Genomic DNA, 57168 nt, shown 5'->3' on the forward strand with positions numbered 1-57168 from the left:
CAGCGCAGCCGAGGACTTCCGCGCCGGGCCATAGCTGATGTAGCTGGCCTGACCGGCAAGACGCTCGGTGTCGGTTGCGAACTTGAGGTATTCCATCGCCGCTTCCGGGTTCGGCGAGTTCTTCGGGATCGCGAACATGTCGAGGTCCATGTACTGGCCGTCCCAGACGATGTCGAAGGGTTTGCCCTCTGCGACGATCGCGTCGAAGATACGACCGTTATACACGGTGCTCATGGTCACTTCGCCATCGGCGAGCAGTTGCGGCGGCTGGGCGCCGGCTTCCCACCACACGACCGAGTCCTTGATCGTGTCGAGCTTGGCAAAGGCGCGTGCGACACCCTCATCCGTGCCGAGCACGTCATAGATTTCCGCCGCCGGGACGCCATCCGCGATCAGCGCGAGATAGAGCGTGCGCTTGGCGTTCTTCGGCAGACCGCGCTTGCCGGGGAAGCCTTCGAGATCGAAGAAGTCGGCGGCGGTCATCGGCTGACCGTTCGGGAACTTGGTGGTGTCATAGGCGATAACCGTGCCCCAGACGATGTTCGCAACCGCGCAGTCACGCAGCGCGCCATCGACGAAGTCGTCGATCGCGGGGGTGCCATCGGGCGCGGGCGGCAGGATCGCCGGGTCGATCTCGACCAGCGCGCCTTCGTCACACAGACGAATCGCGTCCGAGACCTCGATATCGAACACATCGGCGGTCACGTTGCCGGCCTCGACCTGCGCCTTGAGCGGCGAGGCGGGGTTGTCGGCGGCGACCATGGTCACCTTGATGCCGGTCTTTTCGGTGAACGGCTTGTTATAGGCTTCGACCTGGCTGGCCTCATAGGCGCCACCCCAGGACACGACGACAACTTCCTGCGCCGAGGCGGCAAAGCCGGTGGCGACAAGAGCCGTCGACAGGATCAACATCTTCTTCATTCGTAAGACTCCCAGTTGGTTTGTTTTGACTATGTCATATTGGCCGCGGCTTTGGGCCGTCGGCAGTGGAAGGGCGGTCGCCCGCCCCCCCGGATCACATCGGATCGAGCGCCCGCGCGTCCTGCGGGTGCCACCCGATCTGAATTTTCTCGCCCTCGACCAGTTTGGTCTGGCCAAGCGTGTTGCGCGACTTCATCACGAACTCCTCCGAGCCCGCGACCCGCATCCGCGTGCGGAAAATATCGCCCATATAGATCACTTCGAGCACTTCCGCGCCGATCGTATGGGCGCCCTCGGGCATCATCTCGGACTTGAATTCGACACGCTCGGGGCGGATCGAGACCAGTGTCTTCTGACCCGCCTCGCGCACGTTGACCGGCGTCGCGTCGATGATTTCGCCGGTTTCCAGCCGCACCGTGCACTTGTCGCCCGACAGGGTCTCGACCACGCCCGGCAGCTTGTTGTTCTCGCCGATGAACTGCGCCACGAACGAGTTCTGCGGACGCTCATAAAGCTCATCGGGCGGCGCGAGTTGCTGAATGCGGCCATCGTTGAACACCGCCACGCGGTCCGACATCGTCAGCGCCTCGCCCTGATCGTGGGTCACATAGACCACCGTGATCCCGAGCGTTTCGTGCAAGTGCTTGATTTCAAACTGCATATGTTCACGCAGTTGCTTGTCGAGCGCGCCGAGCGGCTCATCCATCAGCACCAGCTTGGGGTCGAAGACCAGCGCGCGGGCAAGCGCGATCCGCTGCTGCTGGCCGCCCGAAAGCTGCGCCGGGCGGCGGTTGATGAAATTGCCCATCTGCACCATGTCGAGCGCGCGCTTGACCTTTTGCTCGCGCTCCGACTTGCCCATGCCGCGCACTTCAAGCGGGAAGGCAAGGTTTTCGCCGACGGTCATATGGGGGAAAAGCGCGTAGTTCTGGAACACCATCCCGATACCACGCTTGTGCGGCGGCACGTTGTTGATGTTCTCCCCCCCCAGCCGGATCTCGCCGTGGGTGGCGGTTTCAAAGCCTGCCAGCATCATCAGGCAGGTGGTCTTACCAGAGCCCGAAGGGCCAAGCATCGTCAGGAATTCACCCTTACCGATGGACAGGTTCAGGTCTTTCACGACCAGCGTTTCGCCGTCATAGCTTTTTTGCACGCGGTCGAATACGACGAAGCCTTCGTCGTCAGCAGCGTTAGTCAAAGCGGGCTCCCCGTGATTATTTTTCGTTAGCTCCCGTAGGCGGGACTAAAACAACGATCCGGCGGGATTTCAACCCCATTTGATCACCGCTCTGCGAAGCCCCACAGTTAGCTGAGGCTAGTCACGGTTTCGCGTCCGGAACTGCCACAAAACGCCATATCAGAGAGCAACTGCGACCATTTCCGACAGCTTTCCCGCGAAATTGACCTTCGGGAAAGCAAAGGGGCGGCCATCGGCCCATAGACCGCGCTGACCGGCACCGCACCCAAAAGCGCGGACACCAGTTCGGGCATCGCCGCGATCACGCCAAGACGCCCCGCGCGCGTCAGCCCACCAAGAGCGAAGGGCCCCGGCCAGAAGCTCTCGCACCAGACCCCGTTGGCGCGGATCACCCGGTGGCGGGGCAACAGAATATGGTGATAGCTCACCGCCCGCGCGCCCCGCATCACGCGCGCCCCGCCCCAGCCCGATTGCGCCAGATGGCGCGCGCGCACCAGCGCGCCTCCGCCCGGCATCGCGCCCGGACGCGCATCCGCTTGCCCGCGGCCCGAGGGCTGCGCCCCCCGATCCGCGACGCCCGGCCCGGCCCCCTGCCCAGCGCCCTGCCCCGCTTCCGGCCCCGCCGCCTCGGGCACCCAGATCGCATGTTGCCCCGACACGATCAGCGCCTGCGCATTGCCGAACGCCCCCGCCCGAATCCGAATCGGGAGGAGGCGAGGATCGGCAGCCAGCTCTGACGGGCCAAGCTGGCGCGCACCGCGCCAGACCAAAGGCTCCGGCGGACCATCGCGCACCCGGATCCGGTCGCCCACCCGCAAATCCTCGATCCGGCGGGCGCCCGCCTCCGTGTCGATCAGCGTGCCCTCGGCAAAGCAGGGAATGCCCATCGCATAAAGCTGCTGCACCGTGGACACCTGCGCCGTGCTCACCCCGGTCAGCGTCACCGACTCACCATTGGGGAAGCTCAGCACCGCATTGCCGAACCCGTCATCGGTGACGGTGACATCCCAGGCGTTGACCGGGTTCCCGAACTGATCGGTCAGCCCCGTCACGTCGAACTGATCGGTGGTCAAGCCCGACCCGTCGTCGGTCATATTGAAATCGTTGATCGTATCGGCGCCCGAGCCATCGGCATAGACCACCGTGTCGGACCCGTCCCCGGTCCAGATGACGTCATCCCCGGTGCCGCCGGTGATGGTGTCATCGCCAAGCTCGCCATGCAGCTCGTCGTTATCCGCGCCGCCGTCGATCCAGTCGTCGCCATTGCCCGCCCAGACCGTATCGGCGCCCGCATCGCCGTAGATCACCGCATTATAGGCGTAGGACACCCCGCCCACATCGTCGATCAGGTCCGCGCCATCGCCGCCATGCACGGTGTCGCCCTCAAGCGACGTCGCCCCGCCCTGACCGAAATAAATCGTGTCATTGCCAGACCCGCCCTCAATCGAATCCGCGCCCGCTCCGGCCTCGATCGTGTCATTGCCGGCCCCCGCCAGCAGCGTGTCATCCCCGGCCCCGCCCCGGATATAGCTCGCAAGATCGGGGTCGTAATCGAGCACCGCCAGATCGAAATAGGTCGTCGCCGAGGGGCTATCGACATTATAGACATTGGAGACCGTGTAAACGACGCCGGGCTGCAACTCGACATTGGTGACATAGCCGACGAACTGCCCGCCGATCTCGATCCGGTCGAGCCAGACCGTCGAGCCATCGGGCGCGGTCAGGACGGCATATTCCTCTGAATAGGCGCGCCCCGAGGCCAGCGTCGCCCCGCTCGCATCGCGCACGGTCAGATACTGGTTCGCATCGACCCCGGTCTCGTCGGCAGAGACATCGCCATCAAGCGCGGCCTCGTCATCGGTGAACACGAAGGTCAGACGGTCGGTCGTCGCATCCCATGTCGGATCGACGTGAAACACCGACCCCGCGACAAGCGTCGATCCACCGCCCTCAATGACGACATCGCCGGGGGAATACCCGTATCTCGTATAAGTCGCCAAAGCGGCACCGTCTTTGCGCAGTTCACCTCGCGCCCAGTCTCGCGCCGAGATCGGAAAAAACGGTTAACCAGCCCCCGGAGGCCCGAAGCTGTTTAGCTAAAATGCCAGAGATTTTCAGAACTTGCCCGCCCCGGCCCGGAAACGACAAAGCCCGGACACGGGGTCCGGGCTTTCGTGGCTTCCAGCCAATGGTGCGGTCGAGAAGACTCGAACTTCCACGGGAGTTACCCCACAGCGACCTCAACGCTGCGCGTCTACCAATTCCGCCACGACCGCACTGTCTTGGCTTGGTGGGCGGGGTATTAGCCAAAGGCGCTGGCGAAGGAAAGGGGATTTTTGCCCCCGCGCGAAAAATTTTCACCCCGCCCCGGTGCACCCGCGCCGCCATCTGCGCCCCACGCCGCTTGCATCCCGCCCGCGCCCTTGCCACATAGGCCAAACGCGGCCCGCCCTGCCCGGCGCGCTTCAGGGAAAGGATACGGCGCATGGTCGAATGGATTCACAGCGACAGGCTCGTCCCCTACGAGGAGGCGCTCGCCTTCATGGAGGACCGCGTGGCGGCCATCGCGCGCGGCGAGGCCGACGAGGCGATCTGGCTGCTCGAACACCCGCCGCTCTACACTGCCGGCACCTCGGCGCGGCGCGAAGACCTCACCGATCCCGACCGCTTCCCCGTCTATGAGCCCGGACGCGGCGGGCAATATACCTATCACGGCCCCGGCCAGCGCGTCGCCTATGTCATGCTCGACCTCAACAAGCGCGGGCGCGACGTGCGCTGCTTCGTGCGCAAGCTCGAAGACTGGGTGATTGCCGCGCTTGCGGAATTCAACGTCACCGGCGAGATTCGCGACGGCCGCGTCGGCGTCTGGGTCACCCGACCCGACCGCCCGAAAAACCCCGACGGCACGCTGCGCGAGGACAAGATCGCTGCGATTGGCGTCAAACTGCGCCGCTGGGTGAGCTTCCACGGCATCTCGATCAATGTCGAGCCGGACCTGTCGCATTTCACCGGCATCGTGCCTTGCGGGATTCGCGCCCATGGCGTGACCTCGCTCGTCGATCTCGGACTTCCGGTCACGCTCGACGATCTGGATGCGGCCTTGCGACTAAAGTTCGATCAAATCTTCGCTGATGGGGGGAATTCCTGCGGGAATACCCCGTGACGCGACCTTTTGCCCCGTGGTAAGACGCCAGAGCGCACCCTATCTGCGCCCTGTCCAAGGCCCACTGCGGGTCGAGCTACGAGAGTAAGGAAGACGCGATGAAGATCAGCCTGATTGCCACCCTCGCCGCGATGGCCGTTGCAACGCCCGTATTCGCAGGCGACGCCGCCAAGGGCGAGACCGAATTCAAGAAGTGCAAGGCCTGCCACATGATCGTGGCCCCCGATGGCACCGAAATCTACAAGGGCGGCAAGACCGGCCCGAACCTCTATGGCGTCGTCGGCCGTCAGGTCGGCTCGGTCGAAGGGTTCAAATACAAGGACTCGATCGTCGCCGTCGGCGAAAGCGGTCTGGTCTGGGATGAGGCCGAACTGGCCGCCTACATGACCGACCCCAAAGCGTGGCTCATCGAGAAAACCGGTGACTCGGGCGCGAAGTCGGGCATGACCCACAAGCAGAAGAAAGACCAGGAAGACATCGCGGCCTATCTGGCCTCGGTCGCTCAATAATCCGGTCCCTGCGCTGAAGTTCCAGACGGGCGCCCCTCGGGGCGCCCGTTTTGCATATGCGCCGCCGCGCTCCTGCGACAGTTTTTCGCACTCCATTCTTGCCCCACGAAAAAATGCGTTCTAGAACCATCTTTAGGCAGGTTCGGGAAGGGAGATCCCGGACCCCAGCTGTATATGGGAGATCACTATGGCGGACGCAGCCGTTCACGGCCACGGTGCGCATGACGAGCGCGGGTTCTTCACCCGCTGGTTCATGTCCACCAACCACAAAGATATCGGGATTCTCTATCTCTTCACGTCGGGCCTCGTCGGTCTGATTTCGGTCGCTTTCACCGTTTACATGCGGTTGGAGCTGATGGACCCCGGCGTGCAATACATGTGTGCCGAGGGCGCACGTTTCATCGCGGACAGCACGCAGGAATGCACCCCCAACGGGCACCTGTGGAACGTGATGATCACCTATCACGGCGTGCTCATGATGTTCTTCGTCGTGATCCCCGCGCTGTTCGGTGGCTTCGGCAACTACTTCATGCCGCTGCATATCGGCGCGCCGGACATGGCGTTCCCGCGCATGAACAACCTCTCCTACTGGCTCTACGTGGCCGGTGTGGCGCTTGGCGTCGCCTCGCTGCTCGCGCCGGGCGGCAACGGCCAGCTTGGCTCGGGCGTGGGCTGGGTGCTCTACCCGCCGCTCTCGACCAATGAGGCCGGCATCTCGATGGACCTCGCGATCTTCGCGGTCCACGTCTCGGGCGCCAGCTCGATCCTCGGCGCGATCAACATGATCACCACCTTCCTGAACATGCGCGCACCGGGCATGACGCTGCACAAGGTGCCGCTGTTTGGCTGGTCGATCTTCGTGACCTCGTGGCTGATCCTGCTCTCGCTGCCGGTTCTGGCTGGCGCGATCACCATGCTGCTCATGGACCGCAACTTCGGCACGACCTTCTTCGATCCGGCCGGGGGCGGCGACCCGATCCTCTACCAGCACATCCTGTGGTTCTTCGGCCACCCGGAAGTCTACATCATCATCCTGCCGGGCTTCGGGATCATCTCCCACGTCATCGCGACCTTCTCGCGCAAGCCGGTCTTCGGCTACCTGCCGATGGTCTATGCGATGGTGGCGATCGGGGTGCTGGGCTTCGTCGTCTGGGCGCACCATATGTATACCGTCGGCATGTCGCTGACCCAGCAGAGCTATTTCATGCTGGCGACGATGGTCATCGCGGTGCCTACGGGGGTCAAGGTCTTCTCGTGGATCGCGACCATGTGGGGCGGCTCGATCGAGTTCAAGACGCCGATGCTCTGGGCCTTCGGCTTCCTGTTCCTCTTCACCGTGGGCGGCGTGACCGGCGTCGTGCTGTCGCAAGCCCCGCTCGACCGCGTTTATCACGACACCTACTATGTCGTGGCGCACTTCCACTACGTGATGAGCCTCGGGGCCGTCTTTGCGATCTTCGCGGGCGTCTACTACTGGATCGGCAAAATGTCGGGCCGCCAATACCCGGAATGGGCCGGCAAGCTGCACTTCTGGGCGATGTTCATCGGCTCGAACCTGATCTTCTTCCCGCAGCACTTCCTGGGCCGTCAGGGCATGCCGCGCCGCTACATCGACTATCCGGAGGCCTTCGCCTACTGGAACAAGATCTCCTCGATCGGCGCGTTCATCTCCTTCGCTTCCTTCGTGTTCTTCATCGGGATCGTGTTCTACACCCTCTTCGCAGGGCGTCGCGTGACCGAGAACAACTACTGGAACGAATATGCCGACACGCTCGAATGGACGCTTCCGTCGCCGCCGCCGGAGCACACCTTCGAGCAACTGCCCAAGCGTGAGGACTGGGATCACTCCCACGCCCACTAAGGCACGCTGACACTCGCGCGGCCCCGGAGAAATCCGGGGCCGTTCGCGTTCCGGCCCCTGCCCCGAGACACCGATGCCCTATCACTGGACCCATGACGACCGCACCGCACGGCTCGAACTTTGGCCCTATCGCTCGCTGCCGAAGAAAGGCTTCGTGCTGTTCATTGGCGCGACCGCAGGCTTCCTCGCGCTGCCGCTTTTCGCGGTGCTCGGCTCGACCGTGCTCTGGGCGCTCCTGCCCTTTCTCGCGCTGGCCGTGGGGGCGATCTGGTGGGCGCTCGCGCATAGCTACCGCACCGGCGAGGTGCTGGAGCGTCTGGCCATCACCGAAGACAGCGTGACGCTGACCCGCCACGACCCCAAACGCCCCGACCGCGACTGGAGCGCAAACCCCCATTGGGTCCGCGCCGAGCTGCACCCAAAGGGCGGCCCGGTGCCGAACTATCTCACATTGAAAGGTGGCCCCCGCCTCGTCGAACTCGGCGCCTTCCTCACCCCCGAGGAACGCCGCAGCCTCTATGACGAGGTGAATATGGCCTTGATGCAGGCGGGTCGGCCACAGGTCTGATCCCGCCCCAAGCGCGCCCCGCCCTCAGACCTCGGAAAGCGGGATGCACTGATACTCCGCCTCGATCCGGGCCGCTGTTTCCGCCGCCCAGATTTCGCCGCGCGCATTCAGGTCGCGCGCAATCGTGCCCGGCTTGGTCTGCGCGTCGAGCTGCTTGATGAGCCGCTCGGTCTGGACCTCGGCAAAGCTCTCCAGCGCCGCCTCAAAAGCCCGATGCGCCTTGGCGCCCCGCGCCGCCGTTTCGGCCTCGGTTTCGCCATGGGTGCAGGCATAGCCGAAGCGGCCCTCCTGCACCTCGGAGTCAAAGGACAACAGCGCCCGGTCGGGATAGGCCATCCGCGCCGCCCCCACCGTGTCACAGCCGCTCAGCAGGGCCAGCGCAAGCGCGATCCCCGCCCCGCGCCACATCACGCGAGCTTTTCCTTGAGCTGCGCGCCCACCGCGCCGAAATCCATCTGGCCGGTATATTTGCCTTTCAGCTCGCCCATCACCCGGCCCATATCGCGGATCGAGCTCGCACCGACCTTGGCGATGGCCTTCTCGATCGCCTCCGCGACCTCCTCGGGCGAAAGCTGCCGGGGCAGGAATTCCTCGATCACGCGGATCTCGGCCTGTTCCTTCTCGGCCAGTTCCAGCCGCCCGCCCTCTTCATAGGCGCGCGCCGATTCCTGACGCTGCTTCACCATCTTGCCCATGATCGCAAGGATCTCCGGGTTGCCCACCGATCCCGCCCCGTCGCCTTCGGCGCGCAGAGCGATCTCGCGGTCCTTGATGGCCGCATTGATCAGACGCAGCGTGGACAGCCGCTCCTGATCCTTCGACTTCATCGCCTCTTTCAGTGCTCCGGCGATCTTGTCGCGCATCTCCATGGTCATAACCCCATCTCAACCAAGACCGGCAGAATAGCCAAAAGACGCGACCGACACAATGAGGCTAAGTCATTGATAACATTGCACAACACGAATAAGCCAAACCCCCTTGACCCCAAGCGCCCGCGCCCGTAGGTTCCAGCAGATTTTGCCCCGGGGAGTCGCGCCATGCCTGCAAGCCAGAAAGCATCGGAAAAGCCCACCGCGCTGATCGCGCTGGCAGATGGGCAGTTGTTCTACGGCAAGGGCTTCGGCGCCACAGGCACCACCGTGGCCGAGCTGGTGTTCAACACCGCGATGACCGGCTATCAGGAAATCATGACCGACCCCTCCTATGCGGGCCAGGTCGTGACCTTCACCTTCCCGCATATCGGCAACACCGGCGTCACCCCCGAGGATGACGAGACCGGCGCGCCTGTCGCCGCCGGGATGGTGGTCAAATGGGACCCGAGCGAGCCGTCGAACTGGCGCGCCACCTCCGATCTCGTGAGCTGGCTCGAAAAGCAGGGCCGGATCGGCATCGGCGGCATCGACACCCGCCGCCTGACCCGCGCCATCCGCCAGCAAGGCGCCCCGCATGTCGCCATCGCCCACGATCCCGAGGGCAAGTTCGACATCGAGGGCCTCGTCAAACAGGCGCGCGACTGGAAGGGCCTAGTCGGCCTCGACCTCGCCAAAGAGGTCACTTGCGCGCAATCCTACCGCTGGGACGAGAAACGCTGGGCCTGGCCCGAGGGCTACACCAAGGCCGAGGGCAATACGCTCAAGGTCGTCGCCATCGACTACGGCGCGAAACGCAACATCCTGCGCTGCCTCGCCTCGGCTGGCTGCGACGTGACCGTCCTGCCCGCCACCGCGACCGCCGAAGAGGTGCTCGCGCATAATCCCGATGGCGTGTTCCTCTCGAACGGTCCGGGCGACCCGGCCGCGACCGGCAGCTATGCCGTGCCGATGATTCAGGAGGTCCTGAAAACCGACCTTCCGGTCTTTGGCATCTGCCTCGGTCACCAGATGCTCGCCCTCGCGCTCGGTGCCAAGACGATCAAGATGAACCACGGCCACCACGGCGCGAACCACCCGGTGAAAGACACCGAAACCGGCAAGGTCGAGATCACCTCGATGAACCACGGTTTCGCCGTCGACACCCAGACCCTTCCGGCGGGCGTCAAGGAAACCCATGTCTCGCTCTTCGACGGGTCGAACTGTGGCATCCGCGTCGAAGACAAGCCGGTCTTCTCGGTGCAACACCACCCAGAGGCGAGCCCCGGCCCGCAGGACAGCTACTACCTGTTCGAGCGGTTCGCCGACGCGATGCGCGCCCGCAAGGCGGGCTGATCCCCGCGCCGCCGGGGCAGCCGATTCGCCCTGTTTTCAAAGGGTTCAGGATCAAACCGGGAACAAAAAGTTAAGCCCGCCCACGCTTGGCGGGCTTTGCGCAACATACCCCGCAAATGCCCCGGAAACGCCCGGTTTCATTAACCCTCCGTTAACCAATCGACACCGATGCTCGCCTTCTGATTGAAGAGCAAGGCCGACATGCATCCCGCAAATCTCAAACGCATCCCCACACTGGAGCCCACCGGCGCCCCGGTGAGCCTGTCGGCCTTCCTCAAATCCCAAAGCCCCGTCCCCGCCAATACCGACACCCCCCGCCCGGTCGCCGCGCGCAGGCCGCTGGGCCAGATCCTGCTCGAAATGGGCGCGATCAGCCCCGGCAACCTGCTCAAGGCGCTGGCGCTGCGCAATCGGCAGGATGTGCGCCTCGGCGACATCCTCCTGTCACATGGCTGGGTCAGCGACGCCGACCTCATGGCGGGGCTTGCGCGTCAATGGAAGGCCACGGTCGTGGACCTTCTGGCCGAGCGCCCCGACCCGCGCCTGATCGACGCCATCGGCCCCGAGACCTGCCTCAAGCACGGCATGGTGCCGTGGCGCCGGATCGGCGGCGCCACCATCATCGCCACCTCCCGGCCCGAGCATTTCCGCGACCTCACCGCCTCCCTGCCCGACCTCTACGCGCCCTACCGCATGGTCCTCGCCCCCGAGCGCGACGTGCATGACAGCCTGCTCTCGCGCCGCCAGACCGCGCTCATCCGCCGGGCCGAGGTCAAGGTGGACCCCGCCGAGAGCTGCCGCACCCGCAACGAGGAACGCGCCTCGCGCATCGCTTTCGGCACGCTGGCCGCGGTGACGCTGGGCCTCTGGATCGCACCGATCGCGGTCTTCGCGCTGCTGTTCGGCTGGGTGATGCTCACGCTGATCGCCGCGATGGGGCTCAAGGCCGCCGCCTTCCTCGCCGAGCTGATCGGCCAGCGCCGGGATCGCGCCCGCACGCCCGAAACCCTGCCCGCGCGCCTGCCGATCATCTCGGTCATGGTCCCGCTCTTCCGCGAAAACGACATCGCCGAGCGGCTGATCGCCCGCCTCGGGCGCCTCACCTACCCCAAGGAACTGCTCGACATCCTGCTCGTCGTCGAAGAAGACGACCATACCACCCGCCGCGCGCTCGACGGCAAGGTGCTGCCGCGCTGGATGCGCGTCGTCACCGTCCCCACCGGCCCGATCAAGACCAAGCCCCGCGCGCTCAACTACGCGCTGAGCTTCTGCCGCGGCTCGGTGATCGGGGTCTATGACGCCGAGGACGCGCCCGACCCCGAGCAGCTTCACACCGTCGCCCGCCGCTTCGCCGAGACCGGCCCCGAGGTCGCCTGTGTGCAGGGCATCCTCGACTATTACAACCCGCGCACCAACTGGCTCGCGCGGTGTTTCACCATCGAATACGCGGCGTGGTTCCGCGCCATGCTGCCCGGCCTCGCGCGGCTTGGCCTTGTCGTGCCGCTGGGCGGCACCACCCTCTTCTTCCGCCGTGAGGCGCTTGAAGAACTGGGCGGCTGGGACGCGCACAACGTGACCGAAGACGCCGATCTGGGCGTCCGCCTTGCGCGGCGCGGCTACCGCACCGAACTGATCGCCACCGTCACCGAGGAAGAGGCCAACTGCCGCGCGATGCCTTGGGTCAAGCAGCGCTCACGTTGGCTCAAGGGCTACGCGATGACATGGGCCGTGCATATGCGCGACCCGGTGCAGCTCTGGCGCGATCTGGGGACGAAACGGTTCATCGGCGTGCAAATCCTGATCCTCGGCGCGCTCTCGCAATATATCTTCGCGCCGGTGCTCTGGTCGATGTGGCTGGTGCCGCTCGGCTTCTGGCACCCGGTGCGCGATCTGCTCACCCCCGAGATGGTCACCGGTCTCATGGTGGTGTTCGGGGCCTCGGAACTGCTGCATATCGTGGTCGGGGTCTGGGCCGTGCGCGGGCGCGGGCATCGCCACCTGATCCCTTGGGTGCCGACGCTGCATGTCTATTTTCCGCTCGGCGCGCTGGCCGGCTGGAAGGCGATTTACGAGGTCATCGTGAAGCCGTTCTACTGGGACAAGACCACCCACGGCGTCTTTGACACCGTGACCCATACGGTCCCCGGCACCAGCTCCGCGCTCGTCACCGCGATCCGCGCGGCAGAGCCCGTGCCGGTCGCGGCACCTCGCACGGCGCGCGCACCTCTGATCGACTGATTTCTCGCCTTATCAGAGCCTTGCGGCGCGTCCTTAAACTTTTGGTTTCGCCGCCAGCGCCGCCGCATCGAGCTTGAGCCGGGTCTCGAACGCCTTCGAGATATGCGCGCGCAGCGCATTGGCCGCGCCGTCCTCATCGCCCGATCCGATCGCATCCACGATCGCCTGATGCTCGCGCAGCGCGGTCTCGCCGCGCCCGTCCACTGCCAGCGAAGTCGTCGCCAAAAGCGCCATCGAGCGATGCACGAGGTCGAGCTGCTGCACGAGGTAGCGGTTATGGGAGGCCAGATGGATCTGGTGGTGGAAGCGCCGGTTCGCCCGGCTCAGCGCCGCCGGATCGCCCAACTGCCCGCGATCTTCCTCGACCATCTCCTGCAACACGCGCACCTCTTCGGGGGCCGCATGTTTCGCCGCCAGCCGCGCCGCCAGCGCCTCCAGCTCCGCGCGCACCACGTAAAGCTCCGCGAGCTGGTTGTGATCGAGCGAGGCCACGATCAGCGAGCGCCCGTCGCGCGACAGCATCGACTGGGTCTCGAGCCGCTGCAACGCCTCGCGCACCGGCGTGCGCGACACACCGAACCGCTCCGCCAGATCGGATTCGACCAGCCGGTCGCCGGGGCGGAACACCCCGCTGTCGATCGCCTCGAGGATCAGCGTGTAGGCGTCTTTTTGCATCTTCGTCCCTCTTCTCGCACCCAGCGCGGCGCGTGGAGCGAAACATTAGGCAAGCCCCCGCCCCCTGACAAGCCGCCGATTCGCCCGCCACCCCCATTGCCGCCCCCCAACGGCAACGCTAGCGTGTGCCCATGACCGACACGCGCCCCGATCCCAAACCCGATTTCGCCCATGTCCGCGACTGGGTCTTCGATCTCGACAACACGCTCTACCCGCCCGAGGCCCGGCTCTTCGACCAGATCGAAATCCGCATGACCGACTACGTCATGCGCGCGCTCAGCGTGGACCGAGACCATGCCGACCACCTGCGCCGCCACTACTGGGAGCTTTACGGCACCACCCTCGCCGGGCTCATGCACGAACATGACGTGGACCCGACGCCCTACCTGACGGATGTGCACGACATCTCGCTCGAACACCTGCACGCAGACCCGGACCTCCGCGCCGGCATCGCAGCCCTGCCGGGCCGCAAGATCGTCTACACCAACGGCTGCGGGCCCTATGCCGAACGGGTGCTGGCCGCGCGCGGGCTCGATGGGCTGTTCGACGGCATTTACGGGGTCGAGCACGCCGAGTTCCGCCCCAAACCCGACCGCGGCGCCTATGACACGATCTTCGCCAAGGCCGGGATCACCCCCACCACAGCCGCCATGTTCGAGGACGACCCGCGCAACCTTCAGGCGCCCCACGCGATGGGGATGCGCTGCGTCCATGTCGCCCCCGCGCCGCTGCCCGCGCCCGCGCCCCATATCCACCACCACACCGACAACCTCGCCCAGTTCCTGCACCGGATCACCCGCGCGCGCTGATCTCGCGCCTTCGTGATCCCAAATGCTGCACCTGCGACAATATGGCGCCGGGTCGCGCGCGCGATGCCCGGCTAAACCGTCCCGGCTATCAGGGAGATAGCGAACGGGAGAATCGATATGACCATGACGACCGCCGATCTCGGCGTGGCGACCGCTGTTGCCGACACCCATGACACCGACACCAAACAAGTGTCGAAAGCCTCCATGTATCTGCTGGCCCTCGTGATCATCGGCGCCGCCGCCGCACTGGTTGCGACCTTCGGCTTCGGCGGGATCATCCTGTGGGGCGTGGGCATGACCTGGATCATCCTCACCTTCCTCGTCATCATGACGGCGGGCGGCTGACCACCAGCCCTTTACAGCCCGGAACAGCATGGCGCGGACCTCGGGTCCGGGCCGTGCGTTCACATGCGACAATCGGTGAAATAGCCTGCCGGCTCCGGCTGCGTTAAGATGCATTCATAAGTCATCTTAAACCGGGACAGGAGGCTCCGATGAGCGCACAGACCCACACCACCCAATCCGAAAGCGGGCTCATGCTCTATGTCATCGCCGCCGTCGTCGTGCTCGGCGCCGTGGCGGGGCTGCTGACCATGGGCCTTGGCGGCATGATCCTGTGGATGGTCGGCGTGACCTTCGCCTGCCTCGGCATGCTCGTCGCGCTCTCGATCATCTGATCGCGCCCCTCGCGCGGGCGATTGCACCTGCCCGCGCGACACGGCATGCTGGGCGCACCCTGAAGGAAGCCTGCCATGCCCGACCCAATCCAAGTGACCGATACCGATATCCTGATCTCCGGCGGCGGCGTCGCCGGTCTGACGGCGGCGGCGGCCTTTGGGTCGGCGGGCTTCACCACGATCTGCGTCGACCCGGCGCCCCCCGTCACCTCCGAGGCCGAGGCCGGTGCCGATCTGCGCACCACCGCCTTCCTGCACCCCTCGCGCGGGGTGCTTGAACGCGCGGGGCTCTGGGCGCGGCTCGCCCCCTATGCCACGCCGCTGCAAATCATGCGCATCATCGACGCGGGCGGCGAGCACCCCGAGGCGCGCCTCACCCGCGACTTCAACGCCGCCGAGATTTCCGACGCGCCCTTCGGCTGGAACCTGCAAAACTGGCTCCTGCGCCGCGAGATGGTCGCCCGCCTCGCCGAAATCCCGCAGGTCGATTTCCGCCCCGGCATCGCCACCACCGGACTCGTGACCCGCAGCACCGGGGCCGAGGTCACCCTCTCTGACGGGACCCGCGTCCGCGCCCGCCTCGTGGTCGCGGCGGATGGGCGCAACTCGTTCATCCGCGAGGCCGCCGGGATCGACGTCAAAACCATCCGCTACGGGCAAAAGGCGCTCGCCTTCGCGGTCACCCACCCGATCCCGCATGACAATGTCTCGACCGAGATCCACCGCTCGGGCGGCCCCTTCACCCTCGTGCCGCTGCCCGACCGCGACGGGCTGCCCAGTTCCGCCATCGTCTGGATGGAGCGCGGCGCCGAGGCCGAACGCCTCGCCACCCTCCCGGTCGCCGCATTCGAGGCCGAGATGAATGCCCGCTCGACCGGGGTGCTCGGGCCGCTGACCCTCGTCACCCGCCGCTCGGTCTGGCCGATGATGACCCAGATCGCGCAGCGTTTCTCGGGCCAGCGCGTCGCCCTCATCGCCGAGGCCGCCCATGTGATCCCGCCAATCGGCGCGCAAGGTCTCAACATGTCGCTGGCCGATCTGACCTGCCTGCTCGACCTGTGCGAGAAAGACCCCGCCCATATCGGCGAACCCGCGATGCTCGACGCCTATCACCGCCGCCGCTGGCCCGAGGTGAAGGCCAGAGAGATCGGCATCGACATGCTCAACCGCGCCTCCATGGTCGAAGCGCGGCCCTTGCGCGACCTGCGCGCCGGTGTGCTCGGCGCGCTCTATTCGCTCGGCCCGGTGCGCAAGACGCTGATGAAGGCGGGGCTTGGCATGCGCTAAGCCGTGGTTGCCCTCCGGGCCCGGAACAGGGGGGCGCTGCCCCCCTCGGGCTTCGCCCTCACCCCCCGGGATATTTGACGCGATTGGAAGCGCAGAAATCTGGCGCAAAACCAGCGCAAAACCAGACGAAAGCTGGCTTTGGGTTTGGATTAAACCGAGACCACCTCGCGCAGCGTCTCGCGGGTCAGGGTTTGCTTGGTGCCCTCCATCGCAACCGCGCCGCGTTTGAGCACATAGAAGCGGTCACCGAGATCATGGGCGAAGTCGAAATACTGCTCGACAAGGATGATCGCCATGTCGCCCCTCTCGCGCAAGTAGCTGATAACGCGTCCAATTTGCTGGATGATATTGGGTTGGATGCCTTCGGTCGGCTCGTCCAGAAGGAGGAGCTTGGGCTTCATCAGCATGGCGCGCGCAATGGCGAGTTGTTGCTGTTGACCGCCCGAGAGATCGCCGCCCCTGCGGTGCAGGAAGTCCTTGAGAACAGGGAATAATTCGTAGATTTCATCGGGGATGAAATGCTCCGATTTCGGCAGGCAAGCAAAGGCCGTTTCCATGTTTTCACGGACCGTGAGGAGCGGGAAGATCATCCGCCCCTGCGGCACATAGCCGAGCCCGCGTTTGGCCATGGCCTGCGGCGCCAGACGGCCCAACTGTTCGCCATCCAATTCGATCTCTCCGCCCGAACGGATATGCGTCCCGGAGAGTGCCTTGAGGAGCGAAGTCTTGCCCACCCCATTGGTCCCCATAATGCAGGTCACCTCTCCCGCGCGGGCCTCCATGTCGATGCCGTTGAGGATCTGAGAGCCGCCGTAGTGGAGCGTTAAATCACGTGTTTTCAGCATGTTATCGCCCCAGATAAACTTCGATGACCTTGGGATTGGCGGTGACGTGATCGAGCGAGCCCTCGGCCAGAACGGACCCTTCGTGGAGCACTGTCACCTTGCAATCAAGGCGGCGGACGAACTCCATGTCATGCTCGACGACGACGACCGCGCGGGTCTTGGCCAGCTCGACCAAGAGCGCCGTGGTCTGCTCCCGTTCGGCCAGCGTCATGCCGGCTGCGGGTTCGTCCACCAGCAAAAGCTTGGGTTCCTGAGCGAGCAGCATGCCGATCTCCAGCCATTGCTTCTGGCCATGGCTCAGCTCACCCGATTTGCGCGCGAGCTGGTCGCCCAGCCCGACCTGCTCGGCCAGCGCCGCGACCCGCGCGTGGTCCTCCTCCTTCGGGCGCCACACCAGTACGCGCCACGGTCCACGCGCGGCTTTGAGAGCCATCATCAGGTTGTCCGAGACCGACTGATCCTCGAACACGGTGGGGCGCTGGAACTTACGACCGATGCCGATCCGAGCGATCTGCGACTCGTTCATTTTCAATAGGTTGCGCGACATCTCACCCCAGAGCACCGAGCCTTCGTCGGGCCGGGTCTTGCCGGTCACGATATCCATGAACGTGGTCTTGCCCGCGCCGTTCGGCCCGATGATCGCCCGCAACTCCGCCGCACCGATATTGAAGCTGAGGTTGTTGATCGCGCGGAAACCATCGAAGGTGACCGAGATCCCCGAGACCTCCAAAAGCGTGCTTGTCCCGCTCATTCGTTGGCCTCCCGTTCTTGCAACGACCCATCATCCGGGCCGAGCGGAGCGCCGCCCCGCTTGGGCGGGCGCAGGCCTTGCACCATGTCGACCAGCCCGGCCAGCCCCTTGGGTGCAAAGAGCGTCACCAGAACGAAGCTCAGGCCCAGCAGCACCTGCCACCAATCGACCCATTTGACCGTGTAGAAACCGAGGTTCAGGTCCGGCGCGCGACCGCCCGTGAACCAGGTCGAGACGAGCGAAACGAAGGCCGCGCCCACAACTGCCCCGTAGAGCCGCCCACGCCCACCGATCGCAACCCAGACCGCAAGGTAGATCGAGGCGATGGGGGCCATCTCGCCGGGGTTGATGATGCCGGCCTGCGGGTAGTAGAGCGCACCTGCGATAGCGGCGATCACCGCCGTCAGAGTAAAGATGAAAAGCTTATAGGTTTCAACGGAGTATCCGAGAAACCGCACGCGCGCCTCATCGTCGCGGATGCCACGCATGACCGAGCCGAACTTGCCCGATGTGACGAAGGCCGCGAGCAGATAGCCAAGCGCCAGCGCCGCGGCCGAGCCCCAGAGGAACCAGACCGAAAGATGGTCCTGATCGGCGGTAAGGCCCGGGATGTTTTGCAGCCCCGAGAGGCCGTTATTGCCGCGCAGGCCGCTCTCGTTCTGGAAGAGATAGAGCGACAGGGCGAGCGTCATCGCCTGCGTCAGGATCGAGAGGTAAACGCCGGTCACGCGGCTGCGGAACGCCAGCCAGCCGAAGATCAGTGCGAGCAGCCCCGGCACCAGCACGACCAGCGCCAGCTGCGCCGGGAGGGAGCCGGCAAAGCTCCAGATCGCGGGGAGTTCGGATGTCCCCACCACGCCGAAAATCTGCGTCGCGACAGCGTCGTTGATCTCTTGAGGTGTGGGCGGCAGCCCCGTCAACGAGCCGAGAACGATGTCCCGGGTGCGCGCATACATGAGCCACATGCCAATCATGTAGCCGCCCAGCCCGAAGAAGGCGAAATGGCCGAGGCTCAGGATGCCCGTATAGCCCCAGATCAGGTCCATCGCGATGGCGATCAGGCACAGGCACAGCGTCTTGCCCAGCGTCTTGACGAAAGAGGTCGAGATCGCGCCTGAACCATAGGCCTCGGACATGAGCGTAACCCCGAGCGTGAAGAGCGCCAGAACCAGCAGGAACACCAGAACGGAGGGGTTCTTCGAGAGGAAACCGGGTTTGAGTTCCATGGATCAGTCCCCCGCCGCGCGGCCTTTGAGCGCGATGATGCCGCGCGGCCGGAATTGAATGAAGGCGATGATGAAGAGGATCATGTAAGTCTGTGCCGCCAGCGTGTTCGAGGGGTTAAGCCACTCGATCCCCTTTTGCAGCGTGCCGATCAGCCCGGCCCCTGCGAGCGTTCCCCAAATGTTGCCGACACCGCCCACGACCACGGTCATGAAGCTTTGGACGATATAGTCGGACCCCAGTTCCGAGGTGACCTTGGCGAAGAGACCGATAGCCACACCCGCAACGCCCGCGATGCCCGAGCCCAACCCGAAGGTGAGCATATTGATGCGATCCGGATTGATCCCCATCGAGGCCGCCATGGACGGGTTCTGCGTCACGGCGCGGACCTCAAGGCCCAGCCGCGTACGCTTCATGATGAAGAGGAACACGCCGAGGAAAATAAGGGCCAAAACGAAGATCGCGATCCGGATATAGCTGATCGAGACCACGTCGTTGAGCACCCACGCCCCGTCGAGCCAAGCTGGCGAGGTCAGCGGGCGGGCTTGCGTCCCGAAGATATTCTTGAAGATCTGCTGGAGTGCGATGGAGATCCCGAAGGTCGCAAGCAAGGTTTCAAGCGGGCGCTTGTAGAGGAAGCGGATTACGAGGCGCTCCATCGTGACCCCGGCCGCGAAAGTGATCGCGAAGGCCAAGGGCAGCGCCACGAGGATCGAGACCGTGTAATCGGGGATCAAAAGCTGCACGACATAGCCGGTATAGGCGCCCATCGTGATGAACTCGCCATGCGCCATATTGATGACGCCCATCACGCCGAAGGTGATTGCAAGGCCAATCGCCGCGAGGAAATAGATCGAAGCCAGAGAGAGCGCATCGAGGCCGAGATCGGCGGCCTGCATCACGCCCACCTTGGTTTCGATCGCGTCAAGGGCACGGCGCGCGGCCGAGGTCACATCGGCATTCGGCTCTGTGTAAATATCGGCAAAGCTGTGCTCTGCAACGAGCGCGGTCACCTCATCATCGGTGGCGGCGGCTGGCACGATGCCCGCTTGTTCCAGCGCTGTGTAGGCCGCATCGCGCGCGGCAGGCGTATCGAGCTCTTCGAGCGCGTAGCCACCGACCTGACCATCTTGCAGATTGGCCTGAAGAGCGGCGCGCAAATCGGCGCGGGTCAGACGCGCAGGGGCAAGGTCTTGCGCGACAAGAAGCGTATAGGCTTCTTCCGCGGTGATCTGGCGGCCCGGACGCAGAACGGCTGCAACATTACCTTCGGGAGAGCCCGCAAAAGCCCGGCGCGTGGTGGTCACGATCGGGTTGAGCGCAGCGCGCACATCGAGCCCGAGGTCACCCGAGAACCGCTCAATAGCCGCGATACGGGCTGCGGGGTCGGCGTCGAAGCGCAGCGTGAGCAGCCCTTCAAGCCGTTCCTTGCGCTCCCGAAGCGCCGGATCGCTCTCGGCCTCTATTGACGCGCGCAGCGGCTCGAGATGCTCTGCCGCACCATCGCGCGCTAGGCTATCGAGCGCGGTCTGACGGCGCGCAGGATCAGGGTCATTCAATTGGGAGGCCACAAGAGCGGATGCGATCACGCCGCGCACCCCGGAATTGGGACGCAACTCGGAAATGTCGCTCTTGGCGGCGGTGCCTGCATCGGCTCCGGTCGCGGGATCGGTCAAACGATAGCCGTCTGCGACCTTCTCGATCAGGAAGAAGCGCCCATCAGATGCGCGCTGACCTACGCGCTTATCGGCCCAGGCTTCGAGAAACTCCGGCGCACCTTCGCCCGCGGCTCCAATCTCCTCGATCACCGGGCCGATGGTCCGGCGCGAGGGTTTCGCAATGGCCTCGGCGTGCTTGCCGAGGATCGCAGCCAACCCGGTCTCGGGCAGGACCTGTGCCGCTTCCGGGGAGTTGTCCACTGTGGGGGCGACGCTGTCTTGCGCGAAGGCAGGAAGCGCGAGGCACACAGCCATCGCCAGTGCCAGAAATCTGTGTCGCATAGTCCGCTACCGTGAGGAGGTCGGGATGAGGGGGCGCGACGGCGCCCCCTCGTGGTTCGGATCGGTCGGACTTAGTAGTTCGACTTCATCTGCACGCAGGTCTGGGTCTCGGTGTTGTACATGCCGCAGCCGAGTTCTTTCCAATCCGACTTGAGCACAGCCGATTCCGGCAGGAAGTCGGTCCATGCGTCACCCGGAACCGGATCGGTTTGCGAGATGATGTCGAACTGACCGTCATCGCGGATCTCGCCGATCAGCACCGGCTTGGTCAGATGATGGTTCGGCAGCATGGTGGCCATCGAGCCGGTCAGGTTCGGGAATTCCTGCCCGATCATCGCAGCCGAAACGGCATCCACTTCGGTGGTGCCGGCTTGCTCAACCGCATTCACCCACATGTTGAAGCCAATATAGGTGGCTTCCATCGGGTCGTTGGTCACGCGCTCTTCGCCCATCGTGGCTTTCCACGCAGCCACGAATTCCTCGTTGGCGGGGCTTTCGGCCGACTGGAAGTAGTTCCATGCGGCAAGGTGGCCGACGAGGTTGGTGGTATCGAGACCCGAAAGTTCTTCTTCACCGACCGAGAACGCCACCACGGGGATGTCATCCGCCGAAACGCCGGCCGCCGCGAGTTCCTTGTAGAAGCCAATGTTGGCGTCGCCGTTGATCGTCGAGATCACACCGACCTTCTTGCCGTCCGCACCGAGTGCGACGACGTCGGCCACGATCTTCGACCAGTCCGAGTGACCGAAGGGAGTGTAGTTCACGAAGATATCTTCAGCCGCGATCCCCTTCTGCTGGAGATAGGACTCGAGAATGTTGTTCGTGGTGCGCGGATAGACGTAGTCGGTACCCAGAAGTGCGAACTTCTCGACGCCGAGCTCTTCGAGGAAGTAGTCAACTGCCGGGATCGCCTGCTGGTTCGGCGCGGCACCGGTGTAGAACACGTTCTTCGAGGATTCTTCGCCCTCGTACTGCACCGGGTAGAACAGCAGGCCGTTCAGTTCTTCGATCACCGGGAGGACCGATTTACGGCTCACCGAAGTCCAGCAGCCGAAGATCACGTCGACGTCGTTGACGGTGAGCAGTTCACGCGCTTTTTCCGCGAAAAGCGGCCAGTCCGAAGCCGGATCAACAACAACGGCTTCGAGCTTCTTGCCCATGACGCCGCCCTTCTTGTTCTGCTCGTCGACAAGCATCAGCACCGTGTCTTTCAGCGTGGTTTCTGAAATCGCCATAGTGCCCGAGAGCGAGTGCAGAACCCCGATCTTGATCGTGTCCTCTTCGGCCAGCGCGCCGGTCGCAAAAAGCGTCGCCAGACCCTTGCCAAGCAGAAGGCTTTTGGTGAATTTCATGAGTGTCCCTCGTTCCGTTTGGCTGCACGAAGCCATCCGCCGAAAGCGGGTCTTGCGGGCAGCAACCCTGTTGTTTGATTTGCGCCGGACCGGTTTCAGGAGGTGGGTCCGGCGTTTGATTGCGAAGTGTTCACCCCCGCGTGGTTAAGAAACCGCGCTGCACCGCAGCAGACAAGAAGCTGCCCGCGGTCATCGGCCCCGCGGTCTCTGGTCAAGGGGTTTTGGCGCAATAACACGCACAATGTGCCGCATTCGCATGAATTTTAGGCACCACCCTCATTCCGCGCACGACTCATCCACTGCTGAATGCGACAGAACGAGTCCGCCCTCGCGCTCCAGAAACGCGATGATCTGCGCGATACCCTGCCCCTCCCGCAGCCGGGCCATGACATAGGGACGGGTTCCTCGCGCGCGCCTTGTATCGGCCTCGAGCAACTCGGCATCGACGCCGACATAGGGGGCGAGATCGGTCTTGTTCACCACGAGAAGGTCCGAACGCGTCACCCCCGGACCCTTCTTGCGCGGAATATCCTGCCCGGCGGCGGTGTCGATCACATAGATGGTCAGATCCGCCAGTTCGGGGCTGAAAGTCGCAGCAAGATTGTCGCCCCCCGATTCAATCAGCACCAGATCGAGATCGGGAAAACGCCTATTGAGATCGGCAATGGCCGCGAGGTTGATCGAGGCATCCTCCCGAATGGCGGTGTGCGGGCAGCCGCCGGTTTCGACGCCACGAATACGCTCTGCCGGCAGCACTTGGGCGCGCATCAGCGCCTCGGCATCCTCGCGGGTGTAGATATCATTCGTCACCACCGCCATCGAGCAACGCGACGCCAGCGCACGCGCCAGTTGTTCAGTCAGTGTGGTCTTGCCGACGCCCACCGGCCCGCCGATCCCCACACGCAAAGGTCCGTTCGTCATGGTCGATGCCTTCCCTGCTTAGGTCTTGAATATCCGCACGTCGAGCTGTTCATGCTGCATGGATTGCAAATCGGCGCGAAAGACCGCGCTCGCAAGCTCATCCAGCCCGGCCTCCGCTGCTCGCTGGGCAAGTTGCGCGATCAAAACATGATGACGCGCCAGAACACGCTGACCAGCCGATTGTCCTAAAGGTATAAATCTGACCCCGGCAGACACGAGGTTTGATGCGAAGGAATGTAGAAAAACTGCAATCTTTTCCTCATTCGCAATCTGCAATTCCCGCGCAGCACGAGCCACGGAAACCGGCAGGGGCTCAACCGGCAAGGCTATCCGCTCGACTTCCGAGCGCGCGCGCGCGAAGGCCGCGCCCTGTTCCTCAGTTTCGCGGAGCCTCTCTGCCGAAGGCGCGAGTGCCCGTGCAAGATCGGCAAGTCCCTCGAGATCGGTGTCGCCACGCAACCCCCGCCCCATCAGAACAGCGTCATTCCAGCCCGCCCCATAGCTCAGAATATCGTGCAGCCATTCCGCAAAACTGGCCTCATCCCGGACTTCCCCGACACTCACCGCCAACTCGAGCCCGTGACTGTAGGCAAACGCCCCGGTCGGAAAAGCCGGCGAGAGCCACTGCACCAGCCGTAGTAATGCGGTCGGGTCGGAGTCAGCCATGCCCGTGCTCGTGGGAATGCCCGTGGCTGTGGCTGTGGCTGTGGCCATGATCGTGGCCCATGGTGCGCCCCATGCCATAGGCTCCACCCTCGGGTCGGAACGGCTCAAAACCTTGTGTCACCTCAGCCCCAAGTCCTTTTAACATTGCCTCAAGCACATGATCGGCCCGGATCACGAGCCGATCCCGCTCGATTTGGCAGGGCGTGTGCCGATTGCCGATATGCCATGCAAACCGCGTGAGGTCCCCTCGGATGACCAGCACCGGCTCCAGCGCGGCGCGAATCTCGATGCGCCGCCCATCCTCGAGTTCAAACGCATCCCCATCGGACAGATTCGTGACCTCGGGCAGATCGACAAGCATACCGGCGCCAGACCCCGTCCGAAGCCGTTTTCGCCGCATGAACCGCGCCTCATAATCCAGAGAGACATGGTCCAGGGATCCAATGAAACTGCCTTTTTTCAAAATCTTGATGGCTTTGGGATAATCATCCATCGACGCACTCCGCCTTCAGCGTTTATTAACGATAAGTGGCGAAACTAAAGGTGAACATGCACGGAGAACCCCATGATGCACCACCTTAATCCCGCCGATGAACTGGCCCATATTCGCGCCGAAATGAAACGGCTCAAATCGCGGGAGGCCGAGCTGCGGGCCGCATTTCTCACCGATCCCGAGATGCCGCGCATTGGCCGTTGGCACAAAGTCGACCTGCTGACTGAGCGTCGCACCGTGTTCGAGCCGCGCTTGCTGCCCGCCGATATTCGCAACGACCCGCGCTTCCTGCGAGATCGCGTGACGCGCGTTCTGCGCACGGCGCGCCACGTGTCGAAACCCGAGAGCGCGCCGATCGAGGCTGGGCATCTCGATGCGCTTGCGATGCTGCGCCCTGCACCGCGCAACGGTTTTCTCGCAGGTTTGCTGCATTGAGTAATCAGAAAAGAAAGTAGCGCTGCGCCAGGGGGAGTTCCGCCGCCGGCTCACAGGTAAGAAGTTCGCCATCGGCACGCACCTCATAGGTCTCTGGGTGAACGTCAATCTGCGGGGTCGCCGCATTGTGGATCATATCCGCCTTGCCGATCCCGCGGGTGTTGCGCACCGCGATCAGGTCTTTCTCCAGGCCCAGACGCGCCCCCACCCCGTCTGCCAGAGCCGCCTCGGAAACGAAGGTCACAGCGCTGGCGGTCAGGGATTTCCCAAAGGCTGCAAACATGTTGCGCGTGTAGAACGGTTGCGCCGGGATCGAGCCGTTCGGGTCCCCCATTTGCGCCGAGACGATCGAGCCACCCATCAGCACCATCTCGGGTTTGGCACCGAAAAAAGCCGGGGTCCACAGCACGAGATCGGCGCGCTTGCCGACCTCGACCGATCCGACATGCGCTGACACACCATGCGCAATGGCCGGGTTGATCGTGTATTTCGCGATGAAGCGCTTGACCCGGAAATTATCGTTCTCACCGGACTCTTCGGCCAGCCGCCCACGCTGTTTCTTCATCTTGTCGGCAGTTTGCCAGCAACGGATGATCACCTCACCGACGCGCCCCATCGCCTGACTGTCGGAACTGATGATCGACATAGCGCCCATGTCGTGAAGGATATCCTCGGCGGCTATGGTCTCCTTGCGGATGCGGCTCTCGGCAAAGGCGACATCTTCGGGCACCTTATTGTCGAGATGGTGGCACACCATCAGCATGTCGAGATGCTCTTCGACGGTATTGGCGGTGTAGGGCCGTGTCGGATTGGTCGAAGAGGGAATAACGTTCGGCGCGCCGACGACCTTGAGGATATCCGGCGCATGCCCCCCGCCCGCGCCCTCGGTATGAAACGCGTGTATCGTTCGCCCTTTGATCGCGGCCAGTGTGTTCTCGACAAAGCCGCTTTCATTGAGCGTATCGGTATGGATCATGACCTGAACATCCATCTCATCCGCGACCGAAAGGCAGCAATCAATGGCGGCCGGGGTTGTGCCCCAATCCTCATGCAGTTTCAGCGCCGAAGCCCCCGCCCGCACCATCTCGATCAACGCTCCGGGCAAGCTCGCATTGCCCTTGCCCGCAAGCGCAAGGTTCATCGGGAGCGCCTCAAAGCTTTGCAGCATCCGCCCGATATGCCACGGCCCCGGCGTGCAGGTCGTCGCCAAAGTCCCATGCGCAGGTCCCGTCCCGCCGCCCAGCATCGTGGTGATCCCCGACGCCAGCGCATCCTCGATCTGCTGGGGGCAAATGAAATGGATATGCGCGTCCATGCCCCCCGCGGTCACGATCCTGCCCTCGCCGGCGATGACCTCGGTACCCGGCCCTATAACGATGGAGACCCCAGGTTGCGTATCGGGGTTTCCCGCCTTGCCAATCGCTGCGATCCGCCCGTCGCGCAGGCCGATATCGGCCTTGTAGATCCCGCTGTGATCGACGATCAGCGCATTGGTGATGACCGTATCGACGGCACCCTCGGCGCGGGTCGCCTGCGACTGCCCCATGCCATCGCGGATCACCTTGCCACCCCCGAATTTCACCTCCTCGCCATAGATCGTGAGATCCTTTTCGACCTCGATGATCAGGTCGGTATCGGCAAGACGAAGGCGGTCGCCTGTCGTCGGCCCGAACATATCGGCATAGGTTGCCCGAGAAATCGTGGTTGGCATCAGAGCGCCCCCATCACAAGCTGGTTGAAGCCAAAGACACGCCGCCCACCCGCGAGCGGTACGAGTCGCACTTCGCGCGATTGGCCAGGCTCGAAACGCACCGCAGTGCCGGCGGCGATATCCAGTCGATAGCCCCTTGCGGCAACCCGGTCGAACGCTAGGCCGGGATTTGTCTCGGCGAAATGATAATGGCTGCCGACCTGCACCGGGCGGTCGCCGGTATTGGCCACCATCAGGAGGATCGCCTCGGCCCCTTCATTGAGCGTGATCTCACCGTCTGCTGGGAAAATCTCTCCGGGGATCATTTGTCGTGATCCCGATGGCGACGCTCCGCGCGGGCATCGCGCAGGAGCATCCGCACCACAAGCGCGATCCCAATGAGCGCGATCGCGATAACCCCCGCGTGGAATGGCGAGTGGAGCATATGCTCGGTGGTGAGCGCCTCGGCACTGTGATCGGCGTGGGCGTGCGCCACCAAGGGAAAGAGAACAAAGAGAGCAGCAAATTTCTTCATGGGATTGGGCCTTTCTCAGCGGATGGGATGATGAACGGTCACAAGCTTGGTTCCGTCCGGGAAAGTGGCCTCGACCTGTATCGAGTGGATCATCTCGGGGATGCCAGGCATGCATTGCGCGGCCGTGATCACCTCGCCGCCCGCGCTCATAAGATCGGCGACGCTGCGCCCTTCCCTTGCGCCCTCGACCACGAAATCAGAAATGATCGCAATGGCTTCTGGGTGGTTCAGCTTGACGCCACGCGCCAGCCGATTACGCGCGACCATCGCCGCGAGGCTGATCATCAGCTTGTCTTTTTCCCTCGGGGTGAGGTTCATTTCGGGCCTCTCTCAGATTTGCCAGACTCGCGGCGGCGGGGCACCCCGTCGCAATACGGTCATCAATTTCAGGATTTGCTGTCGCAGCGGCCAGGCATCGGCTGCCAGCAACCGCACAAGACATTTGCCATCGAACCCGGAGGCCGCACCCTCGACCCCCTCGACATCAAGTGCCCGGCGGACAGTCTCTACCGCGTCCTCCGCGCCCTTAGCGCAGAGGGCCATGGTTGCAAAAGCCCGCGCATCTGAGAGCAAAGCCGACCGCGCCCCAAGGGCCAAAATGTCTGAATTCTGCACAAATGGCTCGATGAGGATCGTTTTTCCGCCTCTACGAACCTCTCGAATATCCGAAAACTGCAAGTCGGTAACAACCTCTCGCATTGCGCTACGCCCAAGAACCACTGCTTCGAGCATCACGCAGCCTGCCTCGGCAGAGAGGTCAATCACGGTGCGACGGCGCAACTTTGCGCGATCGAACAGAATGGTCTCTTGCGGCAGCCAATCGAGCCAGCCATGCGCCCCGACCCTGTGATGCACGTCGACCTCGGCCATCCCTTGGTCCGCCCGATAGGCCCGTTCCGCCGCCTGAGTAGTCGCGACCGCGCGGGCACCCGCCTCCAGCGTCATCTTGTAGGTCAACCGATCTCCGCTCGTCAGGCCACCGGAGGTATTGAGAAACACGATTTCGGGCATGCCGCGCACATGCGGAAGAAGCGCCTTGGCAGAGCCACGCTGAAAAAGCCGGCGCAACCCCCGCGCCGAGATCGTCACTTCGGCGACGCCCGTACTGCGCTGCATCAGACATGTCGAACTGCTATCGAGCATCGGACCCTCCGATGCGATCGAAACGCGCCGCGCGAGCGCGGTCCATCAAACGCCGGGTGTCGTTCGGCGCCCCATCCCCACTCGCGTCCATCCTGCACAAATCGCAGGCACTTCGATCAAAAGTTAGACAGCGCGCAAATCATCCCAACGGCCCCGGGCGCCGTTCCTCAGACAAGAGCACGTTGGCCTCAACCTGCCCGACACCGGGCAATGTCATGATCCGGCGCCGCAACACACGTTCAAAATCCGCGATGTCCCGCGCCGTGACCCGCAGACGGTAGTCGAAGCGCCCCAGAACGTGCTGAACGACCTGAACCTCTGGAATCGCGGCAACGGCCCGTTCGAAATCCTCAAGGCTCACGCGCCCCCGCGCCGCCAGCTTGATGCCCAGAAAAACCGTAACGCCGAATCCAAGTGCCTCCGCATCAAGAACGATCCGCCGACCAGCAATCGCGCCCGCCTCTTCAAGGCGCTTGATCCGCCGCCAGCAAGCGGGCTGCGAGAGGCCAAGCGCGCGCCCGATCGCCCCCGCGCTTTGCGTCGCATCCCGCTGAAGCGCGCGCAGGATCGCGCGGTCGGCATCGTCGAGCGCGATCATACCGGCAACTCCGTACTCTCTTTGATGGTCGCAACCAGCATGAGCGCGTCGGTGTCGGCGATATGCGGCAGCGTCAGGATGCGCGCGCGATAGATCTCTTGGTAATGCCGCATGTCGCGCGCGATAACGTTCAGACGCACATCCGTCTGGCCGAGAAAGGTCTGAATCTCGATCACCTCCGGCACCTCGCGCGCCGCTGCGATGAACTCGTCAAAGGCGCGCGGATTGGTCTTGTCGAGCGTAAACCGCAGGCTCACCTCAACCTCCCAACCCAAAGCGCGCCAGTCGATCCGGGCCTCCTCGCCTTTGAGGATACCCGCCGCACGCAGCCGGTCGAGCCGCCGCCAACAGGTCGCGGTCGTCAGCCCCGCTCTCTCCGCGAGCTCCGCAGAGGTCAAGCCGGGCTCTGCCATCAAGTGCCGCAGCAAACGGCGGTCCGCATCATCTATCTGCATGATTATTTCTCTATATGAATTTTTGAAGAATAACTATCTCTCAATTTCAAATAATATATCAACGAATGAACAGCATTTACGAAATAGCACGCTATTCTCTCGACAGAAACCAATGGAGGACCGCCATGCGCGTGTTTTATGATCGCGATTGCGATGTGAACCTGATCAAAGACAAAAAAGTCGCCATCCTCGGCTACGGCTCGCAAGGCCACGCCCACGCGCTGAACCTGCGCGACTCGGGCGCGAAGAACATCGTTATCGCTCTGCGCGAAGGCTCGGCCTCGGCCAAGAAATGTGAAGCCGAAGGCCTGAAGGTCATGGGCATCGCCGAAGCGGCCGCATGGTGTGATGTCATCATGTTCACCATGCCCGACGAACTTCAGGCAGAGACCTACAAGAAATACGTGCACGACAACCTCAAAGAGGGCGCGGCGATCGCATTCGCACACGGCCTCAACGTGCATTTCGGCCTGATCGAGCCGAAGCCGGGCATCGACGTCATCATGATGGCCCCCAAAGGTCCGGGCCACACCGTGCGCGGCGAATACACCAAAGGCGGCGGCGTGCCCTGCCTGTTCGCAGTTCACCACGACGCGACCGGCAAAGCGCAAGACATCGCGCTGTCCTATTGCTCGGCCATCGGCGGCGGCCGCTCGGGCATCATCGAGACCAACTTCCGTCAGGAATGCGAAACCGACCTGTTCGGTGAGCAAGCGGTTCTCTGCGGTGGCCTCGTCGAGCTGATCCGCATGGGCTTTGAAACCCTCGTGGAAGCTGGCTATGAGCCGGAAATGGCCTATTTCGAATGCCTCCACGAAGTGAAGCTGATCGTCGACCTGATCTACGAAGGCGGCATCGCGAACATGAACTACTCGATCTCGAACACCGCCGAATATGGCGAGTATGTTTCGGGCCCGCGTATTCTGCCCTACGAAGAGACCAAGGCCCGCATGAAAGCGGTTCTGACCGACATCCAGACCGGCAAGTTCGTGCGTGACTTCATGCAGGAAAACGCCGTCGGCCAGCCCTTCTTCAAGGCAACCCGCCGCATCAACGACGAGCACGAAATCGAGCAAGTCGGCGAGCGTCTGCGCGCCATGATGCCGTGGATCTCCAAAGGCAAGATGGTCGACAAAGAACGCAACTGATCTGCGGCTATTCGCATCAGTGGGGGCGCCTTGCGGGGCGCCCCCTTTGCTTTTAGGGTCGCGCGACGCGAAGGAGTCCCCATGCCCGATATCCCCCAGCACGAACTCGATGACATCGCCGAAGAGCGCGAAAAGATCTTCACGCCGGACTGGTTCAAGAGCCTGTTCGCCGGGCGGCTGGCGCCGGGCGACACGTTCTGGTTGGGGAATTACGGGGTCGGGCTGTTCGTGGTGCCGACCATCGTGATGCTGGCCTTTCTGCTGGCAATGATGGCGCCTGCGTCGATGGCCCGGGTGCTGGGCGCGGTTGCGATCCTGTTCGGCCTCTATCGTCTGGCGATCCTGCGCGCGCTCGTCACGGCGAGCCGCGCAACGCCGGGCCCCAAGGGTTGGCGCATCACGGGCATCGTCGTGACGCTGATCGAGGGGTTAGCGCTTCTGGGGTTCGGCGCCAGCCTCGTCGCGGGCTAAGTCTTAGGCGGTGGCCTCTTCGACCGCCGCAACGATGCTACCCACGGCTTCCCTCAAGAGAGCCTCGTCCTCACATTCCGCCATGACGCGGATCAGCGGCTCCGTGCCCGATTTCCGGATGAGCAAACGGCCCGCACCCTGAAGGCGCGTCTCCATGTCCGCGATCACTTTTCGAACATTTTGGTCTTCAAGCGGAACCTGCCCTGCTTGGTATCTTACGTTTTTCAACATCTGCGGCACGGTTTCGAATTGGCGCACGAGGTCAGAACCACGTTTGCCCGTTTCCGCCATCGCCAGCAGGAATTGCAGCCCCGCCATCAGCCCGTCGCCCGTCGTCGCGTAGTCGGTCATCACGATATGGCCCGATTGCTCGCCGCCAAGGTTATACCCGCCAGCCCGCATCCGCTCGACCACATAGCGATCGCCCACCGCCGTGCGCTCCAGACGCAGCCCAAGGCCATCCATGAAGCGCTCGAGCCCGAGATTCGACATCACGGTCGCGACCAGCGCCCCCCCGCGCAGCGTGCCCATTTCGGCCCAGCGGCGTGCAAACAGCGCCATGATCTGGTCGCCATCAGCCACACGTCCGGTCTCGTCGATGATCATCACCCGGTCGGCGTCACCATCAAGCGCAATGCCCAGATCCGCGCCATGGGCCACAACCGCCTCGGCGCAGGTCTGTGTATAGGTAGAACCGCATTTATCGTTGATGTTCAGACCGTTGGGCGACACCCCTACCGGCACCACATCGCATCCAAGTTCCCAAAGGACCTCGGGCGCGGCGCGATAAGCGGCTCCATTCGCGCAATCCACCACGACTTTGAGGCCGGTCAGGCGGTCGCGCGCCGGGAAGGTGGTCTTGGCATATTCCACATAGCGCCCTCGCCCGTCGTCGATACGCTTCGCACGGCCAATGTTCTGCGGCTGTGCGAGACGAATTTCGCCCGCAACCAACGCCTCGATTTCAGCTTCAGCCTCGTCCGAAAGCTTGAACCCGTCCGGCCCGAAGAACTTGATCCCGTTATCCTTCGCCGGGTTGTGGCTCGCCGAAATCATGATGCCCACATCGGCCCGCATCGAGCGGGTCAGGAACCCCACCGCCGGCGTCGGCACCGGACCAAGCAGCAGCACATTCATCCCGGTCGAGGTCAAACCGGCGGTCAGCGCGTTCTCGATCATGTAGCCCGAGAGACGCGTGTCCTTGCCGATCACGACGCGATGACCGTTGCGCCCGTCGCGACGGAAGAACCGGCCCGCCGCGGCCCCCAGACGCAACGCCATTTCGGCGGTCATCGGATCGCTATTGGCCTCGCCGCGGACCCCGTCCGTGCCAAACAGTTTCCGCGTCATGGCTCGTAACCCCTTGTCATTGCATTCCAAAGCCGCAGCCCTTGGGCGATCTCGGCCACATCATGAACCCGGTGCAACTGCACACCCTGCCCGAGCGCGGCAAGCGTCACCGCGAGCGTACCCGGCATCCGCGCCTGCGCATCCGCTGCGTTCCCAATCTCTCCGATGAAGCGCTTGCGCGAAACGCCGAGAAGGATCGGGCAGCCCAGCCCGTGCAGCAACGCTATCCCCCGCAGAAGCGCCAGATTGTGCTCGAGCGTCTTGCCGAAACCAATGCCCGGATCGACAATGATCTTGTCCCGCGCGATGCCATTGGCTTCCGCTAGCGCGACGCGATCTTCAAGATAATCGTAAACATCGAACAGCACATCTTCATAGCGCGGGTCGTCCTGCATGACCTCGGGCAGGCCTTGAGCATGCATAAGGCAGATCGGCAAGCCGGTGATCGCGGCGAGTTCACCCATGCCCGGATCGAACTCCATCGCCGAGACATCGTTGAGCATATCCGCCCCGGCCTCGACCGCCGCATCTCCCACCATGGATTTGCGGGTATCAATCGAGATCGGCGTGTCGAACCCTTCGTCCCGCAGCGCCGCGATCAGGGGGGCGGTGCGCGCGATCTCTTCGTCCTCGGGGACTTCCTGCGCACCGGGCCGGGTCGATTCTCCACCGATATCAAGGATATCAGCCCCGGCTTCGGCCAAAGCCTGCGCCTGCTCCAGCGCGGCCTCAAGCGCATCGAACTGCCCACCGTCCGAAAAACTGTCCGGTGTCACGTTGAGAATACCCATGATGCGGGGTTGCTCGAAGCTGAGCCCGGCCTGCGGTGCGCGCCTGCGACACAACCGGTCAGCGACCTCTTCGGGCAAATGCGCGGCCAAAATGACCTCGCTCTCGCCCGCACGCGTCAGGCACTCGACCTCGTCGAACCAACACCAGCCCCCGGCCAGTGTGAGTGCCGTCTCGGGGCGCGGCGCATCGGAACGCAGGATCGGTCGGTAGTAAATCTTGTCCATGGCTTGCTTTCACCCGATCGGGGCGCGATTGGCAAGCGTCAGACGGGTTCCACGCGCACCGGCACGCGGCTTCCTGCCGGAGCTGAAACATTCCCGTGAAGCTCAAGCCGCTCGGCAGCCATCTGTTCGGCCAACCAGATCGCAAGCGACACCGCATCGCGCGCGGGCGCCTTTGGGCCATCGACCGCATCGAGCACGATTTTCGAGGGCGCCCAGACGACCATCTGCCCATGCTTCATCGCCCAGTCGATCTCGGTCCGCGTCGCCACGACAACGCAGCGTGGATCACGCGCCGCGAGCCTCCATGCGTTCTGCTCTATCGCAAGCAAATCGACGCGCCGCTGCGTGGGCTTTTGACCGGTCTCGGGCACGCCCCCCTCCGGCAGGCCGACCGTCACAATCACCGGTTTGCCACTGCGCTCCAGCCGGTCGAGCCGCACCGCCAGATCATCCGAGGCGATCGCCTCGTTCGACAGATAGGCGACGACCGGATGAAGCGCCTCTGCGCTGCCATCTTCTGCCAGCGCCTGCACCGGCACCGAGGCCCGTGCCCGCACGATCTCGACCCCAAGCGCCCCCGGACCACGGTCAAGCTTCTCGATCCGCACAAACACCCGCATCGCCTGCGGTTCATGCAGGATGCGCTCGGCAATCCGCTCGGCCAGTGTCTCAAGCAGATTGAGCCGCTCCGCCGCGAGTTCGGCTGCAATCGCCTCGGTAATCCGGTCATAAGAGAGGATACGATCCACATCGTCCTCAAGCGGCTTGGGGAGCGGGCGCACCTCGACCACGACGTTGAATTGAAGCCGTTGGGTATGGCCGCGCTCTTGCTGGAACGCTCCGATATCGGCCTCCACCACATGATCGCGCAAGCTGATGCGGTCACGCGGATCGGCCGGGGCCGAGGCGATGGCGCGCTCTTCGGGATGGGCGAAGGCGAGAGAGATGTCGCTGGTCATGGCCTCGGTTCCGATCACTGCAAGCGCGGGGCGCGCAATCGCCCCCACCATAGAAAAAGGGCGGGCCAAGGCCCACCCCGAAACGGCATTCTCAGGCCCTTGAACGACCTTAGTTGGATGCTGTGCGCACCGGCTTGCGGTAGAAGATATGCGCGCCGATCTCGGCCGTGCGTTCGAATTTACGGGCCCATCTGGGCTTGACGGCGGGTGTATGGAAGAAGGTCGCACCCTCGGTCAGAGACCGCGGCGCACCATCCATCATCGCGCGCGCGACCTTGGCCACGCGGTTGAACGCCTTCTGCTCTCCCACCTTGTCCGCACGCCCGTCACAGGTCCAGCTGAACTGACAACCGCGGCTGTTGCTCTGATAGACGACACCGCAAATGGTGTTCGGGAAAGCCGGATCGTCAACGCGGTTAAGCACGACCTCGGCCACGGCCCGCTGACCTTTCAGCGTCTCGCCGCGGGCCTCGAAATAAAGCACCTGCGCAAGGCATTGGAATTGCTCGCCACCCGTTGCTTTGGGCTGCTCCGCCAGCCACGCGGCGGTGATCTCGGGCGCTTCGCCCTTCTTGGCGGTTTTCGCCGGCGCCTTGGTCAGCGCGGTTGCCCGCTCCGCCGTAACGGCACCCAGAGCGCTCCGCTCCTGAACCATAAGCGACAAGAGCCCCTGCTCCGCCACCTCGTTGGGATCATTCGACTGGCTTACCGTAACTTCGGCACGCAAGCCTCCGGCAAGGGCCAGGAGGAGCACTGCGCCCCCCGTCCAGCTTTTCAGCACTGACATGTTTATCTTCCGATAAGAACAACCGCCGCAACGCAAGCTGCGACGGGGGCGCAATAGCGCCAAAATCCTTACGAGTCTATAAAATGCGATGCAAACGCACCTTTCCGTGACCGGAAAGGTCGTTTTCGTGATCGCAAAGCGCCATGACACCACGCCCGCGCCTTGAGCGAGCGATTACTGTCAAGTTTTTGAAAACACCAGCGGAATTCGGTGCCGCGCACTGATTTTCGTGACCGTTCACGGGCCGTTCCGACCACGGGGTGCCAAAAGCGCAAAATGTGCCGCAGAAAGCCGCGCAACAGGTACGCGGAAGGGCGAACAGGACACATAATCGAAGCCAGCGGCCCGACAGAACGCGATTGATTCGGGGTTCCCGCCATGCTCGCCACAGACCGAAATCGTTACATCAGGCCGTGCCGCACGCCCGCGCCCGGCCCCCATCAAAAGCAGTTCACCAACCCCTTCCACATCCAGAATATGGAACGGATCTTCGGAATAAACGCCCTGATTGACATAGGTGTTCATGAAGCGCCCGGCATCGTCGCGCGACAGCCCGTAGGTCATCTGCGTGAGGTCGTTCGTCCCGAAAGACAGGAACGCCGCATGTTCAGCGATCTCACCCGCGCGCAGCGCCGCACGCGGCGTTTCAACCATGACCCCCAGCCGATAGGTAAACTCGGCCTTTTGCTCGTTCTTGACCGCGACCGCGACCGCGTCGATCCGGGTCTTGACGATCTCGACCTCACGCTGCGCCGAGACCAGAGGGATCATGATCTCGGGCACGACCGGCGCGCCACGCTTGCTCGCTTCGATCGTCGCCTCGAAGATGGCGCGCGCCTGCATGTCGTAGATCTCCGGGACCGTAACCCCCAGACGCACACCGCGCATGCCCAGCATCGGGTTGAATTCGGACAGGGCCTCGACGCGGCGGGTCACCTCCGAGAGCGGCCGATCAAGCGCCTCAGCCAGCTCGCGCATCCCTTCGCGCTCATGCGGAAGGAATTCGTGCAGCGGTGGGTCGAACAGGCGAATACACACGGGCTGACCGGCCATGATGTCGAAAAGCGCCGTGAAATCATCGCGTTGCATGGGCAACAACCGCTCCAGCGCAACCCGCCGATCATTCGCCGTATCGGCAAAGATCATCTCGCGCATGACTGTCAGACGGTCCTCATCGAAGAACATATGCTCGGTCCGGCACAGCCCGATCCCATCCGCCTCGAACATCTGTGCGGTGCGCGCGTCATCGGGCGTGTCGGCATTTGCGCGGATGCCGATATCGCGCACATTGTCCGCCCAGTGCAGCAAGGTGCGGAACCCGTCATCAAGCGCGGGCTCAAGCATCTCCGCAGAGCCGACAAGAACCTCGCCATTGGTGCCGTCCAGGGTGACGATATCGCCCTCGCGGAACACACGCCCTTGCGGCCCGGTGAAACTGCGGTCGCGGAAATTGATCTGAATTTCCGAGCAGCCGACGATGCACGGCAGGCCGAGACCGCGCGCGATCACCGCCGCATGGCTGGTCATGCCGCCCCGTTCGGTGAGCACCGCGACAGCCGCATGCATCCCGCGGATATCCTCGGGCGCGGTTTCGCGGCGCACGAGGATACAGCGCTCATCGCGCGCGGCCGCGGCCTGCGCGGCGGCCGCCGTGAACACGATCTTGCCCGCCGCCGCCCCTGGCGAGGCCGCGATCCCCCGCGCCAGCACATCGCGCGGCGCGCGCGGGTCGACCTGATAGTGCAGCAATTCCGAGAGCGCACGCGGCTCGACGCGCAAGAGCGCATCCTCGCGCGAGATGATCTCGTCCTCCGCCAGCGCCACAGCGATGCGCACCGCCGCCCGCGCCGAGCGCACCACCCTGACCGCGTCGATGATGCTGACCTGACCGTCCTCGACCGCAAATTCGATCTGCATCTCTTCGCGCAGCTTCTCGCGGCAGGCCGCGCCGTAGCGTTTCAACTCATCGAAGACCTCGGGGGACGCCTCTTCCAGCGAGGCACCGCGCGGATCGCGCGTCAGATATAGCGTCTCGATGGCGCGTTTGCGGCCCTGCGACTGTCCCCGAAAACGGCCCGTGATCTGCGGCGCCCCGGTCACGCCATCGACAAATTGCATCGTGCCAGAGCCCGACAGACCCGGCCCGATCCCCAGCGCCATTTCCTGCACGACAAGCCCGAGAACGGCCTCTATCGGCGCCCCCTTGGCCTGCCGCAAGAGCCGCGCGGTGGTGCCCTCCCAAGCGCGCGCCATCGAACGCAACACCTGCGCCAATTGCTTGGCCGGGTCTTGCGGGAAGGGCTCGTCCATTTCGTCCTGATAGGTCTCCAGCGCCCGTTCGAGTGCACGGGGGCCGGGAGGGGCCGCGAACATATCCGGGTCGAGCCGGGCGACATGGGTCGCATAATTCTGCACGAAGCCAAGATAGAGCGCATCCGCCGCCTCTGCCCCGTGACTTGCGGTCAGGCGTGCATGGACGGCATCATTCATCCCGACATTCAGCACCGTGCCCGGCCCCCCCCATTCGGGGTTTTCGGGACTCGATCGCACCGAAACGAGGAACTCTTCACCGAAGATCGCGGCAATCGCCTGCGTGTCCGGCATTTGCCCTGCGGCAATCGCGCGGACCGTTTCGCAAGGCAGGGCGACGGTGCGCGGCACCGGCAGCTCCAGCCGCACGAGCCGCTGCAAGCATTTCGCGCGCCAGCCATGACGCGCGGTGCGCACCTCGGCAGCGGGGGTGAGTTCGGTAAACTCGGTGAAATCAGGATGTTTCTGCATTGCGGCGCGCCCTTGGCTTGGGTGCAGGATAGGCGGAAAACGCGACAGGGCAAGCACGACGTTTCGATGACGGGCGTAACGTTACCCGCCGGGCGCACCCGGCCCCGCCGGCGGATGCCTCCGGCGGGGATATTTTCGGCAGCGTGAGATCAGCCTTCGAGCTTGGTCAGATCGGCCACGTCGAGACAGATGTGGCGGATGCGCGAGAGCAGGTTGAGCCGGTTGCGGCGCAGGATCTCATTTTCGGCGTTGATCTGAACGGCGGTGAAGAAGGCGTCGATGGGCGCACGCAGCTTCGCCATTTCGCCCATGACGGCGGCGAAATCCTCGGCCTGTTGCGCGGGCGCAATCGCCGCCTCGGCCGCGTCGAGCGCCGCGAAGAGCGCCTTTTCAGACGCATCCTCGGCGAATTTCGGATCGGCGCCGAAGCTGTATTCGACCCCGTCCTTTTCCTCGGCCTGCGTGAGGATATTGTTCGCGCGCTTGAAGCCCTGGATCAGGTTCTCGCCATCCTCGGTCTTGAGGAAGTCCGACAGCGCCTCGGCCCGCTTCACCACGAGGGTGAGGTCGTCATTGCCCGGCATTGCCAGCACTGCGTCGATCACGTCATGACGGATACCTTGGTCACGGAGGAAGACCTTGAGGCGGTCGTGGAAGAAGGACAGGAGGTCGGCGGCATCGGCATCCTCGTTCGAATCCACAAACAATTGCGCGAGATTGGCGCGCAGCCCATTCGCCAAAACCAGCCGGATCACCCCAAGTGCCGCGCGGCGCAGCGCGTAGGGGTCTTTCGAGCCGGTGGGTTTTTCATCAATCGCCCAGAAACCGGTCAGCGTGTCGATCTTGTCGGCAAGCGCCACGGCGACGGAGACAGGTTCGCTCGGCACGGCGTCAGAGGGACCAAGCGGCGCGTAGTGGTCACGGCAGGCATCGGCCACGGCATCGGGCAGATTTGCACTTTTCGCATAATACCGGCCCATGATCCCCTGCAATTCCGGGAATTCGTAGACCATTTCCGACCGAAGATCGGATTTGGCAACGCGGGCGGCTTCAGCCGCCAGATCAGGGGACGCGCCAACGATCGGCGCAATTTCGCGGGCCAGCGCCTCGATCCGCTCAACGCGCGCGCCTTGGCTCCCCAGCTTGTTGTGGAAGGTCACATTGGCAAGCCCTACTCCCATACCTTCAAGGCCCTCGGCCTTCACGGTGCGCAGGTCGTTCTCCCAGAAGAATTTCGCGTCCGAAAGACGCGCCGAGAGCACCTTGAGATTGCCTTTCAGGATCGTCGCGCCGTGATCCACCGTCTCACGGTTGGCCACAGTGACGAAGCCCTCGATCCGGCCGGTCTTTGGGTTCTTCACCGAGAAGAATTTCTGGTGCTCTTTCATCGAGGTTTGCAGCACCTCGGGCGGCAGTTCGAGGAATTCGGGCGCGATATCGCCCAGAAGCGCGACCGGCCATTCGACCAGCCCTGCGACCTCGGCCAGCAGACCCTTGTCCTCGACCAGCTCCAGCCCGCGCGCGAAGGCAAGGTTCTGCGCATCGTGCCAGATGATATCCGCGCGCTCCGCCGGATCGAGCACGACCTTGGCGGCCTTGAGCTTGGCGGCATAATCGGCAAAGCCCGAGACGGTGAAGGTGCCCGGCGCCATGAAGCGGTGGCCCTGCGTGCTGTTGCCAGCCGCGATCCCGTCCACGTCAAGCGGCACGATCTCCGCGCCCGCCTCGTCGGTCAGGACGCACAGGATCGAATGCAGCGGGCGCACCCAGCGCAGGCTGCCCGAGCCCCAGCGCATCGACTTCGGCCAAGGGAAATTGCGGATCGTGCGGTCGAGCACTTCGGCCACGATCTCGGCGGCGGGACGGCCCGCGCGCTCGGTCACGGCGAAATAGACCTGACCCTTCTTGTCATCGCGGATTTCCAACTGCGCAAGGCTGAGGCCCGTCGAGCGCAGGAAGCCCTCGATCGCCTTTTCGGGCGCGTCGGTCTTGGGGCCTTTGCGCTCTTCGCGCAGCGTCGGGCTTTCCTTGGACAGCCCTTCGAGCGCCAGCACCAGACGGCGCGGCGTGGAAAATGCACTCGCATGGGCGTAGGTCAGACCCGCCTCGACCAGACCGTCGGTCACGAGTTTTTGCAGGTCCTCACGCGCACGCCCCTGCATGCGGGCGGGCATTTCCTCGGAGAACAGCTCAATCAGGAGATCCGGCATCTTATTTCTCCGCACTCTCGTTCAGTTGATGCCAGGCGAAGGCCCGGCCATCGGGATAAACCGCCACGACGCGATCGACGCCGGGCTGGATGTCATGTTCGGACAGGAAGGCGACCGCCTCGCCGCGCTCGATATCTTCGCCGATCCGGGCCGCATCGAAGCAGCCGAACCAACCCGGCCCGTTGAGCGGCGTCGCGCCCTCGTAGACAGTGAAAGTTTCGGTCAGAAGGCCAAGGCTCAGCGGCGTGCGGAAGCACCCGCGAAACCGGAGCGGCGAACTATCGGCGTCGATGCCCTCGAAACCTTCGGCGAGGATCGGTTCTGGCTGGCCGGTCACGACCGAGGTCAGACGAATCTCCGCCGCCGGCGCGGTCGCGGGCAGTTCCTGATAATAGCCGTACACCTGAAGGTAATAGACGGCCACACCGGTGACGAGCGCGCTCAGCACGATGGCCCCTCCAACGATCTTGCCATTCACGCGCCCGCCCCTTCGATTGTGGCGCCACCCGCCTCGGTGGTGACGAAGGCGTCTGCGCATTTCTTGGCGAGTGCCCGCACCCGCCCGATATAAGCCTGCCGCTCGGTCACCGAGATCACGCCGCGCGCATCGAGAAGGTTGAACAGGTGGCTTGCCTTGATGCACTGGTCATAGGCCGGATGAGCCATCACGATCCGGCGCCCGGCGGCGTCAGTGTCGTCCGCCGCAAGGATGCGCTCACACTCGGCCTCGGCATCTTCGAAATGCTTGAGCAGCATGTCGGTATCGGCCTGATCGAAGTTCCAGCGCGAATATTCCTGCTCGGTTTGGCGGAAGACATCGCCATATTTCAGGGCAATCGGTGCCGAAGGATCGTTGAACGGCATGTCCATCACATGGTCGATGCCCAGAACATACATCGCAAGCCGCTCAAGACCGTAGGTCAGCTCGCCCGAGACCGGCTCGCAATCATGCCCGCCGACCTGCTGGAAATAGGTGAACTGCGAGACTTCCATCCCATCGCACCAAACCTCCCAGCCAAGCCCCCACGCACCGAGCGTCGGGCTTTCCCAGTCGTCTTCCACGAAGCGGATATCATGCAGCTCAAGATCAATCCCGATCGCTTCGAGCGAACCCAGATAGAGCGCCTGAAGATCGGGCGGGCTCGGTTTGATCAACACCTGATATTGGTAATAGTGCTGAAGCCGGTTCGGGTTCTCGCCATAGCGCCCGTCGGTCGGGCGGCGCGAGGGCTGCACATAGGCGGCCGCCCAAGGGCGCGAGCCCAGCGCGCGCAGCGTGGTCGCCGGGTGGAAGGTCCCTGCCCCCACCTCCATGTCATAGGGTTGCAGCACCGCGCAGCCCTTCGAGGCCCAATAGGCCTGAAGTCGCAGGATGATCTCCTGGAAAGAACGGGGGGCTTCGGGTTTCGACATGGGCTTACCTCTGGCTCAAAGCGTCCTCTCTCTAGGCAAGGCCCGGGCAAGGGTCAACGGGGCTGAGCGGCCACAACGGCGCGCACAGGTGCATTTCGTGCAGTTTGAGGGGTGACGCGGGCGCGCAAATTGTTAATTTCGCCCGCAGACCGGAAAAAACAGTTTTGAGGTATTGGGAATGAAGTCAGCGCGGCGCACCGTTTCGGCCATTGTCGGGGCTTGCCTGACCGGGATGATCTGGACCGGCATGGGCTGGGCGGAACCCGCCTGGGTGCAGATCGAGGCCCGCTCCTCGCTGCGCGAAGCACAGACCCGCGCCTCGGAATGGGCCGAGACATTTCCCGATGTGACAGGCTACGCGATGAGCACCGGCTGGTATGCGATCGCAATCGGACCTTTCGACAGCCCCGAAGCCGCCGAAGCGCGCCTGCGTGTGCTGCGCGGCGAGCGCCTGATCCCGAACGATTCCTACATCTCGGACGGGCGGCGCTTTGGTCAGCAGTTCTGGCCGGTCGGCGCGAACCTCGCCCCCGCCACCCAGACCCCGGAAACGGCCGCACCCGAAACCACAACGACCGAAACCGCTGCCCCCGCCGAGGCCGCCCCAGTCGCCGCGCCCGAACCGGTCGCGCCTGTCGAAGCCCTGGCCGACTCGCGTCGGCTTGAGGCCGCCCTCACCCGCGAAGAGCGCATGGAGATTCAAGCCGCGCTGCAATGGCAGGGCTTCTATACCTCCGCCATCGACGGCGCTTTCGGACGCGGGACCCGTGGCTCCATCGCGGCGTGGCAAACCGCAAACGGCTTCGAAGCGACGGGCGTGCTGGCCTCGGCACAGCAAGCCGCACTGCTTGACGCAGTCGCGCGCGAGCGCGCCGAACTGGGCCTGACCACGGTCACCGAGGGCGAGGCCGGGATCGAAATCGAGCTGCCCATGGGGCTTATCGAGTTCGACCATTACGACCCGCCCTTTGTGCATTACCGCGCCAAGGATGGCTCGGGCGTGCGTGTCCTGCTTCTGTCGCAGCAAGGCGACCAGACCACGCTTTTCGGGCTTTATGACGCGATGCAAACGCTCGAAATCGTGCCCGTCGAAGGCCCGCGCGAGCGTTCGCGCTCTGGCTTCACGCTCACCGGCAAGAACGACAAGATCCACTCGTTTACCGAGGCAGAGCTGAAAGGCGGTCTGATCAAAGGCTTCACCCTCGTCTATCCGGCGGGCGACGAGACCCGCATGGCCCGCGTGCTCGAAGCGATGCAAAAGAGCTTCACGCCGCTTGGCGACAAGGCACTCGACGACACGCTCGGACAGCCGCTCGCGGTCTCGGGTGAGGCGCTGATGGCGGGGCTGAACGTGCGCAAGCCGCTTTTTGCGCGCTCGGGCTTCTATCTGAACGCCGAAGGTGCGGTGCTCACCGCCGCCGCAGGGCTGGAGCAATGCAGCCGGGTCTCGATCGAAGATCACGAGGCCACCATCGCATGGCGCGACGCTGCGCTCGGCATCGCAGTCCTGACCCCCGCCGATCCGCTGGCCCCTGCCGCTGTGGCCAAATTCCAGATCGAGCAGTCCCGCCCCGGCGCGTCGCTCGCCATCGCGGGCTTTTCCTATCCCGAGACGCTCTCCGCCCCGGTCCTGAGCTTTGGAACGCTGTCAGACCTCGAAGGCTTGGCTGGCGAACAGACCCAAGCCCGCCTCGCCGCCGCCACGCTTGACGGCGATGCCGGCGGCCCGGTCTTCGACGCAACCGGATCGGTGATCGGCATCCTGCTGCCCAAGGCGCATATCGCGGGCAAACGCCTGCCCGATGATCTCTCGGTCGCAGTTCAGGCGACCGCCATCGCCCCTGCCTTGGCCGAAGCGGGCTTTGCGCCGGTTGCGTCGGATCGCAGCGGCTCGCTGGCCGCCGAAGACCTGACCGAGATCGCGCAGGATCTCGTTATTCAGATCGCCTGCTGGGAATAATCGGACCGAAGGGGGGCGGTCTGCCCCCCTCTGGGCTCCGCCCATTCACCCCCCGAGGATATTTCGCGCGATTGGATGCAGAAGGCCTGCTTTGATCCAATCGCTTCAAGTATCCCGGGGGTGAATTTGCCGTCAGGCAAAGAGGGGGCAGAGCCCCTTCGGCCGCCTTCAGGGCCGCCAGAAACGGGGCAGGAACAGCACGAAGACCGACAGCAACTCAAGCCGCCCGATGCACATTCCCATCGACATCAACCATTTCGCTGCCTCCGGGAAATGGGTGATCGAACCGTTCGCGCTTATCTCTGGCCCCCAGGCCGGACCGACATTCGCGATGGCCGTCCAGGCGGCCGTCAGCGCCGTGCGCGTTTCAAGCCCGGTCATGGTCAGCGCCACGATCAGCAGCCCGAAGCTGAGGATGAAGAAGCTGAAAAACGCGACGACCGAGTTCACGACCTCATCCTCGACGGGCCGGTCGTCATAGCGTACGCGCGCGACCCGGTGGGGCGAGTGCAGGCGGCGGATCTGGGTCTTGATCGCTTCGAACAGGATCAGATAGCGGAAGACCTTGACCGAGCAGCCGGTCGAGGCGGTGCAGCCCCCGATCAGCCCCACGATGATCAGCACGACAAAGGCCATATGGCCCCACTGCGTGACATCCTCCGAGGCGTAACCCGTGCCCGTGAAGGTGGAAACGACATTGAAGGTCACCTCGCGGAAAGTAGACCAGAAGGGTGCTTCGTGCCGGATCATCCGGTAGAGCACGATCGCGCCGATCGCATAGCCATGCCAGCGCAGGAAGGCGCGCACCTGCGGGTCGCGCCAAAGCGGTGTGACCTGCCCTTGGGTAAGCTGCACAAAGCGGATGAAGGGCATCGCGGCCAGCAGCATGAAGACCGAGGCCACATATTCCGGCGCGCCCTTATAGGCGGCGAAGCTTGCATCTTCGGTCGAAAAACCGCCCGTGCTCACCGTGGTGAAGGCATGGACAATCGAGTCATAGGCGTCCATCCCGACCATCGCATAAGCCAGCGTGCAAATGACCGTCAGGCCAACATAGATGCGGATCAGCGCGGTCGAGATATCCATTGCGCGCGGTAGAACTTTGCCAAGCGTATCAAACCCTTCCGAACGGAAGAACTGCATACCCCCGACTTTCATCACCGGCAGGAAGATCATCGCCACGATGATGATCCCCAACCCCCCCAGCCATTGCAGGATGCCGCGCCACAGGTTCGTGCCCATCGGCAGATCGTCGAGTTCAGGGATCACCGTCGTGCCAGTGGTGGTCAGGCCCGACATGGCCTCGAAATAGGCATCGGTGAAGGAAAGCCCCGGCTCTCCTATGACGAAGGGCAAGGCGCCGAAACCGGGCAGGACCAGCCACACGAAAGTGGTCAACACGAAGCTCTGGCGCAGGGTGATCATGCTTTTGAGCGCATCATGGCTGGCCAACGCCACGAGACCGCCCGCCGCCATGGTGATGATCGCCGCCTCCAGAAAGGCCCGCCAATGCGGATCGCCATAGGCGAAATCTACCGCCGCAGGCACCAGCATCGCCAGCCCCAGAACAGCGGTGAGCATTCCGATAATGTAACCCACGGGGCGCAGATCGATCATGGCCCTTGCTTGCCTGCGAGCGATTGCCACTGTCAATAGCGCGTCGCAACGCGGCATCGAAACGTCTCATCCCAACCGGCGCTTTGCAAACTTCGCAAATTGGTCAGAAAATTTGCTTAATTTTGCAATTTCTTCTTGCGCTGCGGCGCGGCATCGCTACCGTCTGCCTCGCAATTCCGAGGGGGAGTCCGCGCCATGTTCCAGAAAATCCTTGTTGCCAACCGCGGCGAAATCGCCATCCGCGTGCTGCGCGCCGCGAATGAGATGGGCAAAAAGACGGTCGCCGTCTATGCCGAAGAGGACAAGTTGAGCCTGCATCGCTTCAAGGCGGACGAGGCCTATCGCATCGGCGAGGGCCTCAGCCCCGTTGGTGCCTACCTCTCGATCCCCGAGATCATCCGCGTGGCCAAGGAATCGGGCGCCGACGCGATCCATCCGGGCTACGGGCTGCTGTCGGAGAACCCCGATTTCGTCGAGGCCTGCGCAGCGGCAGGGATCACCTTCATCGGCCCCAAGGCCGAAACCATGCGCGCGCTCGGCGACAAGGCGTCGGCGCGCCGCGTGGCGATCAAGGCAGGCGTCCCGGTGATCCCGGCGACCGAAGTGCTGGGCGACGATTTCGATGCGATCAAGGCCGAGGCTGCCGAGATCGGCTACCCCCTGATGCTCAAGGCCAGCTGGGGCGGCGGCGGTCGCGGCATGCGTCCGATCCTCGGTCCCGATGAGCTGGTCGAGAAGGTCCGCGAGGGTCGCCGCGAGGCCGAGGCCGCCTTTGGCAACGGCGAGGGCTATCTCGAAAAGATGATCCTGCGCGCTCGCCACGTCGAGGTGCAGTTGCTCGGCGACACCCATGGCGGTCTCTACCACCTGTTCGAGCGTGACTGTACCGTGCAGCGCCGCAACCAGAAGGTCGTCGAACGCGCGCCCGCTCCCTATCTGAGCGAGGCCCAGCGCACCGAAGTCTGCGAACTCGCGCTCCGGATCGGCCAAGCGGTCGGCTATCAGAACGCGGGCACCGTCGAATTCCTGATGGATATGGACTCGGGCGCGTTCTACTTCATCGAGGTGAACCCGCGCGTGCAGGTCGAACACACCGTCACCGAAGAAGTGACCGGGATCGACATCGTGCAATCGCAGATCCGCATCGCAGAAGGGGCCACGCTGACCGAGGCCACGGGCGTCTCGCGTCAAGAGGACATCACCCTCTCGGGTCATGCCGTGCAATGCCGGGTCACGACCGAGGACCCTCAAAACAACTTCATCCCCGATTACGGGCGACTGACGGCCTATCGCTCGGCAACGGGCATGGGCATCCGCCTCGATGGCGGCACGGCCTACGCGGGCGGCGTGATTACCCGCTACTACGACTCGCTTCTGGTGAAGGTCACCGCATGGGCCCCGACCCCGGAAGCCGCGATCAATCGCATGGACCGCGCCCTGCGCGAGTTCCGTATCCGCGGCGTCAGCACCAATATCGACTTCGTCATCAACCTGCTCAAGCACCCGACCTTCCTCGACATGAGCTACACGACGAAGTTCATCGACACGACGCCGGAGCTGTTCCAGTTCAAGAAGCGGCGCGACCGGGCGACCAAGATCCTGACCTATATCGCGGACATCACCGTGAACGGTCACCCCGAGACCGCAGGCCGCCCGAAACCCCATGCCGAGGCCAAACCGCCGAAACCGCCCGTCGCTTTCGGAGAGTTCCGGCCCGGCACGCGGAATCTCTTGGAGGAAAAAGGCCCGCAAGCGGTCGCCGACTGGATGAAGGCGCAGACCAAACTGCTGGTGACCGATACGACGATGCGCGACGGGCACCAATCGCTTCTGGCCACGCGGATGCGCTCGATCGACATGGTCGAGGCCGCGCCCGCCTATGCCGCCAATCTGGGCGATCTCTTCTCGGTCGAATGCTGGGGCGGGGCGACTTTTGACGTGGCCTATCGCTTCTTGCAGGAATGCCCGTGGCAGCGCCTGCGCGACATCCGCGCGCGGATGCCCAACATCATGACGCAGATGCTTCTGCGTGCCTCGAACGGGGTCGGTTACACGAACTACCCCGATAACGTGGTCCAGTTCTTCGTGAAACAGGCCGCCGAAACCGGCGTCGATGTGTTCCGCGTATTCGACAGCCTGAACTGGGTCGAGAACATGCGCGTGGCCATGGATGCCGTGGTCGAGGCGGGCAAGGTCTGCGAGGGCACGATCTGCTACACGGGCGACATCCTCGACCCGGACCGCGCGAAGTATGACCTGAAATACTATGTCGGCATGGCGAAGGAACTGGAGGCCGCAGGCGCCCATGTTCTGGGCCTCAAGGATATGGCGGGACTTCTGAAGCCCGCCGCCGCCCGCAAGCTGATCAAGGCGCTGAAGGAAGAGGTCGGCCTGCCGATCCACTTCCACACGCATGACACCTCGGGCATCGCGGGCGCGACGGTTCTCGCCGCCGCCGATGCGGGCGTGGACGCGGTGGATGCCGCGATGGACGCCTTCTCGGGTGGCACCTCGCAACCCTGCCTTGGGTCTATCGTCTCGGCCCTCGACAATACCGAGCGCGACACCGGCCTCGACATCGCCGCAATCCGGCGCATGTCGAACTACTGGGAAGCCGTGCGCCACCAATATACCGCCTTCGAGAGCGGGCTCGAGGCGCCCGCCTCCGAGGTCTACCTGCACGAAATGCCGGGGGGGCAATTCACCAACCTCAAGGCGCAGGCACGCTCGATCGGACTTGAGGAGCGCTGGCATGAGGTCGCGCAAGCCTATGCCGATGCGAACCAGATCTTCGGCGATATCGTGAAGGTCACGCCGTCGTCGAAAGTGGTCGGGGACATGGCGCTGATGATGGTGGCGCAGGGCATCTCCAGGGATGACGTGCTTGACCCCGCCCATGAGGTCGCCTTCCCCGAGTCGGTGCTCGACATGCTGCGCGGCAATCTCGGCCAACCGCCCGGCGGCTGGCCCGAAGCGATCACCAGGAAGGTGCTCAAGGACGAGAAACCCTCGACCGAGCGCCCCGGCAAGCACCTCGCCCCGGTGGACCTCGAAGAAACCCGCGCGAAACTCTCGGCGGAGCTCAACGGGTTCAAGGTCGATGACGAGGATCTCGCGGGCTACCTCATGTATCCCAAGGTCTTCCTCGACTACATGGGCCGCCACCGGCAATACGGGCCGGTGCGGACCCTGCCGACGCCCGTCTTCTTCTATGGCATGGAGCCGGGGCAGGAAATCTCGGCAGAGATCGACCCCGGCAAGACGCTGGAAATCCGCTTCCTGACGCTGGGCGAGACCGACGACAAGGGCGAGGTGAAGGTCTTCTTCGAACTGAACGGCCAGCCCCGCGCGATCCGCGTGCCCAACCGTGCAGTGAAGGCCGCAACCGCCGTCAAGCCCAAGGCGCAGGACGGCAACCCGAACCAGATCGGCGCACCGATGCCGGGCGCGGTCGCCTCGGTCGCGGTTCAGGCAGGTCAAAAGGTAAATGCAGGCGATCTTCTGCTGACAATCGAAGCGATGAAGATGGAAACCGGCATCCATGCGGACCGCGCGGCCACCGTCAAGGCGCTCCACGTCACCGCAGGTGCCCAGATCGACGCAAAAGACCTGCTGATCGAACTCGAGTAACCACTCGAACAAAGAAGAAGGGGGGTTGTTTGCCCCCCTCTGGCTTCGCCATTCACCCCCCAAGGATATTTGGAGCGATTGGAATGCGAAGGTTTTACCTCATCCAATCGCCCGAAATATCCCGGAGGTGAATTTGCCAAAGGCAAAGAGGGGGCAGAGCCCCCTCTCTCCGGCGCCCCAATCGGGGCGCAACATCACTCCGAGGCTCAGAGGCTTTCGAAAAAGCTGTCCACTTCCTTGCGGACCTCTTCCTTCGATTTGCCGTAGCGCTCCTGAATGACGCCTTCGAGGCGCTCCCGGTTGCCTTCGATCTGGTCGATCTCATCATGGGTCAGATCGCCCCATTTCGCCTGCACCGCGCCTTTGATCTGTTTCCATTTGCCTTCAATCTGGTCGTTGTTCATAGCTTTTCTCCGTAATTGCGGGTGATGCCGCGTGGCCTCACGCGGTCTTCGCTGGCTCAACGTCCGGGTTGGGCGCGCGGTTCCATGCCGCCTGGTTCGCAATTTTGGCGAAGCGGGCAATTTTCCTCTTGCACAGCGCCGCGAGACCCCCTAAATCCGCCTCCACCGAACCGGCAGCGCGGGCGTAGCTCAGGGGTAGAGCATTACCTTGCCAAGGTAAGGGTCGTGAGTTCGAATCTCATCGCCCGCTCCAGTTCGGACCCAGGCCACAAGGCCGAAGCTCAGGATGCGGGCGTAGCTCAGGGGTAGAGCATTACCTTGCCAAGGTAAGGGTCGTGAGTTCGAATCTCATCGCCCGCTCCAAACAAAAAGCCTCCCTCGCGGGAGGCTTTTGTCGTTTCGGACCACCGTTATATCCGCGCAACGCCGTAGCGCAAACAGTCCAAGCCCGCTTAACAAGCCCCGCGCCCGGCCCTATAAGGCGATGAAACCGCAGCAGAAGGAACCGCCCATGCGCACCGCCTCGATCACGCGCGAGACCGCCGAGACGCAGATTTCCGTCGAGATCAACCTCGATGGAACGGGCGCGTATGACAACCAGACGGGTGTCGGCTTCTTTGACCACATGCTCGACCAATTGGCCCGGCACTCGCTGATCGACATGGTGATCCGCGCCAAGGGCGATCTGCATATCGACGACCACCACACGGTCGAGGATGTCGGTATCGCGCTTGGTCAGGCGCTGGTGAAGGCCTTGGGCGACAAGCGCGGCATCCGCCGTTACGGCCATTTCGCGCTGGCGATGGACGACACGCAGGTGACCTGTGCGCTGGATCTTTCGGCGCGCCCGTTCCTCGTGTGGAATTGCGACATGCCGACCCAGAAGATCGGAACCTTCGACACAGAGCTGGTGCGCGAGTTCTTTCAGGCGCTCTCGACCAACGGCGGGATCACGCTGCATATCGACCGGGTGCATGGCTTCAACAGCCACCACATCGCGGAAGCCGCGTTCAAATCGGTCGCACGCGCATTGCGCATGGCGGTCGAGATGGACCCGCGTATGGCGGACACCCTGCCCTCGACCAAGGGCGCGCTCTGAGCGCTGCCAACCCGGAGCCCTATCATGTCCCTGACCGCACTCGTCGATTACGACTCGGGCAACCTGCACTCGGCACAGAAAGCGTTCGAGCGGATGGCGCATGAGGCCGGGCACGGGACCATCGTCGTCACCTCGGAACCCGATGTCGTGGCCAAGGCCGACCGGATCGTGTTGCCGGGGGACGGGGCCTATCCCTCCTGCCGGGCAGCGCTGTTTCGCTTCACGGGTCTGTTCGACGCGATCGAAGAGGCCGTGACCCGGCGCGGCGTGCCGTTCATGGGGATCTGCATCGGCATGCAGATGATGGCGACGCGCGGGCTCGAATTCGAGCCGACCGCCGGCTTTGGTTGGATACCCGGTGAAGTGGTGCGCATCACCCCCGAGGACGAGACCCTGAAAGTGCCGCATATGGGCTGGAACGATCTGGTGATCGACAACCCGCACCCGGTGCTCGACGGTGTGCGCACGGGCGATCACGCCTATTTCGTGCATTCCTATCACTTCAAGGTCGCCACTCCGGCCCACCTGCTCGCCCATGTCGACTATGCCGGGCCGGTGACGGCCGTGGTCGGACGCGACAACATGGTCGGCACCCAGTTCCACCCCGAGAAATCGCAGGCCACTGGGCTGCGGATCATCTCAAACTTCTTGCGCTGGAAGCCCTGAGGCGCCAGCCGCAGTCCGCGCACAACAAGTTTACCTAGGGTAATCAGCCGATCCGTGATAGGCTTGCCGCAGCAATTGCCTGAAAGGACTTTATTATGAACATCACGGGTCTTGTGCTCGGGATGGCCGTGTCCTTGGCCGTTCCGACCATCGCCAGCGCACAGATGGCTGGCGAGATTTACGGCGGCGTCGCGATCGAGGGGGATGCCGATTATGGCGGCGTCAATTTCGACCTCGACAGCGGAGGCGCCTTCGGGATCGGCGCCTATTATACAGGTTTCGCGCCGATCGAGGTCGGCCTCGACATCATGGGCACAAGCCGCGATTACAGCGGCTACCAATCCGCGCTCAAGTCGCAATCGGTCATGATCAACGGGCGCTATGTCTTCCCGCTGGCGGGGGCGACGGACGCCTATGTCGGGCTTGGCGTCGGCGCGATCAAGGTCAAGTATGACGGCGCAAACCAGTTCCCGGCCTTTACCGGGGATGACACCGTGGCTGGCGGGCAGGTGGCGGTGGCGCGCGCTATGCGTTCGGCGCTGCCATCGGCTTTGGCGAGTTGCGCTACCAGACAGCGTTCGATGATGCCGATATTCAGGGCGAAGCGGTCGAATACGACTCCATGAGCGCCCTCGTCGGTCTTCGCTTCAGCTTCTAGGCTGGGCGAAACACCGGGGGCACCGGCACTCCCCCAAGAGCCGGCCAACCGCCCCGCCCCGCGGCGCAAAGCCACCTGATCCCCCCGCACCCCGTCGCGGGGGGCTTTTCTTTTTCGGAGGCCATTCGGGCCTTGATCCGGCCACCGCTGCCAAAGCTTGCAACCCATACGTGCAATCCTCCCTCGTATGAAGGATGCGCCCGGAAGTCCCCAAATCTAGACTTAACCATGGGCCATCGCGTCTCCGGTTCAGCGGCGCAAACGGTCCGAAACGCCGAATTGATCGGCCTTCCAAAGTGGTGGAGACCAATATGAAAAGCTTTGTCCTCAAGACCTTCAGCCGCCTGCGCAAAGACGAAGACGGGGTGACCCTTGTCGAATATGGGATTGCGCTCTCGCTCGCGCTCGCACTGGGCACGACCGCCCTGCTCTATCTGGCCAGCGACGTGCAAGGCTCGATGGATGCCGCAGGTGAGGCGATGCCCGATGCAACGACCGTTCCGGTGACCCGTCCGGCCGGTTGAACGGACGGATGCGGCCCATTCGGCGGTCGCAGCCTTTGTCAACGGGTCTGCGGGGCCGCCCCCCGCAGCCCGACCTCACTACGCCAAAAACAGGAGCCAACCATGCGGATCGCATCCCTTCTGACATTCGTTGCGGGGCTCGCGGTAGCAGGCGGCTCGGCGTGGCTCGCAGGCGATTTCTTCGAAGCGAAATACGCCCGCGCCAATGCCACCAACGAGCGTGACGACGGGCTGGTAACGGTCGTCGTCGCCTCGCAGAACATTCCCTTCGGCCAGATCGTCGACGCAACCAAGCTCGAAACGATTTCATGGCCCGCCGCCGCCCTGCCCAAGGGTAGCTTCACCGATTACGCCGGGCTGTTGCCGGGCGCAGGCTCGCAGCCGCGCCGCGCCCGCACGCCGATCGCGCAAGGTGAATTGATGCTGGCCTCCAAGCTCTCCGACTTCGGCGAGAAGGTGACCATCGTCCAGTCCCTCGGCCCCAACAGCCGCGCCATTGCGATCAAGGTGAATGCCGAAACCGGCGTGGGGGGCTTTGTCACCCCCGGCGACCGCGTCGACATCCTGCTGACCCAAGGCCGCGACAAGACTTTGAAAACCGTCACGATCTTGCAGAATATCCGCGTGATCGGCGTCGATCAGGAGGCGAACGAAAACACCGATCGTCCCGAGATCGCCCGCACCGTCACCGTCGAGGTCTCGCCCAATGACGGCCAGAAACTCGCATTGGCGCAGAAGGCGGGCACGCTGAGTCTCACGCTGCGCACGCTGGAGGAAACAGAAGTGCTGCCGCTCGAAGCGATCAGCCTGCGCGACGTCCTGCGCGAACCCGAACCCGCGCCGGTCGCGGATGCGCCCGCCCCTGCGCCGACCGTGCGCTCCGTCATCGTGCGCCGTGGCGTCGTCGCCACCGAAACCGAATTGCGTTGAGTGCCGGAAAGGGGGCCGAATGGAGCGCGCTGCCCGCCATATCACCGGCTTTGCCCGCGACGAGAGCGGCACGATCCTTGTCTTCGTGGGTATGTGCCTGGGCGTTCTGCTGGGCATCATCGCGCTCTCGTTCGATCTGGGGCGCGTCGGCATCACCCGTACCGAGTTGCAGTCCTTCGCGGACCATGTCGCCCTCGCCGCCGCCGGAGAGCTTGACGGCAATGCCGATGCGATCACGCGCGCCATCAGTGCCGCGGCGCTGATTTCCGACCGGCAGACTTTTGGCTCCGCCGATGCGGCGCTGTCCGGTGCAGCCGATTACACGCTTACCTTTCTCTCGGCCCTGCCCGGCCTCGATGTGGACAGCGCTTTCAACGCCACCGCCATGAGCGCCGTCACCAGCGATCCGGCGGATGCGGCCTTCGTCAGGGTCACCGTCACCCCGACGACCGTGCCCAGCACCTTTGGCGCCGCCTTCTCGGCTGTGACCGGGCATCGCGGCATCGACGAAAGCGCCAGCGCCAGCGCCGTGGCAGGCTTCAGCCTTCAGGCCTGCGACGTGACCCCGCTGATGTTCTGCATCCCAAGCCCGACCTTCTCGGCGGATGCCGCTGTCGGGCAGATGATCCGGCTGCGCTCGGGCGGCAATGGCGCGGCTTGGGGGCCGGGCGATTTCGGCTTTCTCGACCCCGCCAAGATCAAGGTCGACGACGAAGGACCCTGCGCGGGCAAGTCTGGCGTCAATCTCGATGCCTGTCTGCTGGGCGCGGTCAATTCGATCACCCAGTGCTTCAACCAGCGCGGCGTCGATATCGAGCCGGGCCAGAAAGTCGGCATAGAGGACGCGATCTTCAACGTGCGCTTCGATATCTACAAGGCGATCATGAACGGCGAGAAAAACGATCCCGACTATGCGCCCGCTCCGAATGTCATCAAGGGGATCGTGCCCAAGGGCGGCGGCGATTGCATCGGCAATAACGAGGAGATCTCGCCCGATACGCTGGGGTTGCCGCGCGACGATTGCTTTGCGTCGGGGGGCTGCGGGCGGTTTGGCGATGGCATCTGGAGCACCGGCCGCACCGCCTATGTGAATGTCAATTACGGTGGCGACGATCCGCATCCCGAGGCGCTTACACGCTACGATTACTACATGGCCGAGATCGACGCCGCGACGTCGGATGGCATTCTCGACGGGCTGTCAGAGACCGGATTGCCGGTCTGTTCCTCTAGCCCGCCGGCGGACCCTGATCGGCGGGTGATCATCGCTGCGGGCATCGATTGTGCCGCAAACCCGATCTCCGGCGCGGCCAGCGGCGTGCCCGTGAAGGAATTCGTCAAGATTTTCCTGACCGAACCGGTGGGCGACGACGGCACCTCGCCCCCCAAAGTCGATATCTGGGGGGAAATCATCGGCTCTGCCAGCAACGGCGGAGAGGACGCTTTGGGGACTGGCGGGATCGTGCGCGATCTCGTCCAGCTTTACAGGTGAACCCGATGGTGACCCGCCTGCCCCTTCCGCCGATAGCCCGGCGCTTCTGGCGCGACGAGACCGGCGCGCAGCTTGTGGAATTCGCCTTTGCGCTGCCGCTCCTGCTGCTGCTTTTCGCGGTCACGATCGAGGGGGGGCGGATGCTTTGGGCCTATCAGAGCGTGGCCTCGGGCGTGCGCGATGCGACCCGCTACCTTGCCCGCGTCACCCCGCGCGACATCTGCGAGCGGGGCACGGGCGTGGCGGGCTATACCGACCGGCTCGAAGGGATCGTGCGCAATGCCCAAACCGGCGAGGCGCTGTTCCCGAACGGCATTCAGGTGACCGAGGTCTTGCCGTCGCTCGCCTGCAACCCCGGCGACTATCGCGGCACCAACGCCCCGATCGTGACGGTGAGCGCCGTGCTCCAGATTACCTTCCCCTTCTCGGGCATCTTCGAATTCGTCGGCGGATCGCGCCCGACGCTGAACACCGCGCTGAGCGATCAAAGCCGGGTTTACGGCTCATGACGGCGCGGCGCGCATATAGTGGCCCGACAGGGTCGCGCCTCACCCGCTTCGCTCGGGACGAAACCGGTGCAACCATGGTCGAATTCGCCATGGTGCTGGCGCTGCTTTTGCTCATTATCTTCGGGCTGATCGACTTCGGGCGGCTGGCCTTTCACATTGTCACCGCCGAGCGCTCGATGCAGATCGCGGCGCGGGTGGCCGCGGTGCGCCCCCCGGCCTGCGCGGGCGTTCCAAGCATCCACCGCCGTAGCGCCAGCGCCAGTTCAACCCCGGAATTCGGCACGAATTGCAATGCCGGCAGCGATATCTGCGCCGATGTTGGCACGATCACCTGCAACGGCGACAGCGGCAATGACACCGCCTGGGAGATCTGGCGTCTGGTACAGGGCAGCCTGCCGGTGGACGCCGATATCAGCGCGCTGCGCTTCAGCTATGCCTTCGACCCCGACCTTGGTTTTCTGGGCGGCCCCTATGTGCCGATGGTCACGGTCGAGCTCGACAATGTGACCTTCGAATTCATCTCGCCGCTCTCTGCACTGGCCGCACTGGCCGGCGCGACCGCGACGAGCACCGAGATCGACGCAGACATCACCCTTCCCAGCATGAGCGTCTCGCTGCCCGGCGAAGACCTTGCGATGGGAGAAACCGGATGAGAGGAGACAGGCCATGACCCGCACGGAGAAATCCATCGTGCTGATCGCGCAGGATCAGGCGCTGGGCGCCCGCATCGAGGCCGCTCTGGACCAGATGCCGGGGCTGAGCGTCACGAACTGCGATGCCTCGCTGACCGGTCTGAACGGCAAGGCGCAAGGGCTTGCCCAGTCGAGCGACCTGATCATCTTTCAGGCCCAGCGCGAAGCCGCCCCCGATCTCGAGGCGCTGCGCGCGATCCGCGCGGCGGGGGCGCAGACCCGCATTCTTGCGCTCAGCGATGACGATGCGCCGCTCGCTACGGTTCACGCGCTGATGCAGGCAGGGGTCGCGGAAGTGTTGCCCGCAACGGTCGAACCAGCCGAACTGGGCGAAGTCGTGAGCCGGCTCACCGCCCCGCGTCGGCTCAACCTGAGCCCGGTCGAGAGCCGTCAGGGCAAGGTCTTTGCCGTCGCCAAATCGCGCGGCGGCATCGGGGCTACGACCTTCGCGGTCAATCTCGCCGACAAGCTGCGCGGGGCCGTCAAGGGCCACGGCAAGCTGGCGGATCACCGCGCGGTTATCGTCGATCTGGACGTGCAGTTCGGCACCGTCGCAAGCTTTCTCGACGTGCCCCCGAACCAGGCGCTCTACCGCATGGCGCAAGAGCGCATCGACCCGGATGCGACCTTCGTGGATCAATCGGTCAAGACCGCCCCTTGCGGGCTTTCGGTGCTGGCCGCACCGGCGGGTTTCATGCCGCTCGACGCGCTCCAGCCCGCGCAGATGGCCGCGCTGATCGAACACCTGCGCCAGCGTTTCGACTATGTCGTGATCGACTTGCCGCATGCGATGGTCGAATGGGTGATGCCGGTGCTCGAAACTTGCGACCGGATGTTTCTGGTCAGCGGGACATCGGTGCCCTGCATTCAGCAGGCGCGGCGGCTCATCGACTTTTTCCGGGGCGAGAATGTCGCCCTGCCAATCGAGGTGGTGATCGGTCAGGAAAAGCGCCCGTTGATCCGGTCGCGTCATCACACCGAGGCTGCAAAGGCACTCGACCAAACCTTCCGTTACTGGCTTCCGCCGGACCGCAAACAAGCGGAGGCCGCAATGGATAGCGGCCGCCCCTTGTCGCAGACCGCCAATGGCTCCGCGCTGACCAAGGCGATCGGCAAGGTCGCCAAAGACATCATCTCGGGTGCCGACGCGCCCGCAACCGCTACGCCGGAAAGGAGCTGATACATGTTCAAGGATTTCACGAGTTTCGTCGCCCGCTCCCCCAAGGCCGAGAATGTCCTGCCCTTCGCCGCCAGTGCCGCGCCCCGTGCGGCCACGCCCACCGCGCCCCCGGTGCCGCCGCTCCACGTGCCCTCGCCCGAGGAAATCGAATTGCAGCAATCGCTCGAACTCAAGAGTCAGCTCCATGAGGTGCTGCTTGAACGGCTGAACCTCGCCGTGATCGACAAGGTCGAGCCCGAGGAACTGCGCCGCGACGTGGGCGCTCTGGTCACCGAGGAACTGCGCCAAAGCAATACCCCGGTGCGCGCCGAGAAGCTGAAGACACTGGTCGATGAGCTGATGGACGAGGTGTTGGGCCTCGGTCCGCTGGAACCGCTGATGGCGGACCCGACAGTCAACGACATCCTCGTGAACGGCCACCGCAACGTCTATGTCGAGCGCAACGGCATCCTCGAAC

At 63.9% G+C, this 57168-nt stretch carries 56 protein-coding genes and 3 tRNA genes (2 of these 59 only partly in view); 27 read left to right on the forward strand and 32 right to left on the reverse strand.

Annotation, left to right across the window (positions count from 1 at the left end; all coding sequences use genetic code 11):
* The 4 genes from P0X85_RS03580 to P0X85_RS03595 form a co-directional block, all read right to left on the reverse strand.
* Positions 1-921, reverse strand: partial view of an ABC transporter substrate-binding protein gene (locus P0X85_RS03580; RefSeq protein WP_275808565.1) — the 5' portion only. It extends 153 nt beyond the left edge of the window; only the first 921 of its 1074 coding nucleotides appear in the window; its start codon is at positions 919-921; its stop codon lies off the left edge, out of view.
* 94 nt (positions 922-1015) lie between these two features.
* The gene (locus P0X85_RS03585) at positions 1016-2119 is read right to left on the reverse strand and encodes an ABC transporter ATP-binding protein (RefSeq protein WP_275808569.1); all 1104 of its coding nucleotides are present in this window, start codon (positions 2117-2119) and stop codon (positions 1016-1018) included.
* Between the two features lie 107 nt (positions 2120-2226).
* A complete protein-coding gene (locus P0X85_RS03590; RefSeq protein ID WP_275808572.1) occupies positions 2227-4119 on the reverse strand; it encodes a Hint domain-containing protein in 1893 nt (630 codons plus the stop codon).
* A 189-nt stretch (positions 4120-4308) separates the two neighbouring features.
* Positions 4309-4395, reverse strand: a tRNA-Leu gene (locus tag P0X85_RS03595).
* 200 nt (positions 4396-4595) lie between these two features.
* Between P0X85_RS03595 and lipB the strand changes: the two genes are divergently transcribed.
* The 4 genes from lipB (at position 4596) to P0X85_RS03615 (ending at position 8220) form a co-directional block, all read left to right on the forward strand.
* Complete coding sequence (gene lipB, locus P0X85_RS03600; RefSeq protein WP_275808817.1) at positions 4596-5282, forward strand: lipoyl(octanoyl) transferase LipB; 687 nt, start codon at positions 4596-4598, stop codon at positions 5280-5282.
* 98 nt (positions 5283-5380) lie between these two features.
* On the forward strand, positions 5381-5791 hold the full coding sequence (locus P0X85_RS03605) for a c-type cytochrome (RefSeq protein WP_275808575.1): 411 nt from the start codon (positions 5381-5383) through the stop codon (positions 5789-5791).
* Positions 5792-5978: 187 nt separating this feature from the next.
* Positions 5979-7652, forward strand: coding sequence for a cytochrome c oxidase subunit I (ctaD, locus tag P0X85_RS03610; RefSeq protein ID WP_275808578.1), 1674 nt, complete (start codon positions 5979-5981; stop codon positions 7650-7652).
* A gap of 73 nt (positions 7653-7725) precedes the next feature.
* Positions 7726-8220: a DUF2244 domain-containing protein gene (locus tag P0X85_RS03615; RefSeq protein WP_275808581.1), complete on the forward strand. Its 495-nt coding sequence runs from the start codon at positions 7726-7728 to the stop codon at positions 8218-8220.
* Between the two features lie 24 nt (positions 8221-8244).
* Here the strand turns inward: P0X85_RS03615 and P0X85_RS03620 are convergent, their stop codons facing one another.
* Positions 8245-8631 (reverse strand): hypothetical protein, encoded by a 387-nt coding sequence (locus tag P0X85_RS03620; protein WP_275808585.1) that lies wholly within the window; start codon positions 8629-8631, stop codon positions 8245-8247.
* Positions 8628-9089 carry a GatB/YqeY domain-containing protein gene (locus tag P0X85_RS03625; RefSeq protein WP_275808820.1) on the reverse strand — a complete coding sequence of 154 codons (462 nt, stop codon included), beginning with the start codon at positions 9087-9089 and terminating at the stop codon, positions 8628-8630. Before P0X85_RS03625 ends, P0X85_RS03620 begins: the two co-directional genes overlap by 4 nt.
* A gap of 168 nt (positions 9090-9257) precedes the next feature.
* Between P0X85_RS03625 and carA the strand changes: the two genes are divergently transcribed.
* Together carA and P0X85_RS03635 are read left to right on the forward strand one after the other, a co-directional pair.
* Positions 9258-10424, forward strand: a complete 1167-nt coding sequence (carA, locus tag P0X85_RS03630; protein WP_275808588.1) for a glutamine-hydrolyzing carbamoyl-phosphate synthase small subunit — start codon at positions 9258-9260, stop codon at positions 10422-10424.
* A 201-nt stretch (positions 10425-10625) separates the two neighbouring features.
* The gene (locus tag P0X85_RS03635; protein ID WP_275808591.1) at positions 10626-12662 is read left to right on the forward strand and encodes a glycosyltransferase; all 2037 of its coding nucleotides are present in this window, start codon (positions 10626-10628) and stop codon (positions 12660-12662) included.
* Positions 12663-12695: 33 nt separating this feature from the next.
* Here P0X85_RS03635 and P0X85_RS03640 read toward each other — a convergent pair whose 3' ends face one another.
* Entirely contained in the window at positions 12696-13337 is a 642-nt protein-coding gene (locus P0X85_RS03640) for a GntR family transcriptional regulator (protein WP_275808594.1), read from the reverse strand.
* 131 nt (positions 13338-13468) lie between these two features.
* Here P0X85_RS03640 and P0X85_RS03645 point away from each other — a divergent pair, with 131 nt between their 5' ends.
* The 4 genes from P0X85_RS03645 to P0X85_RS03660 all read left to right on the forward strand — a co-directional run bounded on the left by P0X85_RS03645 (position 13469) and on the right by P0X85_RS03660 (position 16110).
* Positions 13469-14146 carry a pyrimidine 5'-nucleotidase gene (locus P0X85_RS03645; RefSeq protein WP_275808597.1) on the forward strand — a complete coding sequence of 226 codons (678 nt, stop codon included), beginning with the start codon at positions 13469-13471 and terminating at the stop codon, positions 14144-14146.
* A gap of 117 nt (positions 14147-14263) precedes the next feature.
* Positions 14264-14491, forward strand: a complete 228-nt coding sequence (locus P0X85_RS03650) for a hypothetical protein (RefSeq protein ID WP_275808600.1) — start codon at positions 14264-14266, stop codon at positions 14489-14491.
* A gap of 149 nt (positions 14492-14640) precedes the next feature.
* Positions 14641-14823 (forward strand): hypothetical protein, encoded by a 183-nt coding sequence (locus P0X85_RS03655; protein ID WP_275808602.1) that lies wholly within the window; start codon positions 14641-14643, stop codon positions 14821-14823.
* A 75-nt stretch (positions 14824-14898) separates the two neighbouring features.
* Entirely contained in the window at positions 14899-16110 is a 1212-nt protein-coding gene (locus P0X85_RS03660) for a UbiH/UbiF family hydroxylase (protein WP_275808605.1), read from the forward strand.
* A 149-nt stretch (positions 16111-16259) separates the two neighbouring features.
* Here P0X85_RS03660 and urtE read toward each other — a convergent pair whose 3' ends face one another.
* The 8 genes from urtE to ureE form a co-directional block, all read right to left on the reverse strand.
* A complete protein-coding gene (gene urtE / locus P0X85_RS03665) occupies positions 16260-16955 on the reverse strand; it encodes an urea ABC transporter ATP-binding subunit UrtE (RefSeq protein ID WP_275808608.1) in 696 nt (231 codons plus the stop codon).
* A 1-nt stretch (position 16956) separates the two neighbouring features.
* Positions 16957-17706, reverse strand: a complete 750-nt coding sequence (gene urtD, locus P0X85_RS03670; protein ID WP_275808611.1) for an urea ABC transporter ATP-binding protein UrtD — start codon at positions 17704-17706, stop codon at positions 16957-16959.
* Complete coding sequence (gene urtC, locus P0X85_RS03675) at positions 17703-18932, reverse strand: urea ABC transporter permease subunit UrtC (RefSeq protein ID WP_275808615.1); 1230 nt, start codon at positions 18930-18932, stop codon at positions 17703-17705. The genes urtD and urtC overlap by 4 nt, the downstream gene beginning before the upstream one ends.
* A gap of 3 nt (positions 18933-18935) precedes the next feature.
* The gene (urtB, locus tag P0X85_RS03680; RefSeq protein ID WP_275808618.1) at positions 18936-20930 is read right to left on the reverse strand and encodes an urea ABC transporter permease subunit UrtB; all 1995 of its coding nucleotides are present in this window, start codon (positions 20928-20930) and stop codon (positions 18936-18938) included.
* A gap of 71 nt (positions 20931-21001) precedes the next feature.
* Complete coding sequence (urtA, locus tag P0X85_RS03685) at positions 21002-22282, reverse strand: urea ABC transporter substrate-binding protein (RefSeq protein WP_275808621.1); 1281 nt, start codon at positions 22280-22282, stop codon at positions 21002-21004.
* Positions 22283-22558: 276 nt separating this feature from the next.
* Positions 22559-23203 carry an urease accessory protein UreG gene (ureG, locus tag P0X85_RS03690; RefSeq protein WP_275808624.1) on the reverse strand — a complete coding sequence of 215 codons (645 nt, stop codon included), beginning with the start codon at positions 23201-23203 and terminating at the stop codon, positions 22559-22561.
* Positions 23204-23221: 18 nt separating this feature from the next.
* Positions 23222-23869, reverse strand: coding sequence for an urease accessory protein UreF (locus P0X85_RS03695; RefSeq protein WP_275808627.1), 648 nt, complete (start codon positions 23867-23869; stop codon positions 23222-23224).
* Positions 23862-24362, reverse strand: coding sequence for an urease accessory protein UreE (gene ureE / locus P0X85_RS03700; RefSeq protein ID WP_275808630.1), 501 nt, complete (start codon positions 24360-24362; stop codon positions 23862-23864). Before ureE ends, P0X85_RS03695 begins: the two co-directional genes overlap by 8 nt.
* A 72-nt stretch (positions 24363-24434) precedes the next feature.
* Between ureE and P0X85_RS03705 the strand changes: the two genes are divergently transcribed.
* Entirely contained in the window at positions 24435-24797 is a 363-nt protein-coding gene (locus P0X85_RS03705; RefSeq protein WP_275808633.1) for a hypothetical protein, read from the forward strand.
* 4 nt (positions 24798-24801) lie between these two features.
* On the opposite strand, the gene ureC is transcribed toward P0X85_RS03705, so the two are convergent.
* From ureC to P0X85_RS03740, 7 genes are all read right to left on the reverse strand, one after another.
* The gene (ureC, locus tag P0X85_RS03710; protein WP_275808636.1) at positions 24802-26508 is read right to left on the reverse strand and encodes an urease subunit alpha; all 1707 of its coding nucleotides are present in this window, start codon (positions 26506-26508) and stop codon (positions 24802-24804) included.
* Entirely contained in the window at positions 26508-26813 is a 306-nt protein-coding gene (locus P0X85_RS03715; protein WP_275808639.1) for an urease subunit beta, read from the reverse strand. The genes ureC and P0X85_RS03715 overlap by 1 nt, the downstream gene beginning before the upstream one ends.
* Positions 26810-27022, reverse strand: coding sequence for a hypothetical protein (locus tag P0X85_RS03720; protein WP_275808641.1), 213 nt, complete (start codon positions 27020-27022; stop codon positions 26810-26812). The genes P0X85_RS03715 and P0X85_RS03720 overlap by 4 nt, the downstream gene beginning before the upstream one ends.
* Positions 27023-27037: 15 nt before the next feature.
* Positions 27038-27340, reverse strand: a complete 303-nt coding sequence (locus P0X85_RS03725; RefSeq protein ID WP_275808645.1) for an urease subunit gamma — start codon at positions 27338-27340, stop codon at positions 27038-27040.
* Positions 27341-27352: 12 nt separating this feature from the next.
* Entirely contained in the window at positions 27353-28165 is an 813-nt protein-coding gene (locus P0X85_RS03730) for an urease accessory protein UreD (protein ID WP_275808649.1), read from the reverse strand.
* A 139-nt stretch (positions 28166-28304) separates the two neighbouring features.
* The gene (locus tag P0X85_RS03735; protein WP_275808653.1) at positions 28305-28763 is read right to left on the reverse strand and encodes an Lrp/AsnC family transcriptional regulator; all 459 of its coding nucleotides are present in this window, start codon (positions 28761-28763) and stop codon (positions 28305-28307) included.
* Entirely contained in the window at positions 28760-29218 is a 459-nt protein-coding gene (locus P0X85_RS03740; RefSeq protein ID WP_275808656.1) for an Lrp/AsnC family transcriptional regulator, read from the reverse strand. The genes P0X85_RS03735 and P0X85_RS03740 overlap by 4 nt, the downstream gene beginning before the upstream one ends.
* A gap of 125 nt (positions 29219-29343) precedes the next feature.
* On the opposite strand from P0X85_RS03740, the gene ilvC reads away from it, so the two are divergent.
* Complete coding sequence (gene ilvC / locus P0X85_RS03745; RefSeq protein ID WP_275808659.1) at positions 29344-30366, forward strand: ketol-acid reductoisomerase; 1023 nt, start codon at positions 29344-29346, stop codon at positions 30364-30366.
* 81 nt (positions 30367-30447) lie between these two features.
* Positions 30448-30837, forward strand: coding sequence for a hypothetical protein (locus P0X85_RS03750; protein WP_275808662.1), 390 nt, complete (start codon positions 30448-30450; stop codon positions 30835-30837).
* A gap of 3 nt (positions 30838-30840) precedes the next feature.
* Here P0X85_RS03750 and glmM read toward each other — a convergent pair whose 3' ends face one another.
* The 8 genes from glmM to P0X85_RS03790 all read right to left on the reverse strand — a co-directional run bounded on the left by glmM (position 30841) and on the right by P0X85_RS03790 (position 41353).
* Entirely contained in the window at positions 30841-32187 is a 1347-nt protein-coding gene (glmM, locus tag P0X85_RS03755; RefSeq protein WP_275808665.1) for a phosphoglucosamine mutase, read from the reverse strand.
* Positions 32184-33203, reverse strand: a complete 1020-nt coding sequence (gene folP / locus P0X85_RS03760) for a dihydropteroate synthase (protein ID WP_275808667.1) — start codon at positions 33201-33203, stop codon at positions 32184-32186. Before folP ends, glmM begins: the two co-directional genes overlap by 4 nt.
* A 38-nt stretch (positions 33204-33241) precedes the next feature.
* Positions 33242-34162 (reverse strand): dihydroneopterin aldolase, encoded by a 921-nt coding sequence (locus P0X85_RS03765; RefSeq protein WP_275808670.1) that lies wholly within the window; start codon positions 34160-34162, stop codon positions 33242-33244.
* Positions 34163-34271: 109 nt separating this feature from the next.
* Entirely contained in the window at positions 34272-34949 is a 678-nt protein-coding gene (locus tag P0X85_RS03770; RefSeq protein ID WP_275808673.1) for a cell wall hydrolase, read from the reverse strand.
* Between the two features lie 237 nt (positions 34950-35186).
* Positions 35187-37730, reverse strand: a complete 2544-nt coding sequence (locus tag P0X85_RS03775; RefSeq protein ID WP_275808676.1) for a putative PEP-binding protein — start codon at positions 37728-37730, stop codon at positions 35187-35189.
* 149 nt (positions 37731-37879) lie between these two features.
* A complete protein-coding gene (gene glyS, locus P0X85_RS03780; protein WP_275808679.1) occupies positions 37880-39940 on the reverse strand; it encodes a glycine--tRNA ligase subunit beta in 2061 nt (686 codons plus the stop codon).
* Between the two features lies 1 nt (position 39941).
* Complete coding sequence (locus tag P0X85_RS03785) at positions 39942-40418, reverse strand: DUF6446 family protein (RefSeq protein ID WP_275808680.1); 477 nt, start codon at positions 40416-40418, stop codon at positions 39942-39944.
* Positions 40415-41353, reverse strand: a complete 939-nt coding sequence (locus P0X85_RS03790) for a glycine--tRNA ligase subunit alpha (protein ID WP_275808681.1) — start codon at positions 41351-41353, stop codon at positions 40415-40417. Before P0X85_RS03790 ends, P0X85_RS03785 begins: the two co-directional genes overlap by 4 nt.
* A 178-nt stretch (positions 41354-41531) precedes the next feature.
* On the opposite strand from P0X85_RS03790, the gene P0X85_RS03795 reads away from it, so the two are divergent.
* Positions 41532-43313 (forward strand): trypsin-like peptidase domain-containing protein, encoded by a 1782-nt coding sequence (locus P0X85_RS03795; RefSeq protein ID WP_275808682.1) that lies wholly within the window; start codon positions 41532-41534, stop codon positions 43311-43313.
* A gap of 168 nt (positions 43314-43481) precedes the next feature.
* On the opposite strand, the gene P0X85_RS03800 is transcribed toward P0X85_RS03795, so the two are convergent.
* Positions 43482-44930: a TrkH family potassium uptake protein gene (locus P0X85_RS03800; protein WP_275808683.1), complete on the reverse strand. Its 1449-nt coding sequence runs from the start codon at positions 44928-44930 to the stop codon at positions 43482-43484.
* 195 nt (positions 44931-45125) lie between these two features.
* Between P0X85_RS03800 and P0X85_RS03805 the strand changes: the two genes are divergently transcribed.
* A complete protein-coding gene (locus P0X85_RS03805; RefSeq protein WP_275808684.1) occupies positions 45126-48560 on the forward strand; it encodes a pyruvate carboxylase in 3435 nt (1144 codons plus the stop codon).
* 206 nt (positions 48561-48766) lie between these two features.
* Here the strand turns inward: P0X85_RS03805 and P0X85_RS03810 are convergent, their stop codons facing one another.
* Positions 48767-48964, reverse strand: coding sequence for a CsbD family protein (locus P0X85_RS03810; RefSeq protein ID WP_275808685.1), 198 nt, complete (start codon positions 48962-48964; stop codon positions 48767-48769).
* 178 nt (positions 48965-49142) lie between these two features.
* On the opposite strand from P0X85_RS03810, the gene P0X85_RS03815 reads away from it, so the two are divergent.
* The 12 genes from P0X85_RS03815 to P0X85_RS03870 all read left to right on the forward strand — a co-directional run.
* Positions 49143-49217, forward strand: a tRNA-Gly gene (locus P0X85_RS03815).
* A 35-nt stretch (positions 49218-49252) separates the two neighbouring features.
* Positions 49253-49327 (forward strand) — tRNA-Gly (locus tag P0X85_RS03820).
* A gap of 148 nt (positions 49328-49475) precedes the next feature.
* Positions 49476-50063 carry an imidazoleglycerol-phosphate dehydratase HisB gene (gene hisB, locus P0X85_RS03825; RefSeq protein WP_275808686.1) on the forward strand — a complete coding sequence of 196 codons (588 nt, stop codon included), beginning with the start codon at positions 49476-49478 and terminating at the stop codon, positions 50061-50063.
* A 24-nt stretch (positions 50064-50087) separates the two neighbouring features.
* Positions 50088-50729 carry an imidazole glycerol phosphate synthase subunit HisH gene (hisH, locus tag P0X85_RS03830; RefSeq protein WP_275808687.1) on the forward strand — a complete coding sequence of 214 codons (642 nt, stop codon included), beginning with the start codon at positions 50088-50090 and terminating at the stop codon, positions 50727-50729.
* Positions 50730-50824: 95 nt separating this feature from the next.
* Positions 50825-51355 carry a porin family protein gene (locus P0X85_RS03835; RefSeq protein ID WP_275808688.1) on the forward strand — a complete coding sequence of 177 codons (531 nt, stop codon included), beginning with the start codon at positions 50825-50827 and terminating at the stop codon, positions 51353-51355.
* 343 nt (positions 51356-51698) lie between these two features.
* Positions 51699-51911, forward strand: coding sequence for a Flp family type IVb pilin (locus P0X85_RS03840; protein ID WP_275808689.1), 213 nt, complete (start codon positions 51699-51701; stop codon positions 51909-51911).
* 102 nt (positions 51912-52013) lie between these two features.
* On the forward strand, positions 52014-52841 hold the full coding sequence (gene cpaB, locus P0X85_RS03845) for a Flp pilus assembly protein CpaB (RefSeq protein WP_275808691.1): 828 nt from the start codon (positions 52014-52016) through the stop codon (positions 52839-52841).
* A 19-nt stretch (positions 52842-52860) separates the two neighbouring features.
* Positions 52861-54330: a TadE/TadG family type IV pilus assembly protein gene (locus P0X85_RS03850; RefSeq protein WP_275808693.1), complete on the forward strand. Its 1470-nt coding sequence runs from the start codon at positions 52861-52863 to the stop codon at positions 54328-54330.
* 5 nt (positions 54331-54335) lie between these two features.
* On the forward strand, positions 54336-54839 hold the full coding sequence (locus P0X85_RS03855) for a TadE/TadG family type IV pilus assembly protein (protein ID WP_275808695.1): 504 nt from the start codon (positions 54336-54338) through the stop codon (positions 54837-54839).
* A 74-nt stretch (positions 54840-54913) separates the two neighbouring features.
* Positions 54914-55492: a TadE/TadG family type IV pilus assembly protein gene (locus tag P0X85_RS03860; RefSeq protein WP_275808697.1), complete on the forward strand. Its 579-nt coding sequence runs from the start codon at positions 54914-54916 to the stop codon at positions 55490-55492.
* Positions 55493-55505: 13 nt separating this feature from the next.
* A complete protein-coding gene (locus P0X85_RS03865; RefSeq protein WP_275808699.1) occupies positions 55506-56711 on the forward strand; it encodes a CpaE/TadZ family protein in 1206 nt (401 codons plus the stop codon).
* Positions 56712-56714: 3 nt separating this feature from the next.
* A protein-coding gene (locus P0X85_RS03870; protein WP_275808701.1) for a TadA family conjugal transfer-associated ATPase crosses the window boundary here: on the forward strand, positions 56715-57168 show its beginning. The gene runs 962 nt beyond the window's last position; 454 of the gene's 1416 nt are visible here — the first part of the coding sequence; it begins with the start codon at positions 56715-56717; its stop codon lies off the right edge, out of view.

Source organism: Pseudothioclava nitratireducens (assembly GCF_029210495.1).
Taxonomy (GTDB): Bacteria; Pseudomonadota; Alphaproteobacteria; order Rhodobacterales; family Rhodobacteraceae; genus Pseudothioclava; species Pseudothioclava nitratireducens.

Coding starts and splice junctions, on each gene's coding strand:
- P0X85_RS03840 (WP_275808689.1), top strand. CDS start 51,699: ATGAAAAGCTTTGTCCTCAAGACCTTCAGCCGCCTGCGCAAAGACGAA.
- ureG (WP_275808624.1), bottom strand. CDS start 23,203: ATGACGAACGGACCTTTGCGTGTGGGGATCGGCGGGCCGGTGGGCGTC.
- urtA (WP_275808621.1), bottom strand. CDS start 22,282: ATGAAATTCACCAAAAGCCTTCTGCTTGGCAAGGGTCTGGCGACGCTT.
- P0X85_RS03735 (WP_275808653.1), bottom strand. CDS start 28,763: ATGATCGCGCTCGACGATGCCGACCGCGCGATCCTGCGCGCGCTTCAG.
- P0X85_RS03865 (WP_275808699.1), top strand. CDS start 55,506: ATGACCCGCACGGAGAAATCCATCGTGCTGATCGCGCAGGATCAGGCG.
- hisH (WP_275808687.1), top strand. CDS start 50,088: ATGTCCCTGACCGCACTCGTCGATTACGACTCGGGCAACCTGCACTCG.
- P0X85_RS03750 (WP_275808662.1), top strand. CDS start 30,448: ATGCCCGATATCCCCCAGCACGAACTCGATGACATCGCCGAAGAGCGC.
- P0X85_RS03740 (WP_275808656.1), bottom strand. CDS start 29,218: ATGCAGATAGATGATGCGGACCGCCGTTTGCTGCGGCACTTGATGGCA.
- P0X85_RS03805 (WP_275808684.1), top strand. CDS start 45,126: ATGTTCCAGAAAATCCTTGTTGCCAACCGCGGCGAAATCGCCATCCGC.
- P0X85_RS03725 (WP_275808645.1), bottom strand. CDS start 27,340: ATGAACCTCACCCCGAGGGAAAAAGACAAGCTGATGATCAGCCTCGCG.
- P0X85_RS03855 (WP_275808695.1), top strand. CDS start 54,336: ATGGTGACCCGCCTGCCCCTTCCGCCGATAGCCCGGCGCTTCTGGCGC.
- P0X85_RS03860 (WP_275808697.1), top strand. CDS start 54,914: ATGGTCGAATTCGCCATGGTGCTGGCGCTGCTTTTGCTCATTATCTTC.
- P0X85_RS03605 (WP_275808575.1), top strand. CDS start 5,381: ATGAAGATCAGCCTGATTGCCACCCTCGCCGCGATGGCCGTTGCAACG.
- P0X85_RS03655 (WP_275808602.1), top strand. CDS start 14,641: ATGAGCGCACAGACCCACACCACCCAATCCGAAAGCGGGCTCATGCTC.
- urtC (WP_275808615.1), bottom strand. CDS start 18,932: ATGGAACTCAAACCCGGTTTCCTCTCGAAGAACCCCTCCGTTCTGGTG.
- P0X85_RS03705 (WP_275808633.1), top strand. CDS start 24,435: ATGATGCACCACCTTAATCCCGCCGATGAACTGGCCCATATTCGCGCC.
- P0X85_RS03800 (WP_275808683.1), bottom strand. CDS start 44,930: ATGATCGATCTGCGCCCCGTGGGTTACATTATCGGAATGCTCACCGCT.
- P0X85_RS03730 (WP_275808649.1), bottom strand. CDS start 28,165: ATGCTCGATAGCAGTTCGACATGTCTGATGCAGCGCAGTACGGGCGTC.
- P0X85_RS03615 (WP_275808581.1), top strand. CDS start 7,726: ATGCCCTATCACTGGACCCATGACGACCGCACCGCACGGCTCGAACTT.
- cpaB (WP_275808691.1), top strand. CDS start 52,014: ATGCGGATCGCATCCCTTCTGACATTCGTTGCGGGGCTCGCGGTAGCA.
- hisB (WP_275808686.1), top strand. CDS start 49,476: ATGCGCACCGCCTCGATCACGCGCGAGACCGCCGAGACGCAGATTTCC.
- P0X85_RS03765 (WP_275808670.1), bottom strand. CDS start 34,162: ATGACCAGCGACATCTCTCTCGCCTTCGCCCATCCCGAAGAGCGCGCC.
- glmM (WP_275808665.1), bottom strand. CDS start 32,187: ATGACGCGGAAACTGTTTGGCACGGACGGGGTCCGCGGCGAGGCCAAT.
- glyS (WP_275808679.1), bottom strand. CDS start 39,940: ATGCCGGATCTCCTGATTGAGCTGTTCTCCGAGGAAATGCCCGCCCGC.
- ilvC (WP_275808659.1), top strand. CDS start 29,344: ATGCGCGTGTTTTATGATCGCGATTGCGATGTGAACCTGATCAAAGAC.
- P0X85_RS03810 (WP_275808685.1), bottom strand. CDS start 48,964: ATGAACAACGACCAGATTGAAGGCAAATGGAAACAGATCAAAGGCGCG.
- P0X85_RS03720 (WP_275808641.1), bottom strand. CDS start 27,022: ATGAAGAAATTTGCTGCTCTCTTTGTTCTCTTTCCCTTGGTGGCGCAC.
- ureC (WP_275808636.1), bottom strand. CDS start 26,508: ATGCCAACCACGATTTCTCGGGCAACCTATGCCGATATGTTCGGGCCG.
- P0X85_RS03795 (WP_275808682.1), top strand. CDS start 41,532: ATGAAGTCAGCGCGGCGCACCGTTTCGGCCATTGTCGGGGCTTGCCTG.
- ureE (WP_275808630.1), bottom strand. CDS start 24,362: ATGGATGATTATCCCAAAGCCATCAAGATTTTGAAAAAAGGCAGTTTC.
- urtE (WP_275808608.1), bottom strand. CDS start 16,955: ATGCTGAAAACACGTGATTTAACGCTCCACTACGGCGGCTCTCAGATC.
- P0X85_RS03635 (WP_275808591.1), top strand. CDS start 10,626: ATGCATCCCGCAAATCTCAAACGCATCCCCACACTGGAGCCCACCGGC.
- P0X85_RS03660 (WP_275808605.1), top strand. CDS start 14,899: ATGCCCGACCCAATCCAAGTGACCGATACCGATATCCTGATCTCCGGC.
- P0X85_RS03645 (WP_275808597.1), top strand. CDS start 13,469: ATGACCGACACGCGCCCCGATCCCAAACCCGATTTCGCCCATGTCCGC.
- P0X85_RS03715 (WP_275808639.1), bottom strand. CDS start 26,813: ATGATCCCCGGAGAGATTTTCCCAGCAGACGGTGAGATCACGCTCAAT.
- carA (WP_275808588.1), top strand. CDS start 9,258: ATGCCTGCAAGCCAGAAAGCATCGGAAAAGCCCACCGCGCTGATCGCG.
- P0X85_RS03770 (WP_275808673.1), bottom strand. CDS start 34,949: ATGTCAGTGCTGAAAAGCTGGACGGGGGGCGCAGTGCTCCTCCTGGCC.
- P0X85_RS03835 (WP_275808688.1), top strand. CDS start 50,825: ATGAACATCACGGGTCTTGTGCTCGGGATGGCCGTGTCCTTGGCCGTT.
- P0X85_RS03695 (WP_275808627.1), bottom strand. CDS start 23,869: ATGGCTGACTCCGACCCGACCGCATTACTACGGCTGGTGCAGTGGCTC.
- folP (WP_275808667.1), bottom strand. CDS start 33,203: ATGGACAAGATTTACTACCGACCGATCCTGCGTTCCGATGCGCCGCGC.
- urtB (WP_275808618.1), bottom strand. CDS start 20,930: ATGCGACACAGATTTCTGGCACTGGCGATGGCTGTGTGCCTCGCGCTT.
- urtD (WP_275808611.1), bottom strand. CDS start 17,706: ATGAGCGGGACAAGCACGCTTTTGGAGGTCTCGGGGATCTCGGTCACC.
- P0X85_RS03640 (WP_275808594.1), bottom strand. CDS start 13,337: ATGCAAAAAGACGCCTACACGCTGATCCTCGAGGCGATCGACAGCGGG.
- P0X85_RS03790 (WP_275808681.1), bottom strand. CDS start 41,353: ATGTCGAAACCCGAAGCCCCCCGTTCTTTCCAGGAGATCATCCTGCGA.
- ctaD (WP_275808578.1), top strand. CDS start 5,979: ATGGCGGACGCAGCCGTTCACGGCCACGGTGCGCATGACGAGCGCGGG.
- P0X85_RS03850 (WP_275808693.1), top strand. CDS start 52,861: ATGGAGCGCGCTGCCCGCCATATCACCGGCTTTGCCCGCGACGAGAGC.
- P0X85_RS03650 (WP_275808600.1), top strand. CDS start 14,264: ATGACCATGACGACCGCCGATCTCGGCGTGGCGACCGCTGTTGCCGAC.
- P0X85_RS03625 (WP_275808820.1), bottom strand. CDS start 9,089: ATGGAGATGCGCGACAAGATCGCCGGAGCACTGAAAGAGGCGATGAAG.
- P0X85_RS03775 (WP_275808676.1), bottom strand. CDS start 37,730: ATGCAGAAACATCCTGATTTCACCGAGTTTACCGAACTCACCCCCGCT.